Source organism: Mycolicibacterium sp. CBM1 (assembly GCF_054073305.1).
This window is the reverse complement of the sequence record NZ_JBSXPP010000007.1, coordinates 1-56,830: the sequence shown is the minus strand read 5'-3', so window position 1 is coordinate 56,830 and position 56,830 is coordinate 1. Positions and strand designations below refer to the sequence as shown.

58 protein-coding genes (1 of these 58 cut by a window edge) are annotated in these 56,830 nt (G+C 66.0%); 48 read left to right on the top strand and 10 right to left on the bottom strand.

From position 1 onward, the window contains the following. Window positions 1-482, top strand: the 3' portion of a protein-coding gene (locus tag ACXDF8_RS11780; protein WP_457223440.1) for a PH domain-containing protein. The gene continues 37 nt to the left of window position 1, outside the view; 482 of the gene's 519 nt are visible here — the last part of the coding sequence; its start codon lies beyond the left edge, outside the window; the stop codon is at window positions 480-482. Here the strand turns inward: ACXDF8_RS11780 and ACXDF8_RS11775 are convergent. Beyond that, window positions 437-1,096, bottom strand: coding sequence for a GtrA family protein (locus ACXDF8_RS11775; RefSeq protein ID WP_457223439.1), 660 nt, complete (start codon window positions 1,094-1,096; stop codon window positions 437-439). The two genes, ACXDF8_RS11780 and ACXDF8_RS11775, sit on opposite strands and share 46 nt — an antisense overlap. Before the next feature lie 57 nt (window positions 1,097-1,153). Here ACXDF8_RS11775 and ACXDF8_RS11770 point away from each other — a divergent pair, with 57 nt between their 5' ends. The 3 genes from ACXDF8_RS11770 to ACXDF8_RS11760 are packed head-to-tail and all read left to right on the top strand — an operon-like array spanning window position 1,154 to window position 4,069. Then, entirely contained in the window at window positions 1,154-2,371 is a 1,218-nt protein-coding gene (locus tag ACXDF8_RS11770) for a 5-(carboxyamino)imidazole ribonucleotide synthase (RefSeq protein WP_457223438.1), read from the top strand. Continuing rightward, entirely contained in the window at window positions 2,364-2,870 is a 507-nt protein-coding gene (gene purE / locus ACXDF8_RS11765) for a 5-(carboxyamino)imidazole ribonucleotide mutase (RefSeq protein WP_457223437.1), read from the top strand. The genes ACXDF8_RS11770 and purE overlap by 8 nt, the downstream gene beginning before the upstream one ends. 41 nt (window positions 2,871-2,911) lie before the next feature. Then, window positions 2,912-4,069 (top strand): acyl-CoA dehydrogenase, encoded by a 1,158-nt coding sequence (locus tag ACXDF8_RS11760; RefSeq protein WP_457223436.1) that lies wholly within the window; start codon window positions 2,912-2,914, stop codon window positions 4,067-4,069. On the opposite strand, the gene ACXDF8_RS11755 is transcribed toward ACXDF8_RS11760, so the two are convergent. The 4 genes from ACXDF8_RS11755 to ACXDF8_RS11740 form a co-directional block, all read right to left on the bottom strand. Continuing rightward, window positions 4,066-4,860 (bottom strand): biotin--[acetyl-CoA-carboxylase] ligase, encoded by a 795-nt coding sequence (locus tag ACXDF8_RS11755; protein ID WP_457223435.1) that lies wholly within the window; start codon window positions 4,858-4,860, stop codon window positions 4,066-4,068. The two genes, ACXDF8_RS11760 and ACXDF8_RS11755, sit on opposite strands and share 4 nt — an antisense overlap. A gap of 229 nt (window positions 4,861-5,089) precedes the next feature. Beyond that, window positions 5,090-6,073, bottom strand: a complete 984-nt coding sequence (locus ACXDF8_RS11750) for a cation efflux transmembrane domain-containing protein (protein ID WP_457223434.1) — start codon at window positions 6,071-6,073, stop codon at window positions 5,090-5,092. Further along, complete coding sequence (locus ACXDF8_RS11745; RefSeq protein ID WP_457223433.1) at window positions 6,070-6,771, bottom strand: TIGR03089 family protein; 702 nt, start codon at window positions 6,769-6,771, stop codon at window positions 6,070-6,072. The genes ACXDF8_RS11750 and ACXDF8_RS11745 overlap by 4 nt, the downstream gene beginning before the upstream one ends. After that, entirely contained in the window at window positions 6,771-8,270 is a 1,500-nt protein-coding gene (locus tag ACXDF8_RS11740; RefSeq protein ID WP_457223432.1) for an LCP family protein, read from the bottom strand. Before ACXDF8_RS11740 ends, ACXDF8_RS11745 begins: the two co-directional genes overlap by 1 nt. Window positions 8,271-8,337: 67 nt before the next feature. Here ACXDF8_RS11740 and rfbD point away from each other — a divergent pair, with 67 nt between their 5' ends. The 4 genes from rfbD (at window position 8,338) to ACXDF8_RS11720 (ending at window position 12,210) form a co-directional block, all read left to right on the top strand. Next, on the top strand, window positions 8,338-9,216 hold the full coding sequence (rfbD, locus tag ACXDF8_RS11735) for a dTDP-4-dehydrorhamnose reductase (RefSeq protein WP_457223431.1): 879 nt from the start codon (window positions 8,338-8,340) through the stop codon (window positions 9,214-9,216). Then, window positions 9,213-10,100 carry a glycosyltransferase family 2 protein gene (locus ACXDF8_RS11730; RefSeq protein WP_457223430.1) on the top strand — a complete coding sequence of 296 codons (888 nt, stop codon included), beginning with the start codon at window positions 9,213-9,215 and terminating at the stop codon, window positions 10,098-10,100. Before rfbD ends, ACXDF8_RS11730 begins: the two co-directional genes overlap by 4 nt. Then, window positions 10,097-11,182, top strand: a complete 1,086-nt coding sequence (gene manB, locus ACXDF8_RS11725; RefSeq protein ID WP_457223429.1) for a mannose-1-phosphate guanylyltransferase ManB — start codon at window positions 10,097-10,099, stop codon at window positions 11,180-11,182. The genes ACXDF8_RS11730 and manB overlap by 4 nt, the downstream gene beginning before the upstream one ends. A gap of 119 nt (window positions 11,183-11,301) precedes the next feature. Next, entirely contained in the window at window positions 11,302-12,210 is a 909-nt protein-coding gene (locus ACXDF8_RS11720) for an endonuclease domain-containing protein (protein ID WP_457223428.1), read from the top strand. A gap of 18 nt (window positions 12,211-12,228) precedes the next feature. Here the strand turns inward: ACXDF8_RS11720 and ACXDF8_RS11715 are convergent, their stop codons facing one another. From ACXDF8_RS11715 to cofD, 3 genes are read right to left on the bottom strand one after another with little or no spacing between them, the layout of a single operon-like run. After that, complete coding sequence (locus ACXDF8_RS11715) at window positions 12,229-12,771, bottom strand: NUDIX hydrolase (RefSeq protein WP_457223427.1); 543 nt, start codon at window positions 12,769-12,771, stop codon at window positions 12,229-12,231. Continuing rightward, window positions 12,768-14,111, bottom strand: a complete 1,344-nt coding sequence (locus tag ACXDF8_RS11710) for a coenzyme F420-0:L-glutamate ligase (RefSeq protein WP_457223426.1) — start codon at window positions 14,109-14,111, stop codon at window positions 12,768-12,770. Before ACXDF8_RS11710 ends, ACXDF8_RS11715 begins: the two co-directional genes overlap by 4 nt. Continuing rightward, entirely contained in the window at window positions 14,108-15,109 is a 1,002-nt protein-coding gene (gene cofD, locus ACXDF8_RS11705; protein WP_457223425.1) for a 2-phospho-L-lactate transferase, read from the bottom strand. The genes ACXDF8_RS11710 and cofD overlap by 4 nt, the downstream gene beginning before the upstream one ends. Before the next feature lie 296 nt (window positions 15,110-15,405). Between cofD and ACXDF8_RS11700 the strand changes: the two genes are divergently transcribed. Next, complete coding sequence (locus ACXDF8_RS11700) at window positions 15,406-15,756, top strand: WhiB family transcriptional regulator (protein ID WP_457223424.1); 351 nt, start codon at window positions 15,406-15,408, stop codon at window positions 15,754-15,756. Window positions 15,757-15,763: 7 nt separating this feature from the next. Here the strand turns inward: ACXDF8_RS11700 and ACXDF8_RS11695 are convergent, their stop codons facing one another. After that, window positions 15,764-16,186 carry a metallopeptidase family protein gene (locus tag ACXDF8_RS11695; RefSeq protein WP_457223600.1) on the bottom strand — a complete coding sequence of 141 codons (423 nt, stop codon included), beginning with the start codon at window positions 16,184-16,186 and terminating at the stop codon, window positions 15,764-15,766. Between the two features lie 161 nt (window positions 16,187-16,347). Between ACXDF8_RS11695 and ACXDF8_RS11690 the strand changes: the two genes are divergently transcribed. The 25 genes from ACXDF8_RS11690 to secA all read left to right on the top strand — a co-directional run bounded on the left by ACXDF8_RS11690 (window position 16,348) and on the right by secA (window position 42,999). Further along, the gene (locus tag ACXDF8_RS11690; RefSeq protein ID WP_457223423.1) at window positions 16,348-16,776 is read left to right on the top strand and encodes a DUF3499 domain-containing protein; all 429 of its coding nucleotides are present in this window, start codon (window positions 16,348-16,350) and stop codon (window positions 16,774-16,776) included. 79 nt (window positions 16,777-16,855) lie between these two features. After that, window positions 16,856-18,247: a phosphomannomutase/phosphoglucomutase gene (locus ACXDF8_RS11685; protein ID WP_457223422.1), complete on the top strand. Its 1,392-nt coding sequence runs from the start codon at window positions 16,856-16,858 to the stop codon at window positions 18,245-18,247. After that, window positions 18,244-19,320 (top strand): TobH protein, encoded by a 1,077-nt coding sequence (locus ACXDF8_RS11680; protein WP_457223421.1) that lies wholly within the window; start codon window positions 18,244-18,246, stop codon window positions 19,318-19,320. The genes ACXDF8_RS11685 and ACXDF8_RS11680 overlap by 4 nt, the downstream gene beginning before the upstream one ends. A 7-nt stretch (window positions 19,321-19,327) precedes the next feature. Beyond that, window positions 19,328-20,554: a mannose-6-phosphate isomerase, class I gene (manA, locus tag ACXDF8_RS11675; RefSeq protein ID WP_457223420.1), complete on the top strand. Its 1,227-nt coding sequence runs from the start codon at window positions 19,328-19,330 to the stop codon at window positions 20,552-20,554. Window positions 20,555-20,578: 24 nt separating this feature from the next. Next, a complete protein-coding gene (locus ACXDF8_RS11670) occupies window positions 20,579-21,499 on the top strand; it encodes a cation diffusion facilitator family transporter (protein ID WP_457223419.1) in 921 nt (306 codons plus the stop codon). A 121-nt stretch (window positions 21,500-21,620) separates the two neighbouring features. Beyond that, entirely contained in the window at window positions 21,621-23,105 is a 1,485-nt protein-coding gene (locus ACXDF8_RS11665) for an amino acid permease (protein WP_457223599.1), read from the top strand. Window positions 23,106-23,289: 184 nt separating this feature from the next. Then, on the top strand, window positions 23,290-24,450 hold the full coding sequence (locus tag ACXDF8_RS11660; protein WP_457223598.1) for an alkane 1-monooxygenase: 1,161 nt from the start codon (window positions 23,290-23,292) through the stop codon (window positions 24,448-24,450). Next, the gene (locus ACXDF8_RS11655; RefSeq protein ID WP_457223418.1) at window positions 24,447-24,620 is read left to right on the top strand and encodes a rubredoxin; all 174 of its coding nucleotides are present in this window, start codon (window positions 24,447-24,449) and stop codon (window positions 24,618-24,620) included. Before ACXDF8_RS11660 ends, ACXDF8_RS11655 begins: the two co-directional genes overlap by 4 nt. Further along, window positions 24,617-24,805 carry a rubredoxin gene (locus ACXDF8_RS11650; protein ID WP_457223417.1) on the top strand — a complete coding sequence of 63 codons (189 nt, stop codon included), beginning with the start codon at window positions 24,617-24,619 and terminating at the stop codon, window positions 24,803-24,805. The genes ACXDF8_RS11655 and ACXDF8_RS11650 overlap by 4 nt, the downstream gene beginning before the upstream one ends. Then, the gene (gene alkX / locus ACXDF8_RS11645; RefSeq protein ID WP_457223416.1) at window positions 24,802-25,446 is read left to right on the top strand and encodes a TetR family transcriptional regulator AlkX; all 645 of its coding nucleotides are present in this window, start codon (window positions 24,802-24,804) and stop codon (window positions 25,444-25,446) included. The genes ACXDF8_RS11650 and alkX overlap by 4 nt, the downstream gene beginning before the upstream one ends. Window positions 25,447-25,556: 110 nt before the next feature. Next, on the top strand, window positions 25,557-27,017 hold the full coding sequence (gene ahcY / locus ACXDF8_RS11640) for an adenosylhomocysteinase (RefSeq protein WP_457223415.1): 1,461 nt from the start codon (window positions 25,557-25,559) through the stop codon (window positions 27,015-27,017). Window positions 27,018-27,123: 106 nt separating this feature from the next. Continuing rightward, window positions 27,124-28,380, top strand: coding sequence for a lipase family protein (locus tag ACXDF8_RS11635; RefSeq protein ID WP_457223414.1), 1,257 nt, complete (start codon window positions 27,124-27,126; stop codon window positions 28,378-28,380). A gap of 17 nt (window positions 28,381-28,397) precedes the next feature. Then, window positions 28,398-29,027, top strand: coding sequence for a dTMP kinase (locus ACXDF8_RS11630; RefSeq protein ID WP_457223413.1), 630 nt, complete (start codon window positions 28,398-28,400; stop codon window positions 29,025-29,027). 61 nt (window positions 29,028-29,088) lie between these two features. After that, entirely contained in the window at window positions 29,089-29,775 is a 687-nt protein-coding gene (mtrA, locus tag ACXDF8_RS11625; RefSeq protein ID WP_071947075.1) for a two-component system response regulator MtrA, read from the top strand. Beyond that, window positions 29,772-31,445: an MtrAB system histidine kinase MtrB gene (gene mtrB / locus ACXDF8_RS11620; RefSeq protein WP_457223412.1), complete on the top strand. Its 1,674-nt coding sequence runs from the start codon at window positions 29,772-29,774 to the stop codon at window positions 31,443-31,445. The genes mtrA and mtrB overlap by 4 nt, the downstream gene beginning before the upstream one ends. Continuing rightward, complete coding sequence (gene lpqB, locus ACXDF8_RS11615) at window positions 31,442-33,211, top strand: MtrAB system accessory lipoprotein LpqB (protein ID WP_457223411.1); 1,770 nt, start codon at window positions 31,442-31,444, stop codon at window positions 33,209-33,211. Before mtrB ends, lpqB begins: the two co-directional genes overlap by 4 nt. A gap of 104 nt (window positions 33,212-33,315) precedes the next feature. Beyond that, the gene (locus tag ACXDF8_RS11610) at window positions 33,316-33,621 is read left to right on the top strand and encodes a WXG100 family type VII secretion target (RefSeq protein WP_457223410.1); all 306 of its coding nucleotides are present in this window, start codon (window positions 33,316-33,318) and stop codon (window positions 33,619-33,621) included. Further along, window positions 33,614-33,904 (top strand): WXG100 family type VII secretion target, encoded by a 291-nt coding sequence (locus tag ACXDF8_RS11605; protein WP_457223409.1) that lies wholly within the window; start codon window positions 33,614-33,616, stop codon window positions 33,902-33,904. Before ACXDF8_RS11610 ends, ACXDF8_RS11605 begins: the two co-directional genes overlap by 8 nt. A 5-nt stretch (window positions 33,905-33,909) precedes the next feature. Continuing rightward, window positions 33,910-36,555 (top strand): ADP-ribosyltransferase, encoded by a 2,646-nt coding sequence (locus ACXDF8_RS11600; protein ID WP_457223408.1) that lies wholly within the window; start codon window positions 33,910-33,912, stop codon window positions 36,553-36,555. A gap of 311 nt (window positions 36,556-36,866) precedes the next feature. Continuing rightward, a complete protein-coding gene (locus ACXDF8_RS11595; protein WP_457223407.1) occupies window positions 36,867-37,121 on the top strand; it encodes a hypothetical protein in 255 nt (84 codons plus the stop codon). Window positions 37,122-37,124: 3 nt separating this feature from the next. Next, window positions 37,125-37,586 carry a hypothetical protein gene (locus ACXDF8_RS11590; protein ID WP_457223406.1) on the top strand — a complete coding sequence of 154 codons (462 nt, stop codon included), beginning with the start codon at window positions 37,125-37,127 and terminating at the stop codon, window positions 37,584-37,586. A gap of 110 nt (window positions 37,587-37,696) precedes the next feature. Further along, entirely contained in the window at window positions 37,697-38,350 is a 654-nt protein-coding gene (locus ACXDF8_RS11585; protein WP_457223405.1) for an SseB family protein, read from the top strand. Window positions 38,351-38,493: 143 nt separating this feature from the next. After that, the gene (locus ACXDF8_RS11580; protein ID WP_457223404.1) at window positions 38,494-39,123 is read left to right on the top strand and encodes a ComF family protein; all 630 of its coding nucleotides are present in this window, start codon (window positions 38,494-38,496) and stop codon (window positions 39,121-39,123) included. A 306-nt stretch (window positions 39,124-39,429) separates the two neighbouring features. Then, on the top strand, window positions 39,430-40,116 hold the full coding sequence (gene hpf / locus ACXDF8_RS11575) for a ribosome hibernation-promoting factor, HPF/YfiA family (protein WP_457223403.1): 687 nt from the start codon (window positions 39,430-39,432) through the stop codon (window positions 40,114-40,116). A 99-nt stretch (window positions 40,117-40,215) separates the two neighbouring features. Next, on the top strand, window positions 40,216-42,999 hold the full coding sequence (gene secA / locus ACXDF8_RS11570) for a preprotein translocase subunit SecA (RefSeq protein WP_457223402.1): 2,784 nt from the start codon (window positions 40,216-40,218) through the stop codon (window positions 42,997-42,999). 3 nt (window positions 43,000-43,002) lie between these two features. Here the strand turns inward: secA and ACXDF8_RS11565 are convergent, their stop codons facing one another. Further along, window positions 43,003-43,455, bottom strand: coding sequence for an Rv3235 family protein (locus ACXDF8_RS11565; protein WP_457223401.1), 453 nt, complete (start codon window positions 43,453-43,455; stop codon window positions 43,003-43,005). A gap of 177 nt (window positions 43,456-43,632) precedes the next feature. Here ACXDF8_RS11565 and ACXDF8_RS11560 point away from each other — a divergent pair, with 177 nt between their 5' ends. The 14 genes from ACXDF8_RS11560 to ACXDF8_RS11495 all read left to right on the top strand — a co-directional run. Next, window positions 43,633-45,045 (top strand): WS/DGAT/MGAT family O-acyltransferase, encoded by a 1,413-nt coding sequence (locus ACXDF8_RS11560; protein WP_457223400.1) that lies wholly within the window; start codon window positions 43,633-43,635, stop codon window positions 45,043-45,045. 15 nt (window positions 45,046-45,060) lie between these two features. After that, window positions 45,061-45,939 carry a polyphosphate kinase 2 gene (gene ppk2, locus ACXDF8_RS11555; protein WP_457223399.1) on the top strand — a complete coding sequence of 293 codons (879 nt, stop codon included), beginning with the start codon at window positions 45,061-45,063 and terminating at the stop codon, window positions 45,937-45,939. Window positions 45,940-46,053: 114 nt separating this feature from the next. Next, window positions 46,054-47,166: a tyrosine-type recombinase/integrase gene (locus tag ACXDF8_RS11550; protein WP_457223398.1), complete on the top strand. Its 1,113-nt coding sequence runs from the start codon at window positions 46,054-46,056 to the stop codon at window positions 47,164-47,166. A 273-nt stretch (window positions 47,167-47,439) separates the two neighbouring features. Continuing rightward, a complete protein-coding gene (locus tag ACXDF8_RS11545) occupies window positions 47,440-47,703 on the top strand; it encodes a helix-turn-helix domain-containing protein (protein ID WP_457223397.1) in 264 nt (87 codons plus the stop codon). After that, on the top strand, window positions 47,700-48,071 hold the full coding sequence (locus tag ACXDF8_RS11540; RefSeq protein WP_457223396.1) for a hypothetical protein: 372 nt from the start codon (window positions 47,700-47,702) through the stop codon (window positions 48,069-48,071). The genes ACXDF8_RS11545 and ACXDF8_RS11540 overlap by 4 nt, the downstream gene beginning before the upstream one ends. Continuing rightward, window positions 48,071-48,511 (top strand): hypothetical protein, encoded by a 441-nt coding sequence (locus tag ACXDF8_RS11535; protein WP_457223395.1) that lies wholly within the window; start codon window positions 48,071-48,073, stop codon window positions 48,509-48,511. The genes ACXDF8_RS11540 and ACXDF8_RS11535 overlap by 1 nt, the downstream gene beginning before the upstream one ends. Continuing rightward, window positions 48,508-49,119, top strand: a complete 612-nt coding sequence (locus ACXDF8_RS11530) for a hypothetical protein (protein WP_457223394.1) — start codon at window positions 48,508-48,510, stop codon at window positions 49,117-49,119. Before ACXDF8_RS11535 ends, ACXDF8_RS11530 begins: the two co-directional genes overlap by 4 nt. A gap of 98 nt (window positions 49,120-49,217) precedes the next feature. After that, a complete protein-coding gene (locus ACXDF8_RS11525) occupies window positions 49,218-49,430 on the top strand; it encodes a hypothetical protein (RefSeq protein ID WP_457223393.1) in 213 nt (70 codons plus the stop codon). Beyond that, window positions 49,427-49,819 (top strand): hypothetical protein, encoded by a 393-nt coding sequence (locus ACXDF8_RS11520; RefSeq protein ID WP_457223392.1) that lies wholly within the window; start codon window positions 49,427-49,429, stop codon window positions 49,817-49,819. The genes ACXDF8_RS11525 and ACXDF8_RS11520 overlap by 4 nt, the downstream gene beginning before the upstream one ends. Then, window positions 49,809-50,186 (top strand): hypothetical protein, encoded by a 378-nt coding sequence (locus ACXDF8_RS11515; RefSeq protein WP_457223391.1) that lies wholly within the window; start codon window positions 49,809-49,811, stop codon window positions 50,184-50,186. Before ACXDF8_RS11520 ends, ACXDF8_RS11515 begins: the two co-directional genes overlap by 11 nt. Window positions 50,187-50,357: 171 nt before the next feature. After that, entirely contained in the window at window positions 50,358-50,849 is a 492-nt protein-coding gene (locus ACXDF8_RS11510; RefSeq protein ID WP_457223390.1) for a helix-turn-helix domain-containing protein, read from the top strand. A gap of 408 nt (window positions 50,850-51,257) precedes the next feature. Then, the gene (locus ACXDF8_RS11505; RefSeq protein ID WP_457223389.1) at window positions 51,258-51,542 is read left to right on the top strand and encodes a hypothetical protein; all 285 of its coding nucleotides are present in this window, start codon (window positions 51,258-51,260) and stop codon (window positions 51,540-51,542) included. 334 nt (window positions 51,543-51,876) lie between these two features. Then, on the top strand, window positions 51,877-55,260 hold the full coding sequence (locus tag ACXDF8_RS11500) for a hypothetical protein (protein WP_457223388.1): 3,384 nt from the start codon (window positions 51,877-51,879) through the stop codon (window positions 55,258-55,260). Window positions 55,261-55,674: 414 nt separating this feature from the next. After that, window positions 55,675-56,830, top strand: a protein-coding gene (locus ACXDF8_RS11495; RefSeq protein WP_457223387.1) for an IS3 family transposase whose coding sequence is annotated in 2 segments (ribosomal slippage) — window positions 55,675-55,959 and window positions 55,962-56,830 — 1,154 coding nt annotated over the 2 segments. Because the reading frame shifts where the segments join, the coding sequence is not laid out codon by codon here. This gene is flagged as partial in the annotation.

Here is a 56,830-nt window from a genome sequence, read left to right as displayed (position 1 = left end):
AGGTCGTGCTGCACCGCCATCCGCACTGGAAACGACTGGTCGGCCCCGTCCTGGTGCTGCTCGTCAGCACCGCGGTGGCGGCGTTCGTCGCCGCACTGATCAACACCACGACGTGGGATCCCACTGCCAAGAAGGTGCTCTTCGGCGTAGTAGCGGCGATCTGGGTCATCCTGGTCGGCTGGCTGACGTTGTGGCGTTTCTTGTCTTGGCTGACAACCCATTTCGTGATCACCGACCGCCGAGTGATGTTCCGGCACGGCTTGCTGACCCGCTCGGGCATCGACATTCCGCTGGCCCGGATCAACAGTGTCGAGTTCCGCCACGGTCTGCTGGACCGCATGCTGCGCACGGGCACACTCGTCATCGAGTCGGCGAGCCAGGATCCCCTTGAGTTCCACGACATTCCCCGCGTGGAACGGGTGCACTCACTGCTGTATCACGAAGTCTTCGACACCCTGGGGTCGGAGGAGTCGCCCAGCTGACGGGCGGACCGCCGGCGGCGCAATGGGGTGACGTTGCCGATCTCGGCCGCCGACTCGTATTCGTCTTCCATGGCCTCGGCCAGGCCGCCACCAGTAAGGGTGGACTCCAGCGCCTTGTCGTGGCTCGGGCCGAGTTCGTCGGGGAACACCCAGCGCCGGAACGCCCAGAATCGGAAGGCCATCTGCAGCAGATTGCCGATGACGTAGGCCGCCACGAAATCGGCGATGTTCTCGATGGTCAGCGTGACGTGCGGCACCCGAAGTTCCAGCACATAACTGGAGAACCACAGTGGGGCCATGCTCAGCAGCACGCCGACACCGCTGACCGCGAAGAACAACAGTGCCTCGTGGTGCCGTTCGCGGCCACCGCGGTTGCGGAAGCTCCATTCTCGATTCAGGACGTAGGACGCGATCACCGCGACGATGCCGGAGATCACCTTGGCGGTGACCGGCTTGGGCTCGAGGATCGTCAGCTTCAGCGTGTAGAAGATCGCGGAATCGATGACGAACGTCGAGGCGCCGACTATCGCGAACTTGATGAGCTCGTGATGCCGCTCGGCGAAGGGCCGGATCGGTCGGGGGAGCCGAGCGATCGTGGCATCAGCAAAAGACACAAGGACAAAGTCTACGGATACAGCCACAGGTGTGTGTAGCCGCGCAGGTCTGACACCATGATGGCCGTGTCGAACAGCAGCCCCAGACCTCCGGTCGTCGCCATGGTTGGCGGCGGCCAGTTGGCCAGGATGACCCATCAGGCGGCGATCGCGCTCGGACAGACCCTGCGGGTGCTGGCGGTCAGTCCCGACGACCCGGCCGCGCAGGTTTCACCCGACGTCGTGATCGGCTCGCACACCGATCTCGATGCGCTGCGCCGGGCCGCCGTCGGTACGGACGCGCTGACCTTCGACCACGAGCACGTACCGACCGAGATGCTCGAAACTCTCGTCGGTGAGGGTGTGAAGGTCTATCCGCCACCGGCCGCGCTGGTGCATGCGCAGGACAAGCTGGTGATGCGCCACAAACTGGCCGCGCTGGGTGCCCCGATCCCGCGCTTTGCCGAGGTACAGCGCGTTGAGGACGTCGACGCGTTCGCCGAACTCGTCGGCGGCGCGGTGGTGGTCAAAACCGTCCGCGGCGGATACGACGGCCGGGGTGTGGTGTTGACCCGCGACGTGGCGCACGCCCGCGAGGTGGTCGCCGGGTACCTCGCCGAGGGAGTCGCAGTGTTGCTCGAGGAACGGGTGCCGATGCGCCGCGAGCTCTCGGCGCTGGTGGCTCGCTCGCCGTTCGGGCAGGGTGCGGCGTGGCCGGTGGTGGAGACGGTGCAGCGTGACGGGATCTGCGTCACGGTGCTCGCGCCGGCGCCGGGCCTGTCCGACGAATTGGCCTCGGCTGCAGAACAACTCGGTCTGAGACTGGCCGACGAGTTGGGTGTCGTCGGGGTGCTAGCGGTCGAACTCTTCGAGACAGAAGAGGGCACGCTGTTGGTGAACGAGCTCGCGATGCGTCCGCACAATTCCGGGCACTGGACCATGGACGGCGCGGTCACCAGTCAGTTCGAACAGCACGTGCGGGCGGTGCTCGACTATCCGCTCGGTGACACCCGGCCACTGGCTCCGGTGACCGTGATGGCCAACATCCTCGGCGCGCCGCAGGCGCCGGCGATGGCGCCCGACGAGCGGCTGCACCACCTTTTCGGCCGGATCCCGGAGGCGAAGGTGCACCTTTACGGCAAGGAGGAACGGCCAGGCCGCAAGGTGGGTCACGTCAACATTGTCGGGTGTGACGTTCAAGACGTCGATCGTGTGCGGGAACGCGCCGAACGGGCGGCACACTGGTTGTCGCACGCGGAGTGGACCGACGGATGGGATGGGCACGGGAATGGCTAACAACCCGGTGGTCGGCTTGATCATGGGCAGCGACAGCGACTGGCCCGTGATGGAGGCCGCGGCACTGGCGCTGGCGGAGTTCGACGTCCCCTTCGAGGTGGGTGTGGTCTCGGCGCACCGCACACCCGGCCGGATGCTCGATTACGCCCGCAGCGCGGCCGCCCGCAACTTGCAGGTCATCATCGCCGGTGCCGGCGGCGCGGCGCACCTGCCTGGCATGGTGGCGTCGGCGACGTCGCTGCCGGTCATCGGCGTTCCGGTGCCGCTGGCCAAGCTGGACGGGCTGGACTCGCTGCTGTCGATCGTGCAGATGCCCGCCGGTGTGCCGGTCGCGACGGTGTCGATCGGCGGGGCCCGCAACGCGGGCCTGCTGGCGGTACGGATTCTGGGAGCGTCGGACGCCGTCCTGCGCAAGCGGATGGCGGCGTTTCAGGAGGACCTGGAAGCCCAGGTGTTGGCCAAGGATCGGGCGTTACGGGAGCGATTACTCGGCGAGTGAAGCTCCGAGTAAAGTTACCGACGAGTAGCAAGGAGGCTGTGATGGCTGGAAACCCGGATTTCGATGTGTTCAAGCTGCCCGAGGAGCATGAGGAGCTGCGGGCCGCGATTCGTGCCCTGGCGGAAAAAGAGATCGCTCCCCATGCGGCGGATGTCGACGAGAACGCGCGCTTCCCGCAGGAGGCCCTGGACGCGCTGAACGCCTCGGGCTTCAACGCCGTGCATGTGCCCGAGGAGTACGGCGGTCAGGGCGGGGACTCGGTGGTGGCATGCATTGTCATCGAGGAGGTCGCTCGGGTCGACGCGTCGGCGTCGCTCATTCCCGCGGTGAACAAGCTCGGCACCATGGGCCTGATCCTGCGCGGTTCGGACGAGCTGAAGAAGAGGGTGCTTCCGCAGATCGCGGAAGGCGCAATGGCCTCCTACGGGCTGAGTGAGCGCGAGGCCGGCAGCGATGCGGCGTCGATGAAGACTCGCGCCAAGGCCGATGGCGACGACTGGATCCTTAACGGCGCCAAGGCCTGGATCACCAACGGCGGCAAGTCGACCTGGTACACCGTGATGGCCGTGACCGATCCGGACAAGGGCGCCAACGGGATCTCGTCGTTCATGGTGCACATGGACGACGAGGGTTTCACCGTCGGCCCCAAGGAGCGCAAGCTCGGCGTCAAGGGTTCGCCTACCACCGAGCTGTATTTCGAGAACTGCCGCATTCCGGGTGACCGGATGATCGGCGAGCCGGGCACCGGGTTCAAGACGGCGCTGGCCACACTCGACCACACCCGGCCCACTATCGGTGCGCAGGCCGTCGGTATCGCGCAGGGCGCGCTGGATGCGGCGATCGCATACACCAAGGAGCGCAAGCAGTTCGGCTCGTCGATCTCCGATTTCCAGGGTGTGCAGTTCATGCTCGCCGACATGGCGATGAAGGTCGAAGCGGCGCGGCTGATGGTGTACTCCGCGGCCGCTCGCGCCGAGCGTGGTGAACCCAACCTCGGGTTCATCTCGGCGGCGTCGAAGTGCTTCGCCTCCGACGTCGCGATGGAGGTCACCACCGACGCCGTGCAGCTGTTCGGCGGCGCCGGCTATACCGTCGACTTCCCGGTGGAGCGGATGATGCGCGATGCCAAGATCACTCAGATCTACGAAGGGACTAACCAGATTCAGCGGGTCGTGATGTCCCGCGCGCTGCTGCGCTAGTCGGGATTCCCGGCGAGGCGCAGGTGGGTGATGTCACCCGCGGACACGGTGACGACGTCGGTGCCGGTGTCGATGTGCAGACGGCCGAGGGCGTCGATATCGGTTGCAATGCCGGTGATCTCGTGCTCGCCGGGCATGATGGCGCGCACCCTGGCGCCCAGTGTCGAGCTGCGCTGCCGGTAGTCGGCGACGAGGTGCGGGTCGGGGCCCTTCGCCGCCTGCCAGCTTCGGATACGGGTGGTCAGTTCGCCCAGGACCGCGGTGACGAGTGTGTCGCGGTCGAGTTGCGTCGCACCCAGCAGTTGCAGTGAAGTCGCCCTCGGGTCGGGTGCCTCGTCGGTGGTCAGCGTGACGTTGAGGCCCAGGCCCACGACGATCACCGGGTCGGGTGCGGCGACCTCGGCCAGGATGCCGGCGAGCTTGCCGTCGCCCACCAAGACGTCATTGGGCCACTTCACGCCCGCCTCGATACCGGTGGTGTTGCGCACGGCGTCGACCAGCGCCACCCCGGTGAGCAGCGGCAGCCAGCCCCAGCTCTCGGCCGGCACGTCGTCGGCAGCCACGCCGATGGACAAGGCGATCTGCGAGCGTGGTGGCGCCGACCAGCGGCGCCCGTTGCGGCCGCGGCCGGCGTTTTGGTGTTCGGCGAGCAGGACGGTGCCCCTGATGTCCTCGCCGGCGGCGTGGCGGGCCAGCAGGTCGGCATTCGTCGAGCCGGTATCGGTCACGACGTCGACGCGGCCGGGGAACTGCTCCCGGATCGCGGTGAGGTTCAGTGGGGCTCGGTTCACTCCCGGCAGCCTAGTGCCTACGCTCAGCCATCACCCGGGCGTGCCGGGCTTCGGCGCGAGTCCGGCTGCGAGTCGGCATCATCAGGCTTCGCCATCTCGAATCACCGCGTCGAGCAGCCACATTCACGGCGACGTCCAGATCACCGTGCCACCACGGCGTCCCGCGGGTCGAGCCGCCAGCGCTCCCGATCGTCTCAATGAGGGAGCCGGTGCCCACGCCTTCGTGGATTCACACCGTCGGCGTCGCGTGAATCGGAAACTGGCTGAACACCAAGGTGAGCCGGAGCGGGCCGATCCGATTGCTCAGCTCGGTGTAGGTCCACGCCCGTATCTCGTCCTGCTCCTCGACCGTCATGGCGCCGGTGTAGGCGACCCGTAGATCCACCTCGGTGGCCTTGCCGCGGCTGATCGCCAGCGAGTCGACGAGGGTCAGTTCATGATTCAGCTGGTCGGCATTCTCCTCGGAGACCGCCATGATGGCGGCCCGCACCGTCGCGTCCAGGACGGGATCGGCCCGGCGCCCCGACAGGCGGCCGAACTCGAGGCGGATCTGCCGGATCGGCTCGCCCACCAACAGGGCGCACAGGATCAGCACGATGATGCTGTCGGCGATGTCCTTGATGTTGAAGGTCTTCGACGTCAGGAATGTGCCCTCCGGCAGGATGGCCACGAGCACCAGCGAGGCACAGATGCCACCACTGATGAGGGCCTCCATCTTGGCCGCGGTGGCCTCCACCCGAAGCAGCGCCGACGCGCCGTTGACCGAGCGGTTGTTGCGTTCGTGGTTCCACTTCAGGCCGAAGCAGATCAGTACGCAGACGGCCGTGTAGACCGCGGCCAACCCGAACTCCGGCTCGCTGCCCTCTCGGGTGACCACGTACTCGATCACCTTGATGGAGTTCGTCACCACCCCGACGATCACCACGCCGAGGATCATCAGCGAACGAAATAGCGCGTACAGGTTCTCCAAAGCCAGGCGCCCATAAGGGCTTTCGGCATCGGCCGGCCGGGAAGCGGTGACCGCCAGCCGCGCGGCGATGAACGCCGCGGCCGCGTTGATCAACGAGATGACACCGTCGAGCTGGGTGGCCGACACCCGGGTGATGGCATAGATGGCGAAGCCGAGAAACGCCAGGCCGATCATGGTGAACATGTAGGCGCGCAGGCTGCGCCGCTCAGCCCGAAGGACGTCGGCCTCCGGGACGGTGTTCACCGCGTGACCTTCTCGGTGTCTCGCCGGCGCGCCAGCATGGCCGGGTCGGGGTTGGCCACCTGAACCAGCGAGGCGCCGGTGGCGAACAGCGCGACGAAGTTCTCAACGATCTCCTCGGCGGTTGACCACGGCGCCGACGACATCACCCGGTCACACGAACTCAGAGCCGCTGTCGCCGCCGATGCCGTGGCGGCGGCGAGCACGTCGTCGACCGAGCGGCCCTCCAGAGCGGGGCCCGGCTGTCGCTCGGGAATGTACTGATCGCCGTGCACGCGCACCGCGGTCGCGTAATCGGTCACGCCGATCGGCAGATCGTCGACCGGCTTACCGAACGGATCCAGCGACAGCACTGCCACCTCGCCGCCGCTCACCGCTTCATCCGCCTCGCCGAGCCGGTCGACCGTGCACAGCGCGATGTCCGCCGGGCCCGTCAGCACCACCTCGGCGCCGACCCACCACACGCCCAGGAGCACCGCCGCCGTCTGCCAGTGCGCGGGCAGCAGCACCGCGACCCGGGTGCCCGGCCCGGCGCCCAGCTCGTCGCGCAGCAGGTTGGCCGTCTTGGCCGCCCAGTTGGCCAGCGTCACGGTCGACAGTTCGATGCGCTCGCCGGTCGCGTCGTCGTAGTAGGTGATGCGCGGTCCCATCGGATCCGCCCGCAACAACGGATCCAGCACCGCGGCAGTCAGATTGGTCATCAGTTGACGCACTTGGGATCGTCGGACCCCGCGGTGATGATGGGCGACGGCGGCGGCGGGGTGCCGTCGCCGGCCTGGCCGGCCGCCTCATTGACGGTGGCCGATGCGGGCAACGAGCCTTCGAGCCCCGAACCCGGCCCGGTGTAGTCGCTGGAGAGCACCACCCGCACAGTGCCGGCCGGGATCGCACCGTCGGCCACCACCGGCAGCCCGCCGAGTTCCTTGGCGACCGCCTGCGCGCCTAGGTCGTCTTCCTTGGCAGCCTGAACCTGGCTGCGGTCGACGTGGTCCTTGTCGTTGTTGCCGACGTCACCGGCGCCGAATCCCCTGGCGGTCAACGCATCCGAGACGGCGCTGGCTAGCCCGTTGATGTCGGTGTCGTTGACGACGTCGGCCTTGGTCTGATCCGGCGAGTAAGCGATCTTTTCGGTCTTGCCCTCGGCCTGGTCGTGTAGCAGGCTGGCGACCCACGCCTGCACCTGGTTCGGGTCGACCCGGACCACCGACTGCATGCCGTCGTCGCTCCAGCCGGCCTCGTCGAGCACCGGGATCGTCGCGAAGGCTACGTTGCCGCCGGCGAGGTTCTCCAGCTGCTTGATGAAATCCATGATGTCCCAACCCGAAGAGATGACCACGGAGCGCTGGATGGCGTCCTGCAGCCGGTTCAGGGTGGATGGACTGGTCAGGGTCTTACCCGAGATCACCTGATGGGCAAGGGAAGCCATCACCACCTGCTGGCGTACCACCCGGTCCAGATCGCCGCGTGGCAGGTCGTGGCGCTGCCGGACGAAACTCAACGCCTGCGGGCCGTTGAGCTTCTGCCAGCCGGCCGGGAAGTCGGCACCGGAAAGCGGTTCGTAGACAGCGTCCTTCAGGCAGACGTCAACACCACCGAGGGCATCGGTGATGAGCGCGAAACCGAGCAGGCCGATTTCCGCGTAGTGGTCGACGGTGACGCCGGTCAGGTCGGCGACCGTCTTGATCAGCGCCTCGCGGCCGGCCTCGACCGCCTGGGGCTCGGCCTCGGCGGGGTCCATGCCCTGCTGTTCGACCAGCTCCTTCATCTTCTCCAGCTTGACCTGGCCGTAGACGCCGTTGATCTTGGTCTTGTCCAGACCGGGCGCCTTGACGTAGGAGTCGCGGGGGATCGAGATCGCCGTCGCGGACCTTCCGTTGTTGGGGATGCGGACCAGGATGATCGTGTCGGTGTTGGTCGACACGTCGTCGCCGGCATGCAGGGTCGCCAGCTCGTCGGCCGACAGCGGGTTGCCGTGCGCGTCGGTGCGGCTGTCCATGCCGACCAACAGGATGTCGATGGCGCCGTCGTCGGCTCCGCCGCCGCCGAGCGCTGATGTGCTCAGGCGGAAGATGCCGTTCTCGAAGGAACGGATCTTTCCCCAGGCGACGCCGGTGCCGACCATGACCGTCACGGCGATCAACGCGAACACGGTGCGAGCCACCCGCCGGGCGCCCTTCACTGCATCGGTGTCAGCAGGCATCTGCCCAGGCTACTGGCGAGATAGGCGCATACCCGGTAGCCCAAACCGGCGTGCCAGACTCGTCATCGTGGCGGGCAGAGTGGTGATTACCGGGGCGGGAGGCCAGGTTGGCAGGTTTGTCGCAGGTGAGGCGGCCCGCCGCGGCCACATGGTCAGCGCGTTGAGGCACGCCCAGTGGGATATCACCGATCCGGCCGCGGCCGAGCAGTTCGTGGCCGAAGGTGACCTGGTGGTCAACTGTGCAGCGCTGACCGACGTGGACGCCGCCGAGGCCGACCCCGACATCGCGTACGCCGTCAACGCCACCGGCCCGGAGAACATCGCCCATGCCTGTGCCCGCGTCGGCGCCCAACTGGTGCACATCTCCACCGACTATGTCTTCGGCGGTGAGCAACGTCACCCCTACGACGTCGGCGACGAGACCGGCCCGGTGAACGTCTACGGCCACACCAAGCTCGCGGGCGAGATCGCGGTGCTCGCCGCGATGCCCGACGCCAGCATCGTACGGACCTCGTGGGTGTACACGGGTGGATCCGGAAACGACTTCGTAGCCGGGCTGCGCCGGCTGGCCGCGACGCGAGGCACTGTCGAGGCCACCGACGACCAGACCGGTTCGCCCACCTATGTCAAAGACCTGGTGGGGGCCATCCTCGAGATCGGCCAGGGGCGCATCAGGGAGCCGATCCTGCACGTCGCCAACGAAGGTGCGTGTAGCCGCTTCGCGCAGGCTCGTGCGGTGTTCGAGGAACTCGGAGCCGATCCGGACCGGGTCCGGCCGGCGAGCAGCGCGCTGTCGGGCCGCCGCGCCCGCCGGCCGGCGTACTCCGCGCTGTCGATGGCGACGTCGGTGCGCGCCGGGCTGGCTGCGCCCCGGCCGTGGCGCGCGGCGCTGGCCGAGGCGCTTGGCGGGGCCGTCGACGACGGACAGTTACCCTCTACGCCGTGACGTCGAGCCGCCCCCTGACCGTGGTGACGGTGACCTATTCGCCGGGCTCACATCTGGACCGTTTCCTTTCGTCGTTGACGGTGGCCACCGACCGGCCACTGAACGTGGTGCTCGCCGATAACGGTTCGACCGACGGGACGCCCGAGGAGGCGGTGGAGCGCTATCCCGGTACCCAGCTGCTGCGCACCGGCGCCAACCTTGGGTATGGCAAGGCCGTCAATCGAGGCGTCGCGACCGCGCCCACCGACGACGAATTCGTGCTGGTGGCCAACCCCGATGTGGTGTGGGGGCCGGGCAGCATCGACGAACTGCTCGAGGCCGCGCAGCGCTGGCCCCGCGCAGGCAGCCTCGGCCCGCTGATCCGTGACCCGGACGGCGCGGTTTACCCGTCGGCGCGGCACCTGCCCAGCCTGGTCCGGGGCGGGATGCACGCCGTCGTCGGCTTCGTGTGGAAGAACAATCCCTGGACCCGGACCTACCGGCAGGAATACCTCGAGCCCACCGAGCGGCCGGTGGGCTGGCTGTCGGGCTCGTGCCTGCTGCTGCGGCGTGCGGCGTTCGACCAGGTCGGCGGGTTCGACGACCGGTACTTCATGTATATGGAAGACGTCGACCTCGGCGACCGGCTGGGCCAGGCGGGGTGGCTCAACGTGTACGTGCCGTCGGCGGAGATCCTGCACGACAAAGGCCACTCGACGGGCCGCGATCCCGCCACGAACCTGCGGGCGCACCACGAGAGCACCTACATTTACCTATCCGATCGACATTTCGGCTGGTGGCGAGCGCCCCTTCGATGGACTATGAAGGGTGCGCTGACGGTCAGGTCGCGGGCTGCGGTGCGCAAGTCCCGGCGTGAGCGGGCGACAGACAGGGGGAGCAAGTGAGTGAAGTCGACGCCTCGAAGGTCGACGCTGTCGTGCTCGTCGGGGGCAAGGGCACGCGGCTGCGGCCGCTGACGCTCTCGGCCGCCAAACCGATGCTGCCGACCGCCGGCCTGCCGTTCCTGACCCACCTGCTCTCGCGTATCGCCGAGGCTGGCATCGAGCACGTCATCCTCGGCACCTCCTACAAGGCCGCGACGTTCGAATCTGAGTTCGGCGACGGCTCCAAGCTGGGCCTGCAGATCGAGTACGTCACCGAGGAACATCCCCTCGGCACCGGCGGCGGCATCGCCAACGTGGTGCCCAAGCTGCGCAACGACACCGTGATGGTGTTCAACGGTGACGTGCTCTCCGGCATGGACCTGCGCCAGATGCTGGCCAGTCACTGCGCGTCGCAGGCCGATCTGACTCTGCACCTGGTGCGGGTCAGCGATCCGCGGGCGTTCGGCTGCGTTCCCACCGACGCCGACGGCAACGTGCTGGCCTTCCTGGAGAAGACCGAGGACCCGCCCTCGGACCAGATCAATGCCGGGACCTACATATTCAAACGCGAGATCGTCGACCGGATCCCGCGCGGGCGGGAGGTGTCGGTCGAGCGCGAGGTGTTCCCGGCCCTGCTGGCCGACGGGGTCAAGGTGTGCGGCTACGTCGACGCCAGCTACTGGCGCGACATGGGCACACCGGAGGACTTCGTGCGCGGCTCGGCCGACTTGGTCCGCGGCATCGCGCCGTCGCCGGCGCTGGGCGGGCGGCGCGGCGAGAGCCTGGTGCACGACGGCGCCTCGGTGGCACCCGGTGCACTTCTGGTCGGCGGGACGGTCGTCGGCCGGGGGGCCGAGATCGGGCCCGGGGTGCGATTGGACGGTGCGGTGGTGTTCGACGGTGCGCACATCGAGGCAGGTTCGGTGGTGGAGCGTTCGATCATCGGCGCCGGTGCCCGGATCGGGCCGCGGGCGCTGATCCGCGACGGCATCATCGGTGACGGCGCCGACATCGGTGCGCGGTGCGAGCTGCTGCGCGGGGCGCGGGTGTGGCCCGGGGTCTCGATCCCCGACTGCGGTATCCGGTATTCCTCGGACATCTGACTCCGGCCGAGTGGCCACTTGTGTCACGTTATTCGGGTGAATCCGTGACGTAAGTGGCCGTTCGCGGTGGCTGTGGACAGGCGACGGCGTGACGGACGCATACCTGTCAGGGTGCGTTCATGGGTGTAGTCGAGTCGCCCTTCCGCGGATCGGCGGCGCTGGCCGCCGGCCTGGTCAGTCGGAGGTCGCTTGCGCGTGACTACCGCCCGATCCACCGCGACGTGTACCTAGCTCGGGATTGCGGCGTGACCGCCGTGATTAAGGCCAAAGCCGCGTTCGTGTGGTCGGGAGGAACGGCGACGGTTGCCGGGTTGTCCGCGGCCGCGCTGTTGGGATCTCGCTGGATCGACGACCATCACCCGGCCGAGCTGGTCCGACGCAACGGTAAAGCTGTGGCGGGCATCGTCATCCACCGAGACGAACTTCACCGCGCGGAGATCTGTCGTGTCGCCGGCATCCCGGTGACGACGCCTGCCCGCACCGCCTTCGACCTCGGCCGTCGCCCAGGTCTCGACAAGGCGGTGGTCCGCATCGATGCGTTGTGCAATGCCACCGGGCTGTGTCGCGCAGACATCGATCGAGTGCTGGTTCGGCATCGGGGCGCGCGCGGGATCACTCAACTGCGAAAGGTGCTCGAGCTGGTGGATCCGGGAGCACAGTCACCCCAGGAGACTCGCACCCGCCTGGTGCTGGTTCGAGCCGGACTGCCGACTCCCGCCACACAGATCACCGTGCTCGACGAGTGCGGCCACTTCGTCGCCCGAGTCGACATGGGCTGGAAGCAGTGGAAGGTCGGTGTCGAATTCGACGGCGCACAGCACTGGACGGATCCGGCGCAACGCACCCGCGACATCAACCGCCTGGCCGAACTGGAGGAGTGCGGGTGGCGGATCGTGCGGGTCGACAGCCAACTGCTTCGGCGCGCCCCCGAAGTGGTCGTCGACCGTGTCATGGCCGCGCTCAAGGCCGCCGGGTGTCTCGTCGAGTGGCCACTTGACACACGTTTTTCGCTCGAACACGTGTCATAGGTGGCCACTCGCGAAGGGTTACCGCCGGCGCGAGGCTCCGACCGCGACCAGGTGGGCGAGGGCCGGGTCGGTGCCTTCGGGCAGCGCGTCCACCGGCCACCACCGCAGGTCGAGGGATTCGTCGCTGATCGTGATCTCGGCCTGCGCCGGCGCGCGGGCGACGAACTGCAGATCCAGGTGTCGGGTGGGCACACCCAACGAGCACGTGAGCGGATGGACGTGGATGGCGCCGAGCACCGGGTCGATGGTCAAGGTGTCGATGCCCGACTCCTCGGTGGCCTCGCGCAGTGCCGCCGCGAGGATGTCGGCGTCGGTGTCCTCGCAGTGCCCGCCGAGCTGCACCCAGCGCCCCAGCCGCGGATGCAGGGTCAGCAGCACTTGGTCGGCGGAATCGGAGAACACCAATGCCGAGGCAGTGATATGCCCTGGGGCACAAGCCCTTTCACAGGCATCGGTGCGAGCGTGCAGGAACGCCAGCACGGCGTGACGCAGCGTGTCCTGGCAGTCGTCGGTTGCCGTCCAGTCGGACAGCAGCGAGATCGCCGAATCGCGGACGCTCATCGTCGGACCAGCTGGTCGCCTACCGGTGCCGGTTCCCGGGGTTGCGGCGGGTCCACGGGATAACCGATCGCCACCGCCCCTAGCGGTTCCCAGTCGGCGGGCACCTCGAGGGTGCGGCGCACCAGGTCCGGAGCGAAGATCGTCGACCCGATCCAGCAGCTGCCCACCCCACGCACGGCCAGTGCGACGAGCAACCCCTGCACGGCCGCGCCGACCGCCACGGTGAACATGGTGTGTTCGGCGGCGGTGCGGGCCTCGTCCGGATAGCTGTGCGCTCCTTCGGGCACCAGGAACGGGATGACGACCTCGGGTGCGTCGTAGAGGATCTGCCCGCGGGTCACCCGGCGCTCGACCGCGTCGGCGGGCTTGCCGTCGCCGGCCAGATCCGCGCGCCACGCGTCTTTCATCGCGTCCAGCATTGCCAGACGACGGGAGTGGTCCTGCAGCCAGACGAAGCGGACCGGCCGGGTGTGATGGGGCGCCGGTGCGGTGAGGGCTTCGGCTACCGCCTGTTCGATCAGAACCGGGTCGACGGGGTCGGGCGCGAACCGGCGCACCGAGCGGCGCAGCAGCTGAGCCTGGCGCCGGCCCAATTCGATCGATTCGGCGGTGCCGAGCCAGAACAGGTCGTCCTCGCCACCGCGCAGCAGTTGCGCCGCGCTCGACCCGTCGTCGTCGAGGGTGAGGCCACGAACCACCGCGACCGGCACCGCGGTCAGCTTGCCTTTGACGAGATCGGCGGCGGCGGCGATCTCATCGGCGACGGCGACCTCGGTGACCAACAGCTCGTTGCCGTGGGTATCGCGGGCGCCGGCGTAGCCGTACAGCACCGGCAGCCCCGATGAGCCGATCGCGGCGTCGGTCTGGCCGTTGCGCCAGGCCCGGCCCATCGTGTCGGTGACCAGCACACCGACCGTCACGCCGAGCGTGTCCCGCAGAGCGGTGCGCAGCGCGGCGGCGCTGCGGTCGGGATCGACCGGCAGCAAAGCCAATTCGGTGGTCCCGATGTTCGAGCCGTCGACGCCCGCCGCGGCCTGCACGATGCCGTTGCGGTTGGCGGTGATCAGGGTGCGTCCCTTGCGGGCCAGCACCCGAACCGCCTCGTCGTCGATGAGCTTGCGGCGCAGGGCGTCCCGCTCTTCGGGGTCGGACGGTGCGGCCACGATCCGGCCCTCGCACTTGGACATCACCTTGCTGGTGACGACGACGATGTCACCGTCGCGCAACCACGGGGCAGCGGCGACCAGCGCGGCCGCGAGGTCATCGCCGGGGCGGAACTCGGGAAGCCCGGTGACGGGAAGGATCTCGACGGGTGCGGCGGCGCCGTGCTCGAGGCTCACGGCGTGACCCCGGCCAGTTCGAGTCCGGCGCGCACCATCTCGGCGGTGGCCGACGGGTCGGACATCAGCAGCGGGATCGACTTCACCGTGACCCCGGGCACATCGGCGTGATCTTCGCCGGAGACCAGCCAGTAGTCCAGGATCCCGGTCGCCGATCGTGCGCCGAAGTGACGGGCCACGGCCTGTGAGGAGCTCTCGACACCGATCACCGACAGGCATTCGTCGGCCATGCCGCGCAACGGCTTTCCGCCGATGATCGGGGAGTAGCCGATCACCGGGGCGGGGGTGGAGCGCAGGGCCGCCCGGATTCCGGGGATGGCCAGGATCGCGCCGATGCTGACCACCGGATTCGACGGGGCCAGCAGCACCACGTCCGCGTCGCCGATCGCATCGACGACTCCGGGTCCGGCCGTGGCGGTTTCGGAGCCGACGAACGCGAAGCTGTGAGTGGTCACCTTGGCCCGGTAGCGCACCCACCACTCCTGGAAGTGGATGGCCTTGCGATCACCGGTCTCGGGATCGTCGACCACCACGTGGGTTTCGCTGCGATCATCGCTGGCCGGCAAGAGTGTCGCGCCGGGTGCCCACCGGTGGCACAGCGCCTCGGTCACCTGTGACAGTGGGTAACCCGCGCGCAACATCTGGCTGCGCACCAGATGTGTGGCCAGATCGCGGTCACCCAAACCGAACCAGTCCGGCTGGACACCGTAGGCGGCCAATTCTTCTTTGGCATGCCACGTCTCGTCACGGTGACCCCAGCCACGCTCGGGGTCGATGCCGCCACCCAGGGTGTACATGCACGTGTCGAGGTCGGGGCAGATGCGCACGCCGTGCATCCAGGCGTCGTCGCCGACGTTGACCACCGCCGTCAGCACGTGATCAAGATCGCCTGTGGCTCCGCTAATCTCGCCGGCGAACTGGCCCAGGCCGAGCAGCCGCTGCACACCCAGCAGGAAGCGGGCGCCTCCGACGCCGCCGACCAGAACGGTGATCTTCACACCGATCGACACTAGGCGGTCCGCTCATTCGGCGTCGCACGCGGTCACGATCGCGTCACCAGGGAGACACGCCGGTGCATCGACTCGCCGAATTGTCCGGGGGAAATGGTATTCAGTTCTGTTCAACCGCTTGACCGAGCAGTCGCGGACGTGTCTAATCACATCAGTGTCATTTCCCGGTCGACCTGCCGGTTTCGGTGTCGCAGACCGTGATTCGACCAGGTGTTCGAATTGAGATGGCCACACTTAACAGTGGGCGACATAGTGTATCTACGAAACCAGGTGAGGAGGCGGAAATGTCCTATGAGTACCTAATCGGCGCGATCGGGACGCCGCAGTCCATTACCGGCTCGCAGGACATGGGGGTATCGGCGCGCGCTCACCTGAGTTTGGTGCCGGAGCCCATCGAAGCGGCGCCGGAATCCGACGAAGACCAATGGCAGGAACGTGCGCTCTGCGCGCAGACCGACCCGGAGGCGTTCTTCCCCGAGAAGGGCGGCTCGACCCGTGAGGCCAAGCGCATCTGCTTGGGCTGCGAGGTTCGCGATGCGTGCCTCGACTACGCCCTGGCTCACGATGAGCGCTTCGGCATCTGGGGCGGGCTCTCCGAGCGTGAGCGCCGTCGCCTCAAGCGCGGGATCATCTGACCCGCGCTCAGTCCTCTTCCATGCTCGGGTCGATGACCGACGGTTCGACGCCGAGATAGGTGGCCACCTGAGCCACCAAAATCTCGTGCAGCAGGTCGGTCAGATCGATCGAGTCTTTGGCCCTGCGTTCGATGGGCTTGCGGAACAACACAATTCGGGCTCGCGTGGAGTTGCCGCGGATGTCCACCCCGGCCGGGATCAGCCTGGCCAGTGCGATCGGCCCGTCGGCCACCACTTCGGCCGGCCATTGCACGCTGTCCGGATCCTTCGGTGCGATCCGGGGGATCTCGTCGACGGCCACGTCCAGTCCGGTGAGCCGCTGTTGCCAGCGCCGCTCGATCGGCTCGTAGGCCTCCAGCACCGCCATGTCGAAACGTTCGGCACGGCTGCGCCAGCCTGGCACGGTCGGCGGCAGCAGCGGTCCGCGCATCTCTCGTCCGCGGCGCGACCCCGCGCCGCCGCCGGACCGGCCACCTCGCCGGGAGCTGCGGGAATCGACCACGGAAGTGATCGTAACGGTTGGGAATCGGCGGCCCGGCGGCTGCGCGTGTCCGGTGCCCACCTGCGATTGAAGCGCGATAGCCTCACGGCGTGAATGTTCCCCGTCGCTGCTGCAGGCCCGGGTGCCCCCATTACGCGGTGGCGACGCTGACGTTCGTCTATTCCGACTCCACCGCCGTCGTCGGCCCGCTGGCGACGTCGCGCGAGCCGCACTCCTGGGACCTGTGTGTCGGCCACGCTAATCGGATCACCGCGCCGCTGGGCTGGGACCTCGTTCGCCACGCGGGGCCGCTGCCCGAGTACCCCGACGAAGACGACCTCGTCGCCCTGGCCGACGCCGTCCGGGAAGGCCGCGAGAGCGTCTCGCCCCGGCCGCCAGTCGCCGGGTTCTCCGACCCCGGTGGTGCGGCGCACGCTCCCGCGACGGCTACCCCGATGGTGCCGGTGGCCGCCCATCGGCCCACTACGGCGGGTCGCCGGCGCGGTCATCTGCGCGTACTTCCCGACCCCACCGACTGACGCGGTGGGACGCCCGTTGTCGGGGCGTTTGAACAGATAGGCTGGCGGCCAAGAGTCCCCCTCGGTCAGGAGATCCGCCATGTCCAGGCCCGCCGCCGCGGTCAGCAGTGTGATCAAGGCTTACGACGTGCGTGGCCTGGTCGGTGAGGAACTCGACGAGGGTTTCGTCGCCGACGTCGCCGGAGCCTTCGCGCGGCTGATCCGCGCCGAGGGCGGGGACCGGGTAGTCATCGGCTACGACATGCGGGACAGCTCGCCGGCCCTGGCCAAGGCCTTCGCCGACGGCGTCACCGCCCAGGGCCTCGACGTGGTGCGCATCGGGCTGGCCTCTACCGACCAGCTCTACTTCGCCTCCGGCCTGCTGGACTGTGCCGGCGCGATGTTCACCGCCAGCCACAACCCGGCCGCCTACAACGGAATCAAGCTGTGCCGCGCCGGTGCTAAGCCGGTCGGTGAGGACACCGGTCTGGCCGTCGTCCGAGACGAGGTGATCGCCGGCGTGCCGGTCTATGACGGCCCGCGCGGCGAGGTCCGCGACCAAGATGTGCTCGCCGACTACGGACAGTTCCTCCGCTCGCTGGTCGATATGACCGGGTTGCGTCCGCTGCGGGTGGCCGTCGACGCCGGCAACGGCATGGCCGGGCACACCACACCGGCGGTCCTGGGGCCGATCGAGTCGCTGACGCTGCTGCCGCTGTACTTCGAACTCGACGGCTCGTTTCCCAACCACGAGGCCAATCCGCTGGAACCGGCCAACCTCGTCGACCTGCAGAAGTTCGTGGTCGAGACCGGTGCTGATATCGGTCTGGCGTTCGACGGCGACGCGGATCGCTGTTTCGTGGTCGATGAGCAGGGCACGCCGGTCTCGCCCTCTGCCGTCACCGCGCTCGTGGCCGGGCGGGAACTCGGTCGGGAGATCGGCGCGACGGTCATTCACAACCTGATCACCTCTCGTGCGGTGCCCGAGCTGGTGATCGAGCGCGGCGGCATGCCGGTGCGCTCACGCGTCGGGCACTCCTATATCAAGGCGTTGATGGCCGACACCGGCGCGATCTTCGGCGGAGAGCATTCGGCCCACTACTATTTCCGGGACTTCTGGGGTGCGGACTCCGGCATGCTTGCCGCCCTGCACGTGCTGGCCGCGCTGGGGGAGCAGGACCGCTCGCTGTCCGAGGTGATGGCCGACTATCAGCGTTACGAGGCTTCCGGTGAGATTAACTTCCGGGTTGCCGATGCGCCGGCGTGCGTTGAAGCGGTGCTGAAAGCCTATGGCAGTCAGGTTGTTTCGCTCGATCATCTGGACGGCGTAACGGTGGATCTGGGTGAAGGGGCCTGGTTCAACCTGCGCACCTCCAACACCGAGCCGCTGCTGCGCCTCAATGCCGAAGCCCGTACCGTCGAGGAGATCGACGAGATCGTCGGGCGGGTCTCGCAGGAAATCGCGGCGCAGCAGAGCCGAGGCGTGCCATGAGTGCCGCGCACGCCACGGTCGATCTCGACGACACCGAGGGCCTGCTCGAAGCCGACCGCGACGGGTTGCTGCGTGCGGCGGCGATGGCCGGCGCGCAGGTCCGCGCCACCGCGGCCGCGGTGGAGGAAGGCGAGCTGGAGTCGGTGACCGGCGGCGGCCGGCCCCGAACCGTGGTGTGGGTGGCGGGCCGGGGCGCGGCCGAAAGCGCCGGCGCCATCCTGTCGGCCACGCTGGCCGGGCAGGCCGGCGAGCCCCTCGTGATGGCGGCGCAGTCACCGCCGTGGATCGGCCCGCTCGACGTTCTGATCGTCGCGGGTGACGACGCCGGCGACCCCACGCTGGTGACGGCGGCGGCGACGGCGGTGCGGCGAGGCGCCCGGGTGATCGTCGCGGCGCCGTACGAGGGGCCGCTGCGTGACGCCACCGCCGGACGCACCGCGGTGCTGGCTCCGCGGATGTGGACTCCCGACGAATTCGGCCTGTCCCGCTACCTTGCGGCGGGTCTGGCGACGCTGCAGGCCGTCGACCCCGCTTTGCGCACCGATCTGTCTGCGATGGCCGACGAACTCGATGCCGAGGCGCTGCGCAACAGCGCGAGCCGGGAGGTGTTCACCAATCCGGCGAAATCGCTGGCCGAGCGGATGACCGGACGCAACACCGTCCTGGCCGGTGACGGCGCGGCGACCCTTGGGTTGTCCCGGCACGCGGCGGCGGTGCTGTTTCGGTTGGCCGGCCGAGCGGTGGCCGCGGTGGGTTTGTCCGATGCCCTGGTCGGGCTACGTAGTGGTATGACGATGAGGCTGGGCGATCCGGTGGATGCGCTGTTCCACGACGAGGAGCTCGACGGCCCGCTGCCGGGCCGGCCGCGGGTGCTCGCGTTGACGCTGTCCGCCGACCGCGAGTTGGTTGCGGCCCGGGTCAACGGGATGGACGATGTCGCTTTGGTGGGGGCCGAAGACATCGGGGAGGCCGGAACACTTCCGGTGCCGGCCGCGCGTGCCGAACACCAGCTGGCGACGCTGGCGGTCCGGCTGCAGATGGCCGCGGTTTACCTCAGATTGGTGGGGGGATAGCTTCGTAGTGGAACTGTTACGAGGGGCAATACGCACCTACGCGTGGGGATCTCGAACGGCGATAGCGGAGTTCACCGGACGGCCCTCGCCGACCACCCATCCCGAGGCCGAGCTGTGGCTGGGAGCCCACCCCGCAGACCCGGCGTTTCTAGAAGGCGACGACGCCGAGACCTCCTTGCTCGAGGCGGTGCGTTCGGATCCAGAGGGGCAACTCGGTCCTGCGGTCCGGGCGCGGTTCGGCGACGTGCTGCCGTTTCTGGTGAAGGTCCTCGCGGCCGACGAACCGCTGTCGTTGCAGGCCCATCCCAGTGCCGAACAAGCCGTCGAGGGCTATGTGCGTGAGGACCGCCTCGGGGTGCCGCTGAATTCGCCGATCCGAAACTATCGAGATCGCAACCACAAGCCCGAGTTGCTGGTCGCCCTCAGCGATTTCGAGGCATTGGCCGGCTTCCGGCCGGCGGCCCGCTCGGTCGAGTTGATGCAGGCGTTGGCCGTGCCGGAGTTGGATCCGTTCATCGCGCTGCTCAACGGTCAGTCCGATGCTGACTGCCTTCGCGCGCTGTTCACCACCTGGATCACAGCGCCGCAACCCGACCTCGATGCGCTAATTCGGGCCGTGCTCGACGGGGCGGTCGCCTATATCCGTTCCGGGGCAACCGAATTCGCGCCCGAAGCCAAGACCGTTCTGGAGCTTGGGGAGCGCTACCCGGGCGATGCCGGGGTGCTGGCCGCCCTGTTGCTCAACCGGATCAGCCTGGTCCCGGGCGAGGCGATCTATCTGCCGGCGGGCAATCTGCACAGCTATATCCACGGCATGGGAATGGAGGTGATGGCCAACTCCGACAACGTACTTCGCGGTGGCCTGACCCCCAAGCACGTCGATGTGCCGGAGCTGCTGCGGGTGCTCGACTTCGCTCCCGCTGACGAGGCGGTGTTGAGCACACCCACCCACCGCGACGGCATCGAGTTGGTCTACGACACACCCGCGCTGGAGTTTGCCGCCTGTGTGCTGATGCTGGACGGCGACAACCTCGGCCACGAGATCGACGCGCCGTCGCGTCACGACGGCCCGCAGATCCTGGTGTGCACGCAAGGTTCCCTGGTGGTGCGGGCCAAATCTGACGTGGTCACATTGGACCGGGGACAGTCGGCGTGGGTGGCGGCCGACGACCGTCCCATCCGGCTTGAGGCGGCTGCGCCCGCGCGGTTGTTCCGGGCTACCGTTGGCCTCTGACGGCCCCGCAGCAACAGGAGGATCATGTCGACCGAGGGCAGCACCAAGGCGATCCTGGCTGCGTTGGCGGCCAACGCCGGTATCGCGGTCGCGAAGTTCGTCGGGTTCCTGATCACCGGGAGTTCCTCGATGCTGGCCGAGTCGGTGCACTCGGTGGCGGATACCTCCAACCAGGGCCTGTTGCTGTTCGGTCAGCGCCAGGCGCGCAAGCAGGCCGACAGCCTGCACCCGTTCGGCTACGGGCGCAGCCGGTACTTCTATTCGTTCGTCGTCGCGCTGGTGCTGTTCTCGTTGGGCTCGATCTTCGCTCTGTACGAGGGCTACCACAAGATCGGCCACCCCGAGGAGCTGACCTCGCCGCTGATCGCCGTGGCGATACTCGGCGTGGCAGTCTGCTTGGAGGGCTACAGCTTTCGCACCGCGATGGTCGAGTCACGACCGTTGAAAGGCAACAGCAGCTGGTGGCAGTTCATCCGTCGCTCCCGCAACCCCGAACTGCCGGTGGTGTTGCTCGAGGACACCGGCGCCTTGATCGGTCTGCTCTTCGCGCTCTTCGGTGTCGGCCTTTCGATCCTGACCGGTGATCCGGTGTGGGATGGCGTCGGCACGCTGCTGATCGGAGTTCTGCTCGGCGTCATCGCGGTGATCCTGATGGTCGAGATGCACAGCCTGCTGATCGGCGAGGGTGCCACCGCCGAGGAGTGCCGGGCTATTCAGTCAGCGCTGGAGGGCACCTCGCACGTCGACCGAGTCATCCATCTGCGGACCCAGTATCTGGGGCCCGAGGAGATGCTCGTCGGCGCCAAGATCGCACTGGCAGCCGAGACCGACCTGGCGACCGTCGCGGCCACCATCGACAGTGCCGAAGCGGCGGTGCGGGCAGCGGTGCCCGCCGCCCAGGTCATCTATCTGGAACCGGATCTGGATCGCGCTCTGACGCGGTAGATCTCGAACTCATTGGCGCCACGATGAGACCGCATGTCGCCGTTTGTCTGGCCCCGCCCTTGCCGTCCCACGTACCCTGCTCCAACACCAGCCAACCGGGGCGGGGAGAAAGGGCATGCCGATGACGCGAAACTGGCGGACCAAGTCGGTGGAGCAATCCATCCTCGATACCGACGAGCCAGGAACCCGACTGCGCAAGGACCTGACGTGGTGGGATCTGACGGTCTTCGGCGTCTCCGTAGTCGTGGGCGCGGGTATCTTCACCGTCACGGCGTCGACGTTCGCCAACATCACCGGCCCGGCGATCTCGGTGTCATTCGTGATCGCCGCCCTCACTTGCGGGCTGGCCGCGCTGTGCTATGCCGAGTTCGCCTCGACACTGCCGGTGGCCGGCAGCGCCTACACGTTCTCCTACGCCACGTTCGGTGAATTCACCGCATGGATCATCGGCTGGGATCTGATCCTGGAGTTCGCCGTCGGTGCCGCCGTGGTGGCCAAGGGCTGGTCGAGTTACCTGGGTACGGTGTTCGGCTTCGCCGGCGGCGTCGTCTCCGTCGGTCCGCTCGACTTCGACTGGGGCGCATTGTTGATCGTCACCGTCGTGGCCACTCTGCTGGCCAGGGGTACCAAGCTGTCGTCGAACTTCTCCGCGGTGATCACGGTGATCAAGGTGGCGGTGGTGGGCCTCGTCGTCGTCGTCGGGGTCTTCTACATCAAGGCTGCCAACTACTCGCCGTTCGTCCCGCCGTTGGAATCCGCCAAGGCCGGCGCGGGCTCCGAGGTCGACCAGTCGGTGTTCTCGCTGCTGACCGGGGCGGACAGCAGCCACTACGGCTGGTACGGGGTGCTGGCCGGCGCTTCGATCGTATTCTTCGCGTTCATCGGTTTCGACGTGGTCGCCACCACCGCGGAGGAGACCAAGAACCCGCAGCGCGACGTGGCCCGCGGCATTCTGGGGTCGCTGGCCATCGTCACCGTGCTCTACGTCTCGGTGTCGGTCGTGTTGGCCGGCATGGTCAGCTACTCCGAACTGCGCGACAAGGCCCCCGGCGGTCACGCCAACCTGGCTACCGCCTTCTCGCTGAACGGGGTGAACTGGGCGGCCAAGATCATCTCGATCGGCGCGTTGGCGGGCCTGACCACCGTGGTGATGGTGCTGGTGCTGGGCTTGTCCAGGGTGCTGTTCGCTATGGCGCGCGACGGTCTGTTGCCGCGAGGGCTGGCCAAGACCGGCGAGCGCGGAACCCCGGTGCGCATCACCACGCTGGTCGCGGTGCTGATCGCCGTGGCGGCCACTCTCTTCCCGATCAACAAGCTCGAGGAGATGGTCAACGTCGGGACGCTGTTCGCGTTCATCCTGGTCTCGGCCGGTGTCATCGTGCTGCGGCGTACCCGGCCGGACCTGCAGCGAGGGTTCCGTGCGCCACTCGTTCCGGCGTTGCCGGTCGTGTCGATCGCCGCCTGCGGCTGGCTGATGCTCAACCTCAGCGTCCTGACCTGGATCCGGTTCTTCCTCTGGATGGCGATCGGGATCGTCGTCTACCTGGCCTACAGCCGGCGGCATTCCCTTGTCGGCCAGCGGCAGGCTGCGGAACGACTCGGCTGAGCCCCTGGACGTTTTACAAACACCTTTGATTTGTCTAGACACCCGACAAATTTGCCTCTATAGTCAAGTCATCGTTGGTGATGGCACTCACATGGAGGTATAAGTCGTGACATCTCAGCTGGACACCGGCGCCGTTGCGGCACCGTCGACCCAATGGCGTGACAAGAAGCGCTACCTGTGGCTGATGGGGCTCATCGCGCCGACCGCACTGTTTGTGGTGCTACCGATTGTCTGGGGGCTCAACCAGCTCGGCTGGACCACGGCCTCGCAGGCGCTCTTCTGGGTCGGGCCGTTCCTGATCTACGTGCTGCTGCCGGGTCTGGATCTGAAGTTCGGCCGCGACGGCCAGAACCCGCCCGATGAGCTGATGGAGTACCTGGAGAACGACAAGTACTACCGGTACTGCACCTATTTGTTCATCCCGTTCCAGTTCGCCAGCCTGATCTTCGGCGCTTACGTGTTCACCGCGTCGAACCTGAGCTGGCTGGGCTATGACGGCGGGTTGAGCTGGGTGGCCAAGATCGGCCTGGCGCTGTCCGTCGGCGTGCTCGGCGGTACCGGCATCAACACCGCACACGAGCTGGGGCACAAGAAGGACTCGCTGGAGCGCTGGCTGTCCAAGATCACTCTGGCCCAGACGTGCTACGGCCACTTCTACATCGAGCACAACCGTGGCCACCATGTCCGCGTGGCGACTCCCGAAGATCCCGCTTCGGCACGCTTCGGGGAGACCTTCTGGGAGTTCCTGCCGCGCAGCGTGTTCGGCAGCGCCCGTTCCGCAGTGAAGCTGGAGGCAGCCCGAATCCGCCGGCTCGGCAAGAGTCCGTGGGATCCGCGGACCTGGTTGGGCAACGACGTGCTCAACGCGTGGCTGATGTCGGTGGTCCTGTTCGGCGCGCTGATCGCGGTGTTCGGCCCGGCGTTGATCCCATTCCTGGTGATCCAGGCAGTGTTCGGGTTCTCGATGCTGGAGTCGGTGAATTACCTCGAGCACTACGGGCTGCTGCGGCAGAAGAACGACAACGGCCGCTACGAACGTTGCTCACCGCAACACAGCTGGAACTCCGATCACCTGGTGACCAACCTGTTCCTGTACCACCTGCAGCGGCACAGCGACCACCACGCCAACCCGACACGTCGCTACCAGACGCTACGCAGCATGTCCGAAGCGCCCGAATTGCCCAGCGGCTACGCGACGCTGATCGGCGTCACCTACTTCCCGCCGCTGTGGCGCAAGATGATGGACCACCGCGTGATCGAGCACTACGACGGCGACATCTCACGAGTCAACATCGACCCGCGCCGCCGGGAGAAGATCCTGGCCCGTTACGGAGCCACCGCATGAGCGCCTACCAGTGTCCGGTGTGTGACTATGTCTACGACGAGGCCAAAGGGGCTGCCCGCGAAGGCTTCCCGGCCGGGACCGTCTGGTCCGACATTCCCGACGACTGGTGTTGCCCCGACTGCGGGGTGCGCGAAAAGCTCGACTTTGAAGCGATGGAGGTTAAGCAATGACGGGTGAGGACTACAAGCTGTTCGTCTGTGTCCAATGCGGTTTCGAGTACGACGAGGCCAAGGGCTGGCCGGAGGACGGCATCGCCCCGGGCACCCGGTGGGACGACATCCCCGAGGACTGGAGCTGTCCCGATTGCGGTGCGGCCAAGTCGGACTTCGAGATGGTGGAAGTCGCTCGGGGGTGACCACCGTCGAGTCGACTACAGTCGCGCATGTGAAGAGGCCTCGGGTTCCCTATCCCGAGGCCTCTCGCGCGTTGTTGCGGGATTCGGTGCTCGACGCGATGCGCGAGGAACTGCTCACCAAGGATTGGTCGGCGATCACGCTCTCCGACGTCGCGCGCACCGCCGGGATCAGCCGCCAGACGATCTACAACGAATTCGGCAACCGGCAGGGCCTGGCCCAGGGGTATGCGCTGCGGTTGGCCGACCGCCTGGTGGACGCCATCGGAGACGCCATCACCTCCAACGTCGGCGACGTCTTCGCTGCGTTCTCGCAAGGCTTCCGGCTGTTCTTCACCGAGTCCGCGGCCGATCCGCTGGTCATCTCGCTGCTGACCGGGGTGGCCAAACCCGACCTGCTGCAGATGATCACCACCGACAGCGCGCCGATCATCACCCGCGCCTCCGGGCGGCTGACTGAGGCGTTCATCAACAGCTGGGTAAAACCCAGCGTGGAGGATGCCGGCGTCATGGCACGGGCCATCGTGCGGCTGGCGATGAGCTATATCTCGATGCCGCCGGAAGCTGACCACGATGTGGCCCAAGACCTGGCCCGATTGATGACGCCGTTCGCCGAGCGCTACGGTGTTATGGATATTCCCTAGCTGTCAGAGCGCCTGAGCGCCTGTCCCGCGAGCCCGCAGGCTGGGGGTGTCGCCAGCGCGCATCTTTGTGCGCCTACCGGCAATGAACGAACGAATAGGGGCTCTAAAACATGTCTGAACTGACCGTCGACACCCGCAACGGAATCGACTTCAAGGTCGCCGATCTGAGTCTGGCCGAGTTCGGCCGCAAGGAGATTCGGCTGGCCGAGCACGAGATGCCCGGGCTGATGTCGCTGCGTCGCGAGTACGCCGACGTGCTGCCGCTCAAGGGCGCGCGGGTCTCCGGCTCGCTGCACATGACGGTGCAGACCGCGGTGCTCATCGAGACGCTGGTCGCCCTCGGCGCCGAAGTTCGATGGGCGAGCTGCAACATCTTCTCCACCCAGGACCACGCCGCCGCGGCCGTCGTCGTCGGACCGCACGGCACCCCCGAGGAGCCCAAGGGCACCCCGGTGTTCGCCTGGAAGGGCGAGACCCTGGAGGAGTACTGGTGGGCCGCCGAGCAGATGCTGACGTGGCCCGGCGAACCGGCCAACATGATCCTCGATGACGGCGGCGACGCCACGATGCTGGTACTGCGCGGCGCCCAGTGGGAGAAGGCCGGCGTGGTCCCGCCGGCCGAGGACGGCGACTCCGCTGAGTGGAAGGTCTTCCTGGAGCTGGTCCGCAAGAGCTTCGAGAAGGACAACACCAAGTGGACCACCATCGCCGAATCGGTCAAGGGTGTCACCGAGGAGACCACGACCGGCGTGCTGCGCCTGTACCAGTTCGCCGCGGCCGGTGAGCTCGCGTTCCCGGCGATCAACGTCAACGACTCGGTCACCAAGAGCAAGTTCGACAACAAATACGGCACCCGGCATTCGCTGATCGACGGCATCAACCGCGGCACCGACGTGCTTATCGGCGGCAAGAAGGTGCTGATCTGCGGCTACGGCGACGTCGGCAAGGGCTGTGCGGAATCGCTGGCCGGCCAGGGCGCCCGCGTCCAGGTCACCGAGATCGACCCGATCAACGCCCTGCAGGCGCTGATGGACGGGTTCGACGTCGTCACCGTCGAGCAGGCCATCGGTGACGCCGACATCGTCGTCACCTCGACCGGCAACAAGGACATCATCACCCTCGACCACATGAAGGCGATGAAGGACAAGGCCATCCTGGGCAACATCGGCCACTTCGACAACGAGATCGACATGGCCGCCCTGGAGCGCTCGGGTGCCACGCGGATCAACATCAAGCCGCAGGTCGACGAGTGGATCTTCGGTGAGGACGGCAAGTCGATCATCGTGCTGTCCGAGGGCCGGCTGCTCAACCTGGGCAACGCGACGGGCCATCCGTCGTTCGTGATGAGCAACAGCTTCTCCAACCAGGTCATCGCGCAGATCGAGCTGTGGACCAAGAACGACGAGTACGACAACGAGGTCTACCGGCTGGCCAAGCACCTGGACGAGAAGGTGGCCCGCATCCACGTCGAGGCGCTCGGTGGCACGCTGACCAAGCTCACCAAGGACCAGGCCGAGTACATCGGCGTCGACGTCGAAGGTCCGTACAAGCCGGAGCACTACCGCTACTAGACCCGGTCACCGAATCGAAATCGACGCCAGCGTGCATCCCACTCACACTTCCGTGCGCTGGCGTCGATCTCGGCGAGTCGCAACCGCCACGATTCTCGTTGTCGCAATGGCATTCCCACCGCTGGCACATGCCGATCGCGGCTGGGACCCGTACTACAACGAAGACGAGTACACCGAGTTCTACACCCCGCCGAATCCACTTCCGCCCGCACAGCCCGGCGACCTGATCCGCACCGAGCCGTCGCGATTGGTGCTGGAACCCTCCGGGCAACTCGGTGCCATCATGGCTACGGGCACGCGGGTGATGTACCGCAGCAGCGACGGGCGGGGAAACCCGGATGTGGTCACCGGGACGTACTTCGAGCCGTACAACGACTGGCCAGGGGCGGGCCCTCGACCGCTGATCGTCTACGGACCCGGCACCCAGGGTCAGGGCGACCAATGCGCGCCGTCACGGCAGTTCAACCAGGGCATCCACTGGGCGCCATATCTGGACCTCGCGTTCAACTACGAGGAGATGTTCGTCTCCACCTTGGTGGCGCGCGGCTTCGCAATCTTCATGACCGATTACGAGGGCCTCGGGACGATCGGCGTCACCCACACCTATGTCAACCGGCTCTCGGAGGGCCACGCCATGCTCGACGGCGCGCGGGCGGCGATGCGACTTCCCGGCACCTCGCTGAATCCCGCTGGGCCAGTGTCATTCTGGGGTTATTCCCAGGGCGGCGGAGCCGCCGCCTCGGCCGCCGAACTCACCGCGACATACGCGCCCGACGTGCATGTGGTTGGCACGTACGCCGGCGCGCCGCCGGCCGACTTGAAGGAATTGTTGCCCTATGCCGACGGCAGTGCGCTGGTCGGGGTGGTCGGTTATGCGCTGAACTCGCTGATCGCCGCCTACCCCGAGCACGCCGACGAGATCCGCGCGGCGCTGACCCCACGCGGCGAGGACCTCCTGGACAAGGTCAAAGACCAGTGCGTGACCGAGACCGCGACGAAGTTCATGTTCCGGCACCTGCAGCCTTACTTCAACCGCGACATCAATGAGTTGGTCAACTCCGAGCCGTTCTCCAGCCTGTTCGACGAGCAGCGGATCGGGCGGTTGAAGCCGAACGCGCCGGTGCTGATCAACAGCAACCGCTACGACCCTCTGGTGCCGTGGACCGCGGCCAATCAGCTCGGCCGGGACTGGTGTGCGCAGGGCGCCGACGTCGAGTTCCGCACCAACGAGGAGCCGCCGTTTCTGAACAAGGCCGTGGTCAACCACGCGCTGCCGATGTTGGTGGACGGCGAGTCGGCGATGCAGTGGATCGCCGACCGGTTCAACGGCCTGCCGACCACACCGAACTGCGGGCAGTTCTGAGAAGTTAGGCTGCCCGCGTGCTCATCGTCATCGAGGGACTCGACGGTGCGGGCAAGCGCACCCTGACTCAGGGATTGCAGCGAGCCTTCGAGGAGAGCGGCCGTTCGGTGACGACGCTGGCCTTCCCGCGTTACGGCGAGTCCGTGCATGCCGACCTGGCCAGCGAGGCCCTGCACGGCCGGCACGGCGATCTGGCGTCGTCGGTGTATGCGATGGCGACGTTGTTCGCGCTGGACAGGGCCGGGGCCAAGGAGCGGCTGGCAGCCCTGTCCGGCGAGTACGACGTCGTCATCCTGGACCGCTACGTCGCGTCCAACGCGGCCTACAGCGCGGCGCGGCTGCACCAGGACGCCGCCGGCGAGGTGGTGGCCTGGGTGGGTGAACTGGAGTACGGCCGGTTCGGGCTGCCGCGGCCCGACCGGCAGATCCTGCTCGACGCCTCGGTCGAGTTGGCCGCGCAGCGGGCCAAACAGCGCGCCGAGCAGGACGCGGACCGGGCCCGCGACGTCTACGAGCGCGACGACGGGCTGCAGCGGCGAACGGGCGCGGTGTATGCCGAGCTGGGGGCGGCGGACTGGGGTGGCCCGTGGTCGATCGTCGCTCCGGACGTCGATCCGGCCCAGCTGGCCCGGACGCTGGTGCCCTAGCAGCCGAAATGTCGCAACTCGCCCGTGTGGTAGACGGGGTTTGTCGCGATTCGGTGACACCATGGACACCATGAGGCAAAGGATTCTCGTAGTCGACGACGACCCATCGCTGGCCGAGATGCTCACCATCGTGCTGCGTGGCGAGGGTTTCGACACCGCGGTCATCGGCGACGGCTCGCAGGCGCTGACCGCCGTGCGTGAGCTGCGCCCGGATCTGGTGTTGCTGGACCTGATGTTGCCCGGCATGAACGGTATCGATGTGTGCCGGGTGCTGCGGGCGGATTCCGGCGTGCCGATCGTGATGTTGACGGCCAAGACGGACACCGTCGACGTGGTGCTGGGCCTAGAGTCCGGTGCCGACGACTACGTCATGAAGCCGTTCAAGCCCAAGGAGCTGGTGGCTCGGGTCAGGGCTCGGTTGCGCCGCAATGAGGACGAACCCGCCGAGATGCTGTCGATCGCCGATATCGACATCGACGTGCCCGCGCACAAGGTCACTCGCGAAGGTGAGCAGATTTCGCTGACGCCGCTTGAGTTCGACCTGTTGGTGGCGCTGGCACGCAAACCGCGCCAGGTGTTTACTCGAGATGTGCTGCTCGAACAGGTCTGGGGATATCGCCATCCCGCAGACACTCGTTTGGTGAACGTGCATGTCCAGCGGCTGCGGGCGAAGGTTGAGAAGGATCCGGAGAACCCGCAAGTGGTGCTGACCGTTCGAGGAGTGGGATACAAGGCCGGACCCCCGTGATCTTCAGCTCGAGGCGGCGCATCCGCGGCCCTTGGGGGCGGTCGGGGCCCCTGGTGCGGGGCACCAGTGCGCTGAGTCGAGCGATGGCGCTGATCTGGCGGCGCTCGCTGCAGTTGCGGGTCGTCGTGCTGACCCTAGGCTTGTCGGCCGCGGTCATCCTGGTGCTCGGCTTCGTGCTGACCAGCCAGATCACCAACCGGGTGCTCGACGTCAAGGTTCACGCGGCCACCGAAGAGCTCGACCGGGCCCGCAACACAGTCAGCGGCATCGTCAGCGGTGAAGAGGCTCGCTCGCTGGACAGCAGCCTGCAGCTGGCGCGCAACACGCTGATCTCCAAGACCGGTCAGTCGTCCGGCGCCGCGCTGGCGGGCACCTTCGATGCCGTGCTGATGGTCCCGGGGGACGGGCCGCGCGCAGCCACCGCCGCCGGCCCGGATGAGCAGATCCCCAAATCGCTGCGCGAATTCGTCAAGGCCGGCCAGGTCAGCTACCAGTATTCGACGGTGCACACCGACGCCTTCTCCGGTCCGGCGCTGCTGATCGGTACACCGGTGCCTTCGCAGGTGCCCAATCTCGAGGTGTACCTGGTATTTCCGCTGAACAGCGAGGAAAGCACCATCAGCCTGGTCCGCGGGACCATGGTGACCGGTGGACTGGTGCTGCTGGTCCTGCTGGCCGGGATCGCGCTGCTGGTGTCGCGCCAGGTGGTGCTGCCGGTGCGATCGGCGTCGCGGATCGCTGAACGGTTCGCCGAAGGCCATCTGTCCGAGCGGATGCCGGTTCGTGGCGAGGACGACATGGCGCGGCTGGCGGTGTCGTTCAATGACATGGCCGAGAGCCTGCAGCGGCAGATCACCCAACTCGAGGAGTTCGGTAATCTGCAGCGCCGCTTCACCTCCGACGTCAGCCATGAGTTGCGCACCCCGCTGACCACGGTGCGGATGGCTGCCGACCTGATCCACGACCACAGCGAGGAACTCGACCCGGCGCTGCGCCGATCGACCGAGCTTATGGTCAACGAGCTGGACCGCTTCGAGACGCTGCTCAACGACCTTCTGGAGATCTCCCGCCACGACGCCGGTGTCGCCGAACTGTCGGTCGAGGCAGTCGATCTGCGTTCCACGGTCAACAGCGCGCTGGGCAACGTCGGACACCTGGCCGACGAGGCGGGCATCGAGTTGCTGGTGAATATGCCCGACAACGCGGTGATCGCCGAGGTCGATGCGCGCCGCGTCGAGCGGATCCTGCGCAACCTCATCGCCAACGCGATCGACCATGCCGAACACAAACCGGTGCGCATCCGAATGGCCGCCGACGAAGACACCGTCGCCGTGACTGTCCGGGACTACGGCGTAGGGCTGCGCCCTGGTGAGGAGAAGCTGGTGTTCAGCCGGTTTTGGCGCTCGGACCCGTCGCGTGTGCGCCGCTCCGGCGGGACCGGGCTGGGGCTGGCGATCAGCATCGAGGACGCCAGGCTGCACCAAGGCCGCCTGGAAGCATGGGGCGAACCCGGCAAGGGCGCCTGTTTCCGGCTGACGTTGCCCCTGGTGCGTGGACACAAGGTCACCACCAGCCCGCTGCCGCTGAAACCGGTCGCAGGAGAACGCAACGACATCCGAGCCGACCAACGCCCGATACGGCCTCGACAGCCGGCGGGGGAGAGCGTGTGACACGCCGGTTGCTGGCCCTGCTGATCGCCGGGCTGGTCGCGATGTCGACAGGTGCATGCGCCGGGGTGCCCAATACGTCGGCGCCGCAAGCAATCGGCACCGTCGAGCGGCCCCAGCCGAAGACCCTGCCGAAGCCGACGCCCGGCATGGATCCCGACCAGTTGCTGCGCGAATTCCTCAAGGCCACCGCCGATCCGGCCAACCGGCATCTGGCCGCTCGACAGTTCCTCACCGAGTCGGCGTCCAATGCGTGGGACGACCAGGGCAGCGCGCTGCTGATCGACAAGGTGGTATTCGTCGAAACTCGAACGCCGGAGCGGGTATCGGTGACCATGAAGGCCGACATGCTCGGTTCTCTCTCCGATATCGGGGTGTTCGAGACAGCCGGGGGGCAGCTGCCCGACCCGGGTGCGATCGAGCTGGTCCAGACGCCCGACGGCTGGCGGATCAACAAGCTGCCCAACGGAGTTTTTCTGGACTGGCAGCAGTTCCAAGCCACGTATAAGCGCAACACGCTCTACTTCGTCGACCCGACCGGCAAGACGGTCGTCCCGGATCCGCGCTATGTCGCGGTGTCGGATGCCGATCAGCTCGCCACGGAATTGATCACCAAGCTGATCGGCGGTCCGCGACCGGAGATGGCGCGGACGGTGCGCAACCTGATGGGGACGCCGCTGAAGCTGGTCGGGCCGGTGACCCGCGCCGATGGCGGCAAGACCGGCATCGGCCGCGGTTACGGCGGTGCCCGCATCGAACTGGAGAACTTGACCACCACCGACCCGCACAGTCGGCAATTGCTTGCCGCACAGATCATCTGGACACTGGCCCGTGCTGACATCAAGGGCCCGTATGTGATCGACGCCGACGGCACAGCGCTGGATGACCGCTTCGCCGACGGGTGGAACACCACCGACGTGGCCGCCACCGATCCGGGTGCGGTCGACGGAGCATCGGCTGGTGTGCACGCGTTGATCGGCGGCGCGATGGTGTCCCTGGATGGTCAGCGCGCCACTCCGGTGCCCGGCTCCTTCGGCCAAATGCCCGGTCAGGTCGCCGCCGCGCTGTCGCGGACCGGCCAGACCATCGCCTCGGTGATCGTCGCGCGCCCCGGCGCCCCGGACATGGCGTCGTCGTTGTGGATCGGACCGAGTGGGGGAGCGGCGGCGCAGGCCACCGAGGCGCGCTCGTTGACCCGGCCGTCGTGGGCGCTGGACGACGCGGTGTGGGTGGTGGCCGACGGTAACAGCATCGTGCGGGTGATCCAGGAGGCCGCATCCGGGCAGGCCGCCCGCATCCCGGTGGACGCCGCGGCGGTGACATCCCAATTCCCCGGCGCCATAACCGAACTGCAGCTTTCGCGGGACGGGACTCGCGCGGTGATGGTGATCAACGGACAGGTGATTCTCGCTGGTGTCGAGCAGACGCCCGTCGGCGAATTCGCGCTGACATATCCGCGCCGGCTCGGTTTCGGCCTGGGTTCGTCGGTGGTGTCGCTGTCCTGGCGCACCGGCGACGACATCGTCGTGACGCGGACCGACCGGGATCATCCGGTGTCCTACGTCAATCTCGACGGGGTGAACTCCGACGGGCCGGGCGGCAACGTCGCGATGCCGGTCACCGCCGTCGCGGCCAACCCCGCAGCGGTGTACATCGCCGATGCGCGCGGGGTGCTGCAGCTGTCCGGGACCAGCGCTGAGAACGGCCAGTCCTGGTCGGAGGTAAGGCCTTTCATGGTGCCCGGCACGGTGCCGGTGCTTCCAGGCTGAGACGAAGTAGCCGGAGATCGGCGCCGTTGCTGGCCAAGCTGGCTTGATGCACTGGTCAATCGGGTGAATTGTGGACCGATTGTCAAGCCGGTAGCGTTTGCTCTGTGAGTGGGGAGCTGCGGGTCGAACCGGCGGTGCTGGCGGCGGCGTGTGAGTCGCTGAGCGCGGGGGCGCAGCACCTGCAAGCGGGACTGAGGGATCTCAACTCCGAGGTCACGGAGATGTTGGCGTCTTGGCAGGGGTCGGCCGGTGGTTCGTATGCCACGGCCTGGCGGCAATGGCACGAAGGCGCTAGCAAAGTGCAGCGCGCGTTGGCGGTCATTGCGGAGAATGTCGGCCAGGTGGGCCGGGTGTTCGAAGTGCAGGAGCAGGCATCGGCGACGCGGTTGCGGGGCCTCGGCCATGGCTGATGCATTTTCGGTAGATCTCGACCGGCTGGCCGACATCCTCGAGCGGATGACGTCGTATCAATCTTTGGTCGACTCCATGCTTGAGGAATGTGACTCCGTGGTGGCCAACCTGCACGCGACGTGGGAGGGGGCGGCCAGTACGGCGCATGCGGCAGCCCACGAGCAGTGGAAGCAGGGGGCGGACATGATGCGGACAGCGCTGGGGCAGCTACGTTCTGCCGGAGATCATGCCCACACGTCCTATTCGAAAGCCGTCGAGGCGAACCTCAACACCTGGGGGTGACATCAGTGTCACTGCAGGTCGCCCCGGCGGCGCTGTCAGGCGCCGGGGTGTCCGTCGCCGGGATCGGTGATGGGCTGGCAGCTGCGCTGAGCGCCTTGACGGTGGGCTTCAACGCCAACACTGGTCAGGACGCGGCGGGATCGTCGTTCGGAGTCGCTTATCGGGACTCGGCCAGAGCTGTAGTGGAGGCGGTCACGGCCGGGGTCAATGCGTTGCACAACGCCGGGTATCGGATCCAGGGCTCGGCGGCGAACTACTCCCGCGCCGAGGCCGCCGCCGACATCGGCGGGGGCGCGGTACCGTTGCCGGCGCCGGTCTCGCCTGCAATGTACTCGGCGCCATCCGGTGGTCCTGATGTCAACGGGCCTGGGGTTGCGGCACCGCTGTTGTGGAGTCTGGTCGAGGCCTTGGTGGGGGACTTCTGGCCCAACGGTCAACCGAATGAGATGCGCAGCGCCGCCATGGCGTGGAGTGCATTCGCCGCGCCGCTCTACAACGTGACGTCCGACAATGCCGGTGCATACGGCGTCATCGATGCCCAGCAGATGCCGGAGAAGGAGAAAATGAAGGCGGCGGTGCGCGATATCGGCACCGCCATGTCTTCGCTCGCGGGACAGGCGCAGGCCCTCGCTGGTGAGCTGAACAACTTCGCGACGGATGTCGAGACCACTCAGAACGCGGTTCGCAGCCTTCTCGACACACTGAAATCGGTGGTCGGCTCGGTGATGGACCAGGGCATTCTGGGAACTGTCGTCGAGCTGGTGACCGGTGATGTCGAGGAGAAGATCCAGCAGGTCGCCGACGACATCAAAGCTGTCCTGGCCAACCACCGCAGGCAATCCGCCGCCCGCAAGGAAGCCATCGGGATGCTCGTCAACAGCATCGAGAACTATTCGCGCGCGATGGAAACCGTGACTCGCGGCGAACTGGTCCACTATCTGGGTGAGGACGCGGGCCGGATTGTGGCCAACATCAACGATGCCATTACCGACGCGAGTGTCGGGATCGCGAAGGGTGGCATCAACACTGTCGGTGGTATCGCGACGCTCGACCCGATCGGTGATCCCAAGGGCACCTGGGAAACCCTGGAGGGCTTGAGCAAGTCGGCGTCGGCACTCAACCCGCTGACCATGCCCACCGCGTTCGCGGCCGACCCAAAGGGCACTGTCGAGACGCTCAAGGACGTCACCCACTTCGACGACATCGTCAACAGCGATCGACCGTTCATCGGTCTTGGCGAGCTGGGTTTCGACGTCGGTACCGCGATCGTGCCCGGCGGCGCGGCGGCGAAGGCTGGTGCCGGAGTGCGGGCGACCGAGGGTGCAGCAGCGCGGAGTGAGTTCGCCGCCGGTGAACGTGCTGCCGGTGAAGTCGCTGCGATGGGCACTACTGCGGGCCGCTTGGAGGGGGTGGCGGACGCCGCCGGCGGTGTGAAAGCGCGGCTCGATGACATTGCGGACTCACCAACCCCCGCGCCGACGGACACTCCGAAAGGTGGTGCTCCGCAATCGCTCCCGGACGCCTCGAAGCAGACCGTGCCGCCGGTTGCGCGCGAACCCGCGGCTCACGATCCAGCTCCGGCGGTTGGGAAACCGACCTCGGCTCCGGCGTCAGCTGAACCGGTCTCGCCGCCGGTTACGCATACACCCGAGGGTGCCCAAGTACCGAAGGGTGAAATTGGCTCGGCGCGTGGGAGTTCCGAGATAGCTGCGCCTCGACATGCGTCGACAGGTGAAGCAAGTCATGCTTCGAGCGCGCCTTCCTTCGGACAATCTTCAGCGCCTACGACCCAGGGACCAAGTCTTCGGGCTGACGGCATGGAAAATGGCGGTGGTGTCGGACCACCGGGTGGCGCTGTTCACAGCGAGGGAGGGGGTCTGCACGACGGTGGCGGGAGCAGAGGCGGTTCGGATGATCATCAACCGAACAACCCGCCACATACTGGTCTACACGATCCGCCGGAAAACCACGGCGTTACTGGTCATCAACTGCCGGATCTGACCGATATCAATAACGAGTACCGCATGCCCAGCGGGGCAGTCGATCCGGAACGCTTTGACGAATGGGCGGAGAAGGTTTCGGAGAGATATCCACAGATCTCTCCGGAAGGTGTCGGGGGAGTCTATAACTACAGTTCCGAACTTTTCCAGGGAATGAATCCCTATCTGCGTGAAGCGGATTCACTGGACTTGGAACAGCAAGACCTGCTCGGCGCGCGGTCTGTCGCCGATATGACGTCGGAACAGCGAGTGATCTGGGAAGACCGGATCAGGGATACGGATGACGGGCTGGCTGCGCTGCCCCCGTACCGCGCTGACCCCTCAGACCTGACGTCAACGACGTGGCGGGGAATGCGAGCGTCGGACTCCCTGCTTGCTCGACTCCACGAGGGACAGATCTTCCATGACCCGGGATATATGAGCACGACCACTGACTCTTTTGTGGCAGAGTCTTTCGCGAGAGGCGCAAGACCGGGTGAGACACCCACTTTGATAGAAGTTGTCGGAGACGACGGAGTAGCTATCAGCCCGCTGTCGAAGTTCGCGGACGAATCTGAGGTCCTGTTCCCTCGTGGCTCAAGCTTCGAAGTGTTGGCGCGGACAACCGGCGGGGACGGTATCGTGAGAATTGTTATGAGGCAAGCTAAATGACAGATTCTGTAGGACTAGATTCACCTGTCTCGATTGCAGAGTGGCTGGGACGCCATCTGACCAAGGGCGAAGGAATGAGGCGGCCGTACAGGCGGAAATGGGAGAACGGCGGTTGTCCCCCGAAGTACTCGTTGGGAAGTCGCCCTTCTGCGCGAGTTGCGATACTGGCGACGGGAATCGCTTCGCTAGATCAACCCACTTCAGGGGTGGAAAATGGCGTGGTTATCAGTATGGATCGCCTGTCCGTCAGGGTTTCCGCGGACCGAAGCGACCCTGGTGACGGGCCGCCTCGGGAATACCTAGTCCAGATCTTGGGCGGTCCCGTCAACTATGTAGGTAACTCACCTGAAGTGGTCATTGCACTGTTACGTGGGCTCCTGCTACCGCCCGCTCCGCGTCGTGATGTGGAAGTCGTGCAGATCGGCTTTCCCGGCCACGAGCGAGATGAAGTCACTTACGTCGGAAGCTGGCAATGGGATATTCACGGCGAAGCGCGTGGACCAGAATTTGTCGACAGAGCGGTGGCAGCGACCCTCGCTGCTATCGATGCGGCCGGAAAGGATTGACGCGTGGCAGACGACATCGTGACAACGCTTTCGCGTCTGCCTGCAATGCCGGCAATCACATACCGAGGCATGGCTGGACCCAAACCGAGTTCATCCTTCACCCTCAGTGGGATTCTGCCTACTTCAATGGATCCGCGCGTTGCCAGCGAGAACTTCACCGCCGAATGGCTAGCCGCGATTGTCAGCATCAGCGGTCGTCTTGTGGCGCCGTTCGCGCGGTATCGCGAAGAGCAGGAGATCGCCATGCTCCCCGGAACGTTGCTCCTTCTCGCCGGCTCAGTCGATGTCCCCGGGCTGTCGGACAGTGTGGTGCTCCTCGCCGAGCCAGGGGATGCGCCCGGATTGCCCGCCGATTCAGCGGCTCTGAAACAAGCTGTCATCCAACAGATCACGAGTTCATTGGCACGCCCCGCTGTCGTGGTCAACACTCCGGGCCGATTCGCATTCCGGCCGCCCCAGGCATGAGATGTCAGTGACAGATCGAGATGAGACGCGTGCCCACGCACTTTCGGCGCTCGCACGCCTGGCTGAAGAACAAGTTAGGGGGCGCTACGCGACCACGCGGAAGGTCGGAAATGAAACTGGTAGACAACACCATCGTCCGCAATGCTGTCGCATCCTTTGCCGCACAACCGAATCAAGCGACGGCTTTTGACGTGTTGCGGTCGTGCATGTTCGGTGGTCTGCTGCTGGACACGACCGGATCGGATGCGCCGATAGCAGGTAACTTCGCGGCCGGTTCACGTTTGCAGATCCGCGGGGGTACTGGGCCGGACGGAAAGAGTGCGCTTGTCGCCTTTACCCGCAGTGAGGAGATTGCGCGGCTTCACCCGCCGGGTGCACACACCATGTCCATGGTGAATCCGGCCACCGGTGTGCTCGAACTCGCGAAATCCCAACAGAACGCGTGGCTGTACATCGACCCTGCGGGCCCGACGTGTGCCATCTCCGCCGCGGAGATCGACTTCGCCCTGCGCAATCCGCGCAACGAACCCCTGAAGCAGGCGTCTGTCGACCTGGCCGCCGGCCTCGTTGATCGCCAGACGGTGCTCGACCTGCTCAAGCGGGACGGCCCGCTGCTGCTCGCGGTCGACGAAACATCCCAGCCGGGAAGGATCACCCCCCCACGCGACCGCGATGCCCGATGGATCGCCGGGGCTCTTCGTGTTCAATCCGGCGGATGCCGTCATGGCGAGCACGACCGCCAAAGTCGCGGAAATCGCTCGTAGCGAAGGCTATGGCGGGCTTGTGATCAATCCCAGCGGACCCTACGTCGCGGTGTCGTTGGCCGAGCTCGGCGCCTGATATCGGGCCGAGCTTCCCTGTGGACAGTGCAGCCGCGCTGTCACCCAGAACGTCCACACTCAGAACCATGCTCGACCTCATCCTCCCGCTCGAATGCGGAGGTTGCGGCGCCCCGTCGACCAAGTGGTGCGACACCTGCGCCGCCACGCTCAAAGTCCACACCGATGAGCCGCACCTGGTCACCGCGCGCACCGACCCCGGCGTGCCGGTCTTCTCCCTCGGGCGTTACGCCGGCCCGCGCCGGCAGGCTATCGTCGCGCTCAAGGAGCACGGCCGCCGCGACCTCGTCGCCCCGCTGGCCCGAGCCCTGGCCCTCGGCATCCACCAGCTGCTCAGCTGGGGAATCGTCGACACGCCGATCACCGTCGTCCCGGCACCCACCCGCGCCTCGGCGGCCCGTCGGCGCGGGGGAGATCCGGTCACACGGATCGCTGGCGCGGCCACCGAGCAGCATCCCGAGATCGCCGTCGTCCAGGCCCTGCGCACCCGCGCCTTCGTCCGGGATTCCGTCGGCCTCACCAGCACCGCGCGTGAACACAACCTCTCCGGCCGGGTGAAACTGCGCCGCGCCGTCACCGGCGAGATTCTGCTTGTGGACGACATCGTCACCACCGGCGCGACAGCCCGGGAAGCAGTGCGAACCCTGCACCGCGCGGGGGCGACCGTGACGGCGGTGCTGTCGCTCGCAAACGCCTGAACCGCGTAGGCCCTTAGTCGGCTAATGGTCCGTTGTAACAAGGGTCGAAAGACTTGGAAACAGGTGGGCGGAAAAGGTGGCACGCGCCAGTGAACAACGACTACCGTCGGCACCAACACCCCGTGAACATCATGGGGGCGGCCCAGCCCATGGGGCCGCCACTTCGCCGAGCACGGTAGGAGGTGAGGTCTTTCGACCCCTGGCGCCGGCAAGTGAGATTCGTGCCCCATCCTGTCGGCGCAGCTATCGAAGACAGGCCGGCACGCCCCAGTGCGTGCAACCCGTAACAGAAACGAGTTGTCAAGCATGTCAATCGAATCCGTGACTTCCGGTCAGCTGTTGACTGACGAAGACGATCATGTCGAAGAGGCCGTCGAAGAGGCCAACGCCGAAGTTCAGGTGTGTGGTCGCAACGTCGAGATCCCCGACCACTACCGCGTCTATGTGGCCCAGAAGCTCGCTCGCCTCGAGCGGTTCGACCGCTCGATCTACCGCTTCGACGTCGAGCTCGAGCATGAACGCAACCGCCGCCAGCGCAAGAACTGCCAGCACGTCGAGATCACCGCGCGGGGGCGCGGGCCGGTCGTGCGCGGTGAAGCCTGTGCCGACAGCTTCTACGGCGCCTTCGAGGCGGCCGTACACAAACTTGAAAACCGGCTGCGACGCACCAAAGACCGGCGCAAGGTGCACTACGGCGACAAGCGGCCGGTATCCCTGCACGAGGCCACCGCGGTCGCGGCACCAGTCGACATCGCCGAGGTCTTCAAACCGGAGCAAGCCGTCGCCCCGCCGGTGGCCGTCGACGACCACGAACCCGGCCGCATCGTGCGGACCAAGGAGCACCCTGCCAAGCCGATGACCGTCGACGACGCGCTCTATGAGATGGAGCTGGTCGGCCACGACTTCTTCCTGTTCCAGGACAAGGAGACCGATCGCCCGACCGTCGTCTACCGGCGTCACGCCTACGACTACGGGGTGATCCGGCTGGCCTGATCGACGTAGCGGTGGCTCGACCAGCGCGTCACCTAGGATGGGAGGCGCCCACGCCTCCATCCACGAGGGAAACCCCCTCCGATAGTTCCAGGGGAACACGTGCTGTCGAAGTTACTGCGTCTTGGCGAAGGTCGCATGGTCAAGCGCCTCAAGGGGGTGGCTGACTATGTCAACACCTTGTCCGACGACGTAGAGAAGCTCTCCGACGCCGAGCTGCGGGCCAAAACCGACGAGTTCAAGAAGCGCTTTGCTGACGGCGAAAGCCTCGATGACCTGCTCCCCGAGGCTTTCGCCGTCGCCCGCGAGGCGGCTTGGCGAGTGCTGTCCCAGCGGCACTTCGACGTCCAGGTGATGGGCGGAGCGGCCCTGCACTTCGGCAACGTCGCCGAGATGAAGACCGGTGAGGGAAAGACCCTGACCTGTGTGTTGCCCGCCTACCTCAACGCCCTGTCCGGCAACGGAGTGCACGTCGTCACGGTCAACGACTACCTGGCCAAACGCGACAGCGAGTGGATGGGCCGGGTGCACCGATTCCTCGGCCTGGACGTCGGTGTCATCCTGTCCGGCCTGACCCCGGACGAACGCCGGGTCGCTTACGCCGCCGACATCACCTACGGCACCAACAACGAGTTCGGCTTCGACTACCTGCGCGACAACATGGCCCACTCGGTCGAGGAGATGGTCCAGCGCGGGCATAACTACGCGATCGTCGACGAGGTCGACTCGATCCTCATCGACGAGGCCCGTACCCCGCTGATCATCTCCGGTCCGGCCGATGGTGCCTCGCACTGGTATGCCGAGTTCGCCCGGCTGGCCCCCCTGATGAAGAAGGACGTCCACTACGAGGTGGACATCAAGAAGCGCACGATCGGTGTGCACGAGATCGGCGTCGAATTCGTCGAGGACCAGCTCGGCATCGACAACCTCTACGAGGCCGCCAACTCGCCGCTGGTCAGCTACCTCAACAACGCGCTGAAGGCCAAGGAGCTCTTCGAGCGCGACAAGGAATACATCGTCCGCAACGGCGAGGTCCTGATCGTCGACGAGTTCACCGGTCGCGTGCTGCTGGGCCGCCGCTACAACGAGGGCATGCACCAGGCCATCGAGGCCAAGGAGAACGTCGAGATCAAGGCCGAGAACCAGACGCTGGCCACGATCACGCTGCAGAACTACTTCCGGCTCTACGACAAGCTCGCCGGCATGACCGGCACCGCCGAGACCGAGGCCGCCGAGCTGCACGAGATCTACAAGCTCGGCGTGATCCCGATCCCGACCAACCGCGAGATGATTCGCAAGGATCAGACCGACCTCATTTACAAGACCGAGGAAGCCAAGTACATCGCCGTTGTCGACGACGTGACGGAGCGCTATGAGAAGGGCCAACCGGTCCTGATCGGCACCACCAGCGTCGAGCGTTCGGAGTACCTCTCGCGCCAGTTCACCAAGCGGCGCGTCCCGCACAACGTGCTCAACGCCAAGTACCACGAGCAGGAAGCCGGGATCATCGCCGAGGCGGGCCGCCGCGGCGCCATCACGGTGGCCACCAACATGGCCGGCCGCGGAACCGACATCGTGCTCGGCGGCAACGTCGACTTCCTGGTGGACAAGCACCTGCGCGAACGTGGCCTGGACCCGATCGAGACCCCCGACGAGTACGAGGCCGCCTGGCACGAGGAACTGCCGAAGATCAAGGCCCAAGCCGCCGAGGAAGCCGAGCACGTCATCGAGGTCGGTGGCCTGTACGTGTTGGGCACCGAGCGCCACGAGTCACGTCGTATCGACAACCAGCTACGCGGTCGGTCCGGCCGCCAGGGCGACCCGGGCGAGTCGCGGTTCTACCTGTCGCTGGGTGATGAGCTCATGCGGCGGTTCAACGGCGCCACGCTCGAGTCGTTGTTGACCCGGCTCAACCTGCCCGACGACGTGCCCATCGAGGCCAAGATGGTCACCCGCGCCATCAAGAGCGCGCAGACCCAGGTCGAGCAGCAGAACTTCGAGATTCGCAAGAACGTCCTCAAGTACGACGAGGTGATGAACCAGCAGCGCAAGGTGATCTACGCCGAGCGCCGCCGGATCTTGGAGGGCGAGAACCTGCAGGAGCAGGCGCACGACATGCTCGTCGACGTCATCACCGCCTACGTCAACGGCGCCACCGCCGAGGGCTACGCCGAGGACTGGGACCTCGAGCAGCTGTGGACCGCCCTGCGTCAGCTCTACCCGGTCGGCATCGACCACCACGACCTGCTCGATTCCGACGCCGTCGGCGAGCCCGGCGAGCTGACTCGCGAGGAGCTGCTCGACGCCCTGATCGAGGACGCCGAAAAGGCTTATGCGCAACGAGAAGCCGATATCGAGGCCCTCGCCGGTGCGGGCGCCATGCGTCAGCTCGAACGCAACGTGCTGCTCAACGTGATCGACCGCAAGTGGCGCGAGCACCTCTACGAGATGGACTACCTCAAGGAAGGCATTGGCCTGCGCGCCATGGCCCAGCGCGATCCGCTAGTCGAGTACCAGCGCGAGGGCTACGACATGTTCGTGGGCATGCTCGAAGGCCTCAAGGAGGAGTCGGTCGGCTTCCTGTTCAACGTCCAGGTCGAGGCGACGCCGCAGGCTCCGACGGTGGCCCCGGTCCAGACCCCGCAGGGATTGGCCGACCTGGCCGCCCAGCAGCAGGAACCGGCTCCGGCGTTGCGAGCCAAGGGCATCGACGACGAGGACTCTCGGCAGTTGACCTACAGCGGTCCGGCCGAAGACGGCTCGGCGGAGGTCAAGCGCAACGGTGGCGGCAAGCATGCTGCGCCGGCCGGCGGCGGCACGCGCAAGGAGCGCCGTGAGGCTGCTCGACGCCAGTCCAAGGAAGGCCGGTCGCTGCGTCGCGGCTGACCGCTACCCGATGTGCAGGGCGACCACCTGCCAGCGCAGGCCGGTCGGGGTGAGGACCTGCTCGATGCGGCACGCGATGGCGTGGAGTCGTTCGCCGCGGGTGTAGGTCGCCGCCACCTCGGCGGCACTCCCGTCGGTGCCGACCGGCTGCACCCGCATCCGGCGTAGCCGCGCCGCGCCGCGGCCGTCATGCCCGGCGATCACCGGCAGCAATGAGTCCACCAAGCCGCCCGCCAGCAGCGGCCGCAGGTGGGCGAGCGGCCTACGCCGGTCGATCACCTCGAGCACCCTGCGCAGCACCGCGTCGGCGAATCCACCCGCGCCGCGCTGCGGCGGCGTCGGGGGCGGTTGGGGGCTGCGCGGCCGACTGCCGTGGGCTCGCGGCAGCGCCATGTGCTCCGATGTTGTGCCCTGCGTGGGCGACTCGTAGTCGATAACGGGGACGACACAGGACATGGGCATTCTCCGGTGATCGGTCGATAGGGGACCGGGCCGCCGGAGAGGGGCGAACCGTTGGCGAAATGATGGCACAGTCCCGGCAATCGTGTGTGCACCCGTGATGCGGTCCCGGGTGCTCGGCAGTTACCGTGTCGAGACGGAGTCGGGGATGGAAGACGAGGGGAATGCCGCAGGATGGTGACACGGCTGTCGGCATCGGACGCGTCGTTCTACCACCAGGAGAACACCGCGACGCCGATGTATGTCGGGTCCCTGTCGATCCTGCGTAAACCCCGTGCCGGGCTGAGCTACGACGCGCTGCTGGAAACCGTCGAGCGGCGGTTACCCCAGATCCCGCGTTATCGCCAGAAAATCCGCGAGGTGACGTTGGGACTGGCGCGGCCGGTGTGGGTCGACGACCCCGATTTCGACATCACCTACCACGTGCGGCGCTCCGCCTTGCCGTCGCCCGGCAGTGACGCGCAGCTGCACGATCTCATCGCCCGACTCGGCTCCCGACCGCTGGACCGGTCCCGCCCGCTGTGGGAGATGTACCTGATCGAGGGGCTGGCCAAGAACCGGATCGCGCTTTACACCAAATCCCATCAGGCGTTGGTCAACGGCATGAGTGCGTTGGAGATCGGCCATGTCATCGCCGACCGTTCCCCCAAGCCGCCGCCGTTCGGGGAGGACATCTGGGTCCCCGGGCGTGAGCCCACCAACGGCCAACTACTTATCGGCGCTGTCGGTGAGTGGCTGGCGCGCCCGACCATGCAGTTGCAGGCGTTGCAGTCGACGATCAGCGACGTTGTCACCAATAGCGGGGAACTGGCCGACCTGGTGCGCCGGATGACCGATGTCGCGCGGACGGTTGCCCGTGGCACCGCGCCCGACAGCCCGCTGAACACCAAGGTTTCGCGCAACCGCCGCTTCACCGTGGCCACCGGCTCGTTGGCGGATTACCGGCGGGTGCGCTCGCGCTACGACTGCGACGTCAACGACGTGGTGCTGGCGGTGATCGCCGGCGCGTTGCGCAACTGGCTGCTCTCGCGCGGGGAGCCGGTGTCGACCAGCCGGACGGTGCGGGCGATGGCCCCGACATCGGTGTACCCCGAGGCCGACCTGGACGCCTCCTCCGGGCCGGGGCAGGCCATCAGCGAGGTCGCGCCGTTCCTGGTGGACCTGCCTGTGGGAGAAGGCAATGCGGTGGTGCGGCTGTCGCAGATCGCACACACCACCGAATCCCATTCGGCGGCAGCCAGCTTGGTGGATGCCCGCACGATCGTCACGTTGTCCGGCTTCGCGCCGCCCACGCTGCACGCGATGGGTACCCGGGTGGCGACCCAGTTCTCGGCACGCCAGTTCAATCTGCTGATCACCAACGTGCCTGGGCCGCAGGCCCAGATGTACGTCGCCGGGACGAAGGTGCTGGAGACCTACGCCGTTCCGCCGTTGCTGCACAACCAGGTGCTGGCGATCGGCGTCACGTCATATTGCGGCATGCTGTATTTCGGCATCCACGCCGACCGTGACGCGATGAGCGACGTCGACGTTCTTCCCGCTCTGCTCGCCGAATCTCTCGACGAGCTGCTCGAGGCGGCGCAGTAGACGTACTATCTGCCGATGAGCAAGGCCCATCCCGACAGCGACGCCCCGGCCGAGCCCGATCCCAAAGCCGAAGCGGGGATCAACCGCAAGATCCCCAAAGACGTCTACCAGGCCGAATTGTTCCGGCTGCAAACCGAATTGGTGAAGTTGCAGGAGTGGGTGAAAGCCACGGGTGCGCGGGTGGTGGTCGTCTTCGAGGGCCGCGATGCCGCCGGCAAGGGCGGCACCATCAAGCGCATCACGGAGTACCTCAGCCCTCGGGTCGCCCGGATCGCCGCGCTGCCGGCACCCACCGAACGGGAACGCGGGCAGTGGTATTTCCAGCGTTACATCGAGCATCTGCCGGCACGCGGCGAAATCGTGCTGTTCGACCGATCCTGGTACAACCGCGCGGGCGTCGAGCTGGTGATGGGATTCTGCACACCGCAGGAGCACCAGCTGTTCCTGCGACAGTGCCCGATCTTCGAGCAGATGCTCATCGACGACGGCATCATTTTGCGCAAGTACTGGTTCTCCGTCTCCGATGATGAGCAACTGCGCCGGTTCAAGTCCCGCCGCAACGACCCGCTACGGCGCTGGAAGCTGTCCTCGATGGACCTGGAATCGGTCTACCGATGGGAGGAGTACTCCCGGGCCAAGGACCAGATGATGGTGCATACCGACGTACCGGCCAGCCCCTGGTTCGTGGTGGAGTCCGACGACAAGAAGCACGCGCGGCTGAACATGATCGCGCACCTGCTCGACGGCATCGACTACGAGGAGATCATCCACCCCAAGGTGGAGTTGCCCAAGCGGCCGATGCTGGGCAACTACCACCGGCCGCCGCGGGAGCTGGCGACCTACGTCGACGACTACGTGTCGACCCTGCTCGGGGACCCGGAGAACGGCGGCTAATCTCGCGTCATGCGGGTCTACATCCCGATTGTTGGCCCTAAATGTGCAGCTAGAGACCTTACAATTTCGGTGTCAATGGCCGTGTCAATCGGTTGGAAGGTCTAAGATCGGCGCGTGGCATCAATTCGCAAGCGTGAACGCAAGGACGGCGGCATCTCTTGGGCGGTCCTGTATATCTATGACGGCAAACAAACGTCGGCGTCCTTCGCCGATAAGGCGAAGGCCGAGCAGTTCCGCGATCTCGTCAACACCGTCGGTCCTCAACGCGCTCGTCTCGCTTTGGGGATGGCCGAGCACGTCTCGAAGGCCGCGCCCAAGGGGCAGACCGTAGGCCAGTACCTCGACCACTACATCGAACACTTGACGGGCATCGAGCCGCGAACTCGGCACGAGTACCGGCGATACGCCGAGCGTGACCTCAAGCCGCTCTCAGCGATGCCGCTCGCCTCACTTGGCCGCGACGACGTGGCGGCGTGGGTCAACGGCTTGGAGGGCAGTCCGAAGACGGTCGCGAATAAGCACGGATTTTTGGCCGGGGCGCTCAAGACAGCCGTGATGGCCGGCAAAATCTCCGCCAGTCCGTGCGAAGGGATTCGACTCCCGCGGTCCCGGCAGGGTCCGGAGAAGGCCGAGCGCGAGATGACGTTCCTCGAACGGGACGAATACCGCGCCATCAGGGATGAGTTGCCTGAGCGTGAACAGCCGCTTGCCGACTTCCTCGTGACCTCGGGGATGCGGTTCTCGGAAGCCACCGCGCTGACCCCGGCCCACATCAACCGGAAGGACAACACCGTCCACGTCCGGCAAGCATGGAAGAAGCAACCCAGTGGCGGCTACAAGATGGGTCCGCCGAAGACACCGAAGTCCCGCCGGACGATCAACGTCCCCAAGCACGTGTTGGACGCGTTGGACTACTCCGGGGAGTACGTGTTCACCAACACCCGTGGGAAGCCGCTGTTCGTCTATACGTGGCGCGAGAACACCTGGTACCCGGCTGTCGAGAGGGCGAAGGTCGACGGCAAGCCGCTGGGCAAGAGGCCGGTCGTCCATGATCTCCGCCACACCTGTGTGTCGTGGTTGATCGCCGCCGGCATCCCGTTGCCCGCGATCCAAGTTCACCTTGGCCACGAGAGCATCAAGACGACCATCGACAGATATGGCCACTTGGACAGGACTGCCGGGGCGGGCGTGGCCGACGCTATGGCTGCCGCGCTGGGTGGCAAGTAGGTACCGGAGGACGCCAGGAACAACGAGAAGGGCATGGGCATCCCCGACATGATGGAGAACCACGAGGCCTTGTAGGTCAACCAGAACATGGGGTACTTCCACAACCAGGCCTACTATCTGTAGCGGGTGGCCACGCGCCGGAGAACCACTACTTGTGGTGATCGCGCCGGCAACGCGCTCCCTCCGCTCGTCCTGCGGAAACTGCGGCCGCAGCCCCCGCGAGCACCGGCGACACGCGCGAAACTGTCCCGTACCGGTCCTACTGTCATGCCCATGACCGATACCAAATTCATTGAGCCGCTCGCTTATCGGCTCTCAGACCTTGTCCCGCCGTTCCCGTCCGAGGACTGGATACGCCGCCGCCTCAGCAGGGGGGAGATCCCCGGCGTCAAGCTGGGCCGCGAGTGGGTCATGACACCCGACGACGTGCAAGCGGCGCTGGCGATCTTCCGCAAGACCGGCACAGAGGACGACGACAATCCCTCGGGTCTCACCGCAGCATCCGCGCGTTGCCAGGGCGTAGGCGGTGCCCGATGACCCGCCGACTCAATCCGGGGGAACGTGCCTACGGTGACCAGCGGCTCGCGGCGGCGATAGACCTAGCCGCCTCACGGACCGATGCCGTCACCATGATCACGGACTACGCCGAGCCGGGTATCCAATGCTGCTGGTGCGATTGTGATTGCGGTCTCGATTATGTGGGCCACGATCCACAAGCCTGCGACGGGTGCCCAGAGGACTCGGCCTACGTGGTTTACCGGGTCACGCTCGGGGAAGTCGACCAGATCAAACTGCCGATGTGCGAGCGTCATTACGGCGACTTCCAAACGGACTTGATCGTGCGAAGCTTCTGGTCGGGAACCCCGTTGGAAGTAGCGGCAGACACCCTGTACGACGGTGCCTGATGAAGCCGAACAACAACATCGACGCCGCGCTGACTCCCGAACCGCATCGCGATCCGTGGGCCGACCACGACGAACCATCCGAGGACACCGGCACGGCGGGCAAGCTGATCTTGGGCAAGCGCGCCGACAAACTCTTCGCCGCCGCCCATGCTGCCGGGGAAGCACTGCGCGAGAGGCGCCGGCAGGGGGCCGAGGGTGCTGGCGGCGATTATCGGCAGGCCCCCAAGCGCGGGGCCGCGCCGCGTATCGCGTCGTGTGCGACCTGCGGAGGCTACGTAGCCGTCGACGGCTGGCACCGCTGCGACCCCACCGGTTTGCCGTGGCCGGTCAGCCGTTCGACCGAAGGCGTCGTGTATTCCACCGACCACCTACGTGCTCATGCACGAGCACTTCTGGAAGCCGCCGACGAACTAGAGCGGCGACAGGCGTCGTCCCGTTGACGGGTGCCGACCCGGTGCGCGACCCGAAGCTCCTACAATTCATCCACGGCAAGAACAACACGCTAGAGGCTGCAGCCAACGAGTGGCTGGCCAAGGACGTCGGCGAGAACACGCGCAGCATCGACCGGGACATCGAGAAGGTGCAGTACGAATCCGGCCAGATCTTGCGGGATGAGCTTCGGCTGTACGACCCTCGAAATGATTGGGATACGCAGGATTCGGCATATTCGATCCTGATCGACCCCGGCGATATGGCGTACGTGACGCCGTCGTTGTGCGACGGCCACGACGGCAACGTGCGGGCTAGGGACCGCGAGGACCCGAATACGCCACCGGGGACTTGGGGCGCGGTAGGGATACGGGAACGGCAGAAGATGACTCGCCATGTTGGCGACGAAGACGACTGGGGCGCCACCTACGAGGACATCCCGCCGTTGGGACAGAACACGCGGGACCCGACACTGGGCAAACGCTGTACTCGTTGCAACTTGATCAAGCTCAACAAGTATTTCGGTCCTGAGAAACGTAATTCAGACGGAATGCGGTCTTGGTGCAAACAGTGCGACCGGGAATCAGCAAAGGCGGCTTACGCGAGAAAGTCGAAATGACCTGCTGTTATAGCTCAACCCGATAGTGGAGAGAATCCCCAAAATTTTTTGCACGAAAACTCTGTGCACACCATCGAACCAATATTAGGAGGTCGGCTATGTCATGCGGACATGACGACATTTACACGAACGGCGGCTGCAAGACCTGCGACCGCGTCAACCAACAGCGTTACCGCCGCCGCCGTCGCCTGGCTATGGCGCTATTGCACGCCGCCGAAGCGCGCGGACTATCAGGACTGGAAGCCATTGCCGCCCTGCAGAATATCGAATACCGCACTCTTCAGGCTTGCGTCGGCATGGGGATCAAGTGACCGACTTCAGTGATTACACCGACGCCGACATTCTCGAATCCGTCGAATTGGCCACCCGCATGGCCGCCATGCTGCTCGCTGACCACAACAACCCGCTGACGGTGTCGGCAGAGACGGCGACCGCCGACGCTTACCAGCTCATCGCTGATGCTCATGCCGGGTTGAAGCTTGTGCGCGAACGGCGAAGCAAGCCAACCAACGTCGTCTTGTGGGCGGCAGAACAACGCGTTGCCGGCGCGATCACCGATGACGAGTTCACCGAAGTGATGTCGCGGGAGACGCTGCGGCATCAAGGCATCGCCGAGCCGACCGACGAGCAGATCGCTTGGCGGGTAGCCGAATTGAATACGGCCAACTCGTTTGTCAGTTCGGTCGACCGTGGCGAGTAGCAGCCGCCAGGAGATCGAGGCCGAGATCCGGCGTGCCATTGTGGTCCAGGGTGAGCCGGAATTGCGCAGGGAGCTAAGGGCTGTCGGCCGGGAGGTCATCGACTTCATGAAGCGGGAGAGTCCGGTGGACCCCGACGACGACAACCCCACGCACTACATCGACTCGTTTTCGATGAACCTGCGGAGTCCTCGCGGGCGGCTTCCGAGCCTACGAATCAAGAACTCGGACAGGATCGCTCACTTCGTGGAGGACGGCACCGACGAGGCGAACCGTCCGCAGGGCGGGAGCAGTCCCGCGCATCACATCTTCGCCAAGGCCGCGTTCCGTTGGGGTGGGACGCCGGATCACGGCGTGGCCGACGAATGAGGATATACGTCCGACCCGGCCCACCGATCTACGTGACACGACGCCGCGACGGCGGCATCTGCCTACATCAGGGCAACTCGAAAATCTGGCTGTCCACTGAGGAATTGACCGCAGTGCTCGACGCCATCACCGATCTACAGGGAAGCCGACAGGCGACAGGGATGACGGGGAATGGCGTTCAGCAAGTTTGAGTATCTGAAATCGTTGTGGCGGGTGGAGTTCCCCTCGCCGCACTACTACCGCGTGTTGGTCACGCTGTTGGACCACGCCAAGGGCGACGGCACCGACGCCTATCCCGGCCACGAGGTGTTGGCCGCCGAGTGCTGTTGCTCGGTCGACACCGTGAAGCGCGCACTGCGGTGGGCGAAGGCCAGAGGCATGGTCATCGAAAGCAAGCGCGGGCGTAAGAATGCCGGTGCAACCGTGTGGAGCTTTCCACAGCGGGGCACCGCAGCCCCCTTGTACCGCAATCTCAATGGGGCAGATCGCACCATTTCCGCAGGTTCTCAACAGGGCTGGGGTGCACCCCCAACAGAGTTGGAACAGGGCGACGGTAAACCGTCGGGCCACAATGCCGTTCAACAACACGTACAGCAGGACCCATGGGTACAGCAGGACCCGTGGGGTGCTGCTCCGCAGCCGGGAGCATGGAGCACTGGCTAGCGGCGCTGGCGCGCCGTGGGCGGGTTCCGCTATCGCGGTTGGTTGGGTTCTGGGGAAGGTGTCTGTTCTCCACTGGTCAGCTCTAGAGAAGCTAGGCCGTTTGCATAGCTAGTCTAACTAAATATTTCTAGGGGTACGACTGAATATCGACACCTGCGACTCCGGTAACCATCGAATCCTCATCAGCGCCAGCAGTAGCGGCGGTCAAGTCACCATCTGCTCGTACGAGGGACCGTACGACGAGCAGGCCGAGCCTATCCGACTCCGGCTCACCGAGGCCGAGGCCCTCGCAGTGGCCCACGCGCTCGCGGACGCGATAGAGAACCGCAAGATTCGCCGCAAGATCAAGCGCGAGAGCCGGAAGGCTGCACGGCGGAACGCCAAACGTGAACGACAGGAATAACAACTATGACCATTCCCATTGACCTCGACCTCAAGCTTGACGAGATCCGGCGAACCACCGCAGCCCGCGTAGAGACAGCCCATCTGCAGCTCACCGCTGCCAATCGTTCAGCCGACCGCGCCGAACAGCGTTCGGGCCTGACACCGACCGCCATCATCGTGGAAAGCCCCGACGGCAAGGCGATCACATTGCCGTTGCGCGCCGGCTCGTGGTCAGGCAGCGGATTCACAGCCCGCGCCGAGTTCGACGGGCAGCGGGTCCTTGTCCACGTTGATGTAACCCGCACCTAACTTCACGCCACGGTGTTTCCCTGGTTAGTCCGCCGTCCGCGTGAATGACCCTGCCCCTGTTGAGCTGCTTCTACCAGCTCCAGGGGCGGGGTCCTCCTAGCTTCCCCGCGAGTTGCTTTCCTCCAGCGTTTAGCTCCTCTGATCGCTGCGCTGGTCGATCCTTTCTTGGTCTCGCGCGGAAACCCCCGCCGTCACGCCTCTACTGGGGGGCTGCGCTCGGTGGCCAGTGCCCGGCCATCCCTTTGGGAGAGCCGACCGCGCGGCGGGGTCTCAACTTCCCGACGTTCGCTGACGCGACTCGCGACGTCGTTCACTCCCATTGATAGGAGACGATTTGGCGATCACCCTTGACGTAAAGCTTGCCCTCCAAGACCGCGAACTTCGCCGCGACGCTGAACGGCTGCGCAACGACGTGGGCCGCGACTTCCAGCGCGACATGGACCGAATTGGTCAGCAGTCGGGAATTGCCCTGGCCGACACCTTCGGGAGAACCGCCGCACCGCGAATGCGCAAGGCGATGAATGGCGTCGCGGACGCCGCCGAATCCGCAACGATGAAGCACGCCAACCTCAACGCCGAACTCGTTAAGCACGAGGCGGTTTCCAGGCGCGTCTCGGCCGTCACCGGGGAACTCAATCGCAAACGCGAGAGCGGCACGCTGACGATCGAGACCGAGACCCGGCTCACCAACAGGCTTATCCGCGAACGCGTCAACGAAGCCAACGTCCTCAAGCGCGTGACGAAGGCCCGCGCCGACTATGACCGCGCGCTGAGGATATACGGCGACAAGCGTTCAAGCTTGGTTCCCAATGTCGACACGACGGGAGCCGTTGACCAGTTGGCCCGCCTCGGTGTGACGATGGGCGCCTTAAGCAAGATCGCCGGTCCCGCGGCATTGGTTGTGATGGGCGCTGGCCTATTCCAGGTGGCCTCCGGTGCCGCCGCCGCCAGCCAGTCGCTTCTCGTGATACCTGCGGCCTTGTCGGCTGTCGGTGCGGGGTTCCTTGCGCTGAAGGTGGGGACGCAGGGCTTTTCCGATGCTCTCGACAACATGGCCGATCCCGAGAAGTTCGCCAGCTCACTGGCCAACTTGGCCCCGGCGGCGGCAGATGCTGCGCTCTCCATCAAAGCTTTGGTCGATGGCCCGATCGCCGATCTACGCAGGGCGACTCAAGAGGCCCTGTTCGACGGCGTCGGGCCGATTCTCACCAACCTGGGAAGCACCTACGCCCAGCCGATCCAGCAGATGACGACACAGATCGCCCAGGCGTTCAACACGATGTTCCAGGGCATCGGTGACCAACTCATGGACCCGAACTCCCAAGCGGCCCTGCGGGACACGATGTCCAACATCGGTTCGGCGTTCCAAGCCGCCGCTCCGGCCGCGAAGTCGTTTGCCCAAGCCTTCGTTGACATTGCCTCGGTGGGTTCAAGCTTCCTGCCCGGATTGGGCCAGGGCGCCGCCAATCTCGCCCAGCAATTCGCCAACTTCATCCGCGATGCCCGCGACTCCGGGAAGCTTCATCAGTGGATGCAGGATGGCCTTGACGCCATCACACAGTTGGCCGACATGGCGAAGTCTGCCGGTGAGATGTTTCTCGCGATGGCGGGCCACGGTAAAGAGTTCCTGCCCGGTATCGCCCAGGAGACCCGCGAGCTGGCCGACGCCTTCAAGGGTGTCTTGAACTTCGTCGACAAGATCAACACTGCGCTTGACACCTTGAAAAATGCCGTCAATCTGTTGATCAATCCCTTTCAGGGCATCAAGGGATTCGCCGAGCAGCTAGGTCTCATCGACAAGCCCACCACACCACAGAACGGAATGCTGGGCGGTGGTGGCGGTTTCGATCCGCAACCCACGACCATCCTGCCGGCACTGAGCCCTCCTGGCCGGCTGGGCGGGTCGGTGCTCGGCCTGCAGTCAACCGGCGGCTGGAGTGCGTCCAACCCGTTCGCGCAGTCCTCGCGCGGTGGCGGTGGTGCAGAGGCCGACCGGTACGCCGGGTTGGACATCCGCAACTACCTACCACCGAACATGCCGACCGGCGGCTATCCCGGTGATGCGGCGCTGCTGGCCAACGTTCCGGCGGGACGCTATGACCCGACCGGAGACCTGACCAAGGGTCTTGAGGACTGCTCAAGCTATATCGAAGACCTCGTGAATCTCATGGACGGTATGCCGACTGATGGTCGGCAGATGTCCACGGGTAACGCTGCGGAATGGCTTACCACCCATGGATTCCTATCGGGGTACATGCCAGGCGCGTTCAACGTCGGGTTCAACGGCGCACACATGCAGGCGACGTTGCCTGATGGCACGCCGGTGAATTGGGGCAGTGATGCTGCTGCCGCCAATCGTGGCATCGGCGGAACCGGCGCTCTCGATCCCGCGTTCACTCAGCACTATTACCGACCGGTGGGCGCAGCAAGCAGTGATTACCACGATGTGCAACGCGCCGGTTGGGATTGGGCGAAGGCTCTCCGTGAAGAGGCGGCAACCAACAGAGATCCGAAGGCGGATCAGTCCGATAAGGCTGACGCACACCAGCAGGCCGTAGAGGCCGGTTGGAAGTACAACGAGAGCCTGAACAAACTACTTCAGGCGCAGAACGGCACCTACAACAAGCTGTCCAGCTCGGCCGACAAATTCACCAACGGAATGCAACAGCTCGGCGCGAAGATCGATGACGACTTCGGGATCTCCAAGGGGCTGGGCGGAATCGCGGAGAACATCACGAAGTTCCTGGCTAACTTGGCCATGGCCCCGGTCTTCGGCGCGCTATCCGGTGTCACCAGCGCCTACGGGACTCCCGGCCCCGGCACTGGCCTACTAGGCGCGTTTGCGCCTCGGCAGAACGCCTTTGGGCAACCTATGCCCGACGTTTTGGGCCGGGTCATGCCGCAAGACGGCACGACTACCGCACCCGGTGGCTATTCGCCGATCCCGAGTGCGCCAACCACGCCGATTCCTGGCGGTGCGATCTCGGCCCCCGGTGTCATCACACCACCTGGCACGCAAACGTCCCCCTATGCGCCGCTGACCGGACCGCAACTAACAAACCCCGGACTGACCACTCCCACACCCCTGGGGCCGATGGTGGGTTCACCGGGCCAGGGTTACCCGACACCGTGGAATCCGGCACTGTCCACCGGTACCCGCAGCACGCCGTCGATGGGGATCGCGCCCGGTCAGGGCATGCCCACATCACCCGGTATCGGCATCGGTAGCGGAGGACTCTTGGGCCTGGCCGGTTCTGCGGCTAGCGCAGCGGCGGGCCTCGCCGCGGGCGCGGGATCAATGGGTGGCGGCGGCGCAGCCGCGTCAGCGGCGGCCCAGATCGGCATCGATGAAATCAATCGCGCCATCGGCTTCGGTGCCCAAGCGGTCGGCATTGGGGTTCAAGGGCTTATGGAAACCTTCCTGCCGGTCGAATCCCAACTGGCCGATCCCACCCGGGGTTGGTTTGGCCGCATTCTCGGCGGTGTTGCTGGTATTCGACCCGTCGCACAGAACGTGGCCGGCAACAAGTCCGGCGACCAGCTCACCCCCGAGCAGGTCGACAAGCGGGACAAAGAGCGCGGGATCGGTTCGGGCGACACCAACAACACCACCAACAACGTCAACGTCAATGCCGAACTCCACGGCCAGCCCGATGCCAATGCGCGAGCACTCAACGATTTGTCGTGGAGGGCAGCGGCACCGGCTGGTGGTCGATGAAACGCCCATGCCTGACGCCCGGTTGTAATCGACTGTCGCACAGCACCCGCTGTCCGCAATGCACACGTGAGTACCGCGCCGCCCGCTGGGAACACCCCGCCTTCAAAGCATGGGGAAAACCTCACGGGCGGTGCGCACTCCGCATTCTGTGCGACGGCGCGCCTGCTGACACATGGGACCACCGCGACGGGGATAGCACCAACCACGCGATCACCAATCGTCAACCTGCATGCCGCCGCTGTAACTCAGCCAAGGGCGGCCACTAGACCACTCGACGGGGGTTCGTTCCTCGGGAGGGCTCCGGCCCCCGTCGAGTCTCAATCTGTCGGGAGACCAACATGAAGGAGGGGCTGATGAACGGATCTGTGACATCTGAAATCGCTTGACGAGCTGTCAGGCTGGAAGGATGTCGTTGTGCCTAAGCCCTACCCCGAGGAGTTCCGCCGTGACGTGGTGCGGGTGGCGCGCGAGCGTGGCCCTGGGGTGTCTGTGGAGCAGGTCGCTCGCGATTTCGGGATTCACCAGACCACGCTGAATTCGTGGCTTCGTATGGCTGATGCCGATGAAGGCCCGAAGTCGGTCGCAGCCCCGGATGTGCTGCGAGAGAACCGAGAGCTCAAGCGGCGCAATCGCCTGCTAGAGCAAGAGAACGAGGTCTTGCGCAAGGCGGCGGCCTATCTGGCGCGAGGATCGCTACCGGGAAAAGGCTCTACCCGCTCGTGAAGGAGCTGGCCGCAGCCGGTGCCCCGATCCGGGTGCCGGTGGCGGTCTCGTGTCGGGTCTTGAAGCTTCACCGCCAGCACTATTACGCCTGGCTGTCGTGTCCAGTCACCGACGCCGAGTACGACGAGGCGCATTTGGCGAATGCGATCTTCGACGCCCACCGCGAGGATCCTGAGTTCGGTTACCGGCTGTTGTTCGATCAGGTCCGCGCCGCCGGCCACAACGTCAGTGAACGTACGGTGTGGAAGATCTGCTCGATCAACCAATGGTGGTGTGCGTTCGGCAAGAGACGTCGCGGCCGCAAGGGCTTACCTGGCGCCCCGGCGCACGAGGATCTGGTGCGTCGCAAGTTCACTGCGCTGGGACCAAATCGGTTGTGGCTCAGTGATATCACCGAGCACCCGACCGCTGAGGGCAAGGTCTACATGTGTGCGGTCAAGGACGTGTGGTCCAACCGAATTGTCGGATACTCCATCGCTGAGCGGATGACCTCACAATTGGCCGTTGACGCGATCGAGTCCGCCGTAGCCCGCCGCGGCGGCACAGTCGCTGGTTGCACGTTGCACACCGACAGGGGCGGCCAATTTCGTTCCCGAAAACTCCAGCGGTCGCTACGGCGCCATCAGATGCTCGGCTCCATGGGACAGGTCGGCTCCGCCGGGGACAACGCCGCCATGGAAAGCTTCTTCTCTCTGCTGCAACGCAACGTCCTCGACCGCCAACGCTGGCCCACCCGCGATGACCTCCGCATCGCGATCGTCACGTGGATAGAACGCACCTACCACCGCCGTCGAAGGCAAGCCCGCTTGGGCCGATTGACCCCCATCGAATTCGAAGCCATCATGAC

What these genes read in the sequence shown, in the direction of transcription:
- ACXDF8_RS11770 (WP_457223438.1), top strand. Translation starts at nt 1,154, where the DNA reads ATGATGGCCGTGTCGAACAGCAGCCCCAGACCTCCGGTCGTCGCCATG.
- purE (WP_457223437.1), top strand. Translation starts at nt 2,364, where the DNA reads ATGGCTAACAACCCGGTGGTCGGCTTGATCATGGGCAGCGACAGCGAC.
- ACXDF8_RS11760 (WP_457223436.1), top strand. Translation starts at nt 2,912, where the DNA reads ATGGCTGGAAACCCGGATTTCGATGTGTTCAAGCTGCCCGAGGAGCAT.
- ACXDF8_RS11745 (WP_457223433.1), bottom strand. Translation starts at nt 6,771, where the DNA reads ATGACCAATCTGACTGCCGCGGTGCTGGATCCGTTGTTGCGGGCGGAT.
- ACXDF8_RS11740 (WP_457223432.1), bottom strand. Translation starts at nt 8,270, where the DNA reads ATGCCTGCTGACACCGATGCAGTGAAGGGCGCCCGGCGGGTGGCTCGC.
- ACXDF8_RS11720 (WP_457223428.1), top strand. Translation starts at nt 11,302, where the DNA reads ATGGGTGTAGTCGAGTCGCCCTTCCGCGGATCGGCGGCGCTGGCCGCC.
- ACXDF8_RS11715 (WP_457223427.1), bottom strand. Translation starts at nt 12,771, where the DNA reads ATGAGCGTCCGCGATTCGGCGATCTCGCTGCTGTCCGACTGGACGGCA.
- ACXDF8_RS11700 (WP_457223424.1), top strand. Translation starts at nt 15,406, where the DNA reads ATGTCCTATGAGTACCTAATCGGCGCGATCGGGACGCCGCAGTCCATT.
- ACXDF8_RS11695 (WP_457223600.1), bottom strand. Translation starts at nt 16,186, where the DNA reads ATGCGCGGACCGCTGCTGCCGCCGACCGTGCCAGGCTGGCGCAGCCGT.
- ACXDF8_RS11685 (WP_457223422.1), top strand. Translation starts at nt 16,856, where the DNA reads ATGTCCAGGCCCGCCGCCGCGGTCAGCAGTGTGATCAAGGCTTACGAC.
- ACXDF8_RS11680 (WP_457223421.1), top strand. Translation starts at nt 18,244, where the DNA reads ATGAGTGCCGCGCACGCCACGGTCGATCTCGACGACACCGAGGGCCTG.
- ACXDF8_RS11670 (WP_457223419.1), top strand. Translation starts at nt 20,579, where the DNA reads ATGTCGACCGAGGGCAGCACCAAGGCGATCCTGGCTGCGTTGGCGGCC.
- ACXDF8_RS11665 (WP_457223599.1), top strand. Translation starts at nt 21,621, where the DNA reads ATGACGCGAAACTGGCGGACCAAGTCGGTGGAGCAATCCATCCTCGAT.
- ACXDF8_RS11660 (WP_457223598.1), top strand. Translation starts at nt 23,290, where the DNA reads ATGGGGCTCATCGCGCCGACCGCACTGTTTGTGGTGCTACCGATTGTC.
- ACXDF8_RS11655 (WP_457223418.1), top strand. Translation starts at nt 24,447, where the DNA reads ATGAGCGCCTACCAGTGTCCGGTGTGTGACTATGTCTACGACGAGGCC.
- ACXDF8_RS11650 (WP_457223417.1), top strand. Translation starts at nt 24,617, where the DNA reads ATGACGGGTGAGGACTACAAGCTGTTCGTCTGTGTCCAATGCGGTTTC.
- ahcY (WP_457223415.1), top strand. Translation starts at nt 25,557, where the DNA reads ATGTCTGAACTGACCGTCGACACCCGCAACGGAATCGACTTCAAGGTC.
- ACXDF8_RS11635 (WP_457223414.1), top strand. Translation starts at nt 27,124, where the DNA reads ATGGCATTCCCACCGCTGGCACATGCCGATCGCGGCTGGGACCCGTAC.
- mtrA (WP_071947075.1), top strand. Translation starts at nt 29,089, where the DNA reads ATGGACACCATGAGGCAAAGGATTCTCGTAGTCGACGACGACCCATCG.
- ACXDF8_RS11605 (WP_457223409.1), top strand. Translation starts at nt 33,614, where the DNA reads ATGGCTGATGCATTTTCGGTAGATCTCGACCGGCTGGCCGACATCCTC.
- ACXDF8_RS11585 (WP_457223405.1), top strand. Translation starts at nt 37,697, where the DNA reads ATGAAACTGGTAGACAACACCATCGTCCGCAATGCTGTCGCATCCTTT.
- ACXDF8_RS11580 (WP_457223404.1), top strand. Translation starts at nt 38,494, where the DNA reads ATGCTCGACCTCATCCTCCCGCTCGAATGCGGAGGTTGCGGCGCCCCG.
- hpf (WP_457223403.1), top strand. Translation starts at nt 39,430, where the DNA reads ATGTCAATCGAATCCGTGACTTCCGGTCAGCTGTTGACTGACGAAGAC.
- ACXDF8_RS11565 (WP_457223401.1), bottom strand. Translation starts at nt 43,455, where the DNA reads ATGTCCTGTGTCGTCCCCGTTATCGACTACGAGTCGCCCACGCAGGGC.
- ACXDF8_RS11560 (WP_457223400.1), top strand. Translation starts at nt 43,633, where the DNA reads ATGGTGACACGGCTGTCGGCATCGGACGCGTCGTTCTACCACCAGGAG.
- ppk2 (WP_457223399.1), top strand. Translation starts at nt 45,061, where the DNA reads ATGAGCAAGGCCCATCCCGACAGCGACGCCCCGGCCGAGCCCGATCCC.
- ACXDF8_RS11545 (WP_457223397.1), top strand. Translation starts at nt 47,440, where the DNA reads ATGACCGATACCAAATTCATTGAGCCGCTCGCTTATCGGCTCTCAGAC.
- ACXDF8_RS11540 (WP_457223396.1), top strand. Translation starts at nt 47,700, where the DNA reads ATGACCCGCCGACTCAATCCGGGGGAACGTGCCTACGGTGACCAGCGG.
- ACXDF8_RS11535 (WP_457223395.1), top strand. Translation starts at nt 48,071, where the DNA reads ATGAAGCCGAACAACAACATCGACGCCGCGCTGACTCCCGAACCGCAT.
- ACXDF8_RS11525 (WP_457223393.1), top strand. Translation starts at nt 49,218, where the DNA reads ATGTCATGCGGACATGACGACATTTACACGAACGGCGGCTGCAAGACC.
- ACXDF8_RS11510 (WP_457223390.1), top strand. Translation starts at nt 50,358, where the DNA reads ATGGCGTTCAGCAAGTTTGAGTATCTGAAATCGTTGTGGCGGGTGGAG.
- ACXDF8_RS11505 (WP_457223389.1), top strand. Translation starts at nt 51,258, where the DNA reads ATGACCATTCCCATTGACCTCGACCTCAAGCTTGACGAGATCCGGCGA.